This window comes from Marinococcus halotolerans DSM 16375 (assembly GCF_000420725.1).
Classification (GTDB): Bacteria; Bacillota; Bacilli; order Bacillales; family Marinococcaceae; genus Marinococcus; species Marinococcus halotolerans.
This window is the reverse complement of sequence record NZ_ATVM01000001.1, coordinates 114517-172187: the sequence shown is the minus strand read 5'-3', so window position 1 is coordinate 172187 and position 57671 is coordinate 114517. Positions and strand designations below refer to the sequence as shown.

The following is a 57671-nucleotide window of genomic DNA, read 5'->3' as shown; positions in this document are numbered from 1 at the left end:
ATTACGATTGGCGAGCGTCCGGATGTGCCTTTCTATTCACTGAAACAAGCACTGCAGCAGGACCCGCCGAATGTACAGATTATTGCGGAAATCAAAAAAGCTTCACCCTCCAAAGGGCTGATACGGAGTGATTTCGATCCGGAAGCCATCGCTCTTGGCTATGAACAGGGAGGCGCCGCCGCCCTGTCGGTGCTGACCGACGAAACGTATTTCCAGGGGAGCGGCAGCTACCTGACAGCGGTCAAAAAAATCTCTTCTCTGCCTGTGCTGCGCAAGGACTTTATTATCGATACCAGACAGGTGGAGGAAAGTGCAGCGATGGGGGCAGATGCTATTTTACTGATCGCAGAAGCCCTCGCGCCGGAAAAGCTGCATGAATTGTACGAGCAGGCTGGCGAGCTCGGGATGGAGGTGCTTGTAGAAGCACATTCCCCCGAAACGCTGCATGAGCTGCTCCATCATTTTACGCCGGAAATTATCGGTATCAATAACCGTGATCTTCATACGTTCCATACAGAACTCGGACAGACAGGAAAAGCAGCTTCGTTTATACCGGAAGGCAGTGTACTCGTCAGCGAAAGCGGCATCCGTACAAACGAAGACCTTGACTATATACAGCTTCTTGGGGCAGAGGCGGCGCTCGTCGGCGAATCCCTGATGAGGCAGCCGGACGTACGTGAAGCTTTACTAAAACTGCGGGGAGTGAACAAGCATGCCTCCACAGACACCGATGTTTAAAATGTGCGGCCTGCACTCCGAAAATGATGTGCGGCTTGCAGCTTCTTCCTCTGCTGACTTTGCGGGATTTGTATTTGCCCCGGGGAAGCGGGAAGTGGAGTCGGGAGCCGTTCGCGAGTGGCTGCAGGCTCATCCGCTGCACGGTAAAAAGGTTACAGCCCTGTTTGTGAATGCGCCGGTGCGAAAAGTGATCGCGACCGTGGAAGAAATACAGGCGGACGTGATACAGCTGCACGGTGAGGAACCGCCGGAAGAAGCGGCGATCATCCGGCACCGTACAGGCAAGGATGTGTGGAAAGCCCTGCCGCACGGAGAATATACGCATCAACAGATTGATGCCTATGCGGATTACGTTGATGGCTTCATCATCGACGCCAAAGTCAATGGCCGGTTCGGAGGCTCCGGCGCATCCTTCGCCTGGGAGCACGTGCCGGGCTATATTAAAGCCGGAAAAGCCCACCGGCTTCCACTACTTATCGCAGGAGGAGTACGCCCGGAAAATGTTGAAGACCTGCTTGCGTATCATCCGGCGGGTATTGATATTTCCAGCGGACTGGAAAAGGACGGAATAAAAGATGCCGGCTTATTAGAACAATTAGAGAAGAGGTTGAATAGCTATGCAGCAGATATATCCCGATGAACATGGACGGTACGGGGATTATGGCGGAAAATATGTGCCGGAAACGCTTATGTATGCACTGGAGGAGCTTGAGGAGGCATTTAACGCTGCCTGGGAGGATGATTCCTTTCACGAGGAGTACCAGGACATTCTGCGTGAATATGCCGGCCGTGAAACTCCGCTGACGTTTGCGGGGCATTTGACGGAGTATCTGGGCGGAGCGCAGATTTATTTAAAACGGGAGGATCTTCTTCATACCGGGGCCCATAAATTAAACAATGCCATCGGCCAGGTGCTTCTGGCCAGACGTATGGGGAAATCAAAAATCGTTGCCGAAACAGGTGCCGGCCAGCACGGCGTGGCGACGGCGACTGTCTGTGCTAAGTTCGGGCTGGAGTGCAAGGTATTTATGGGCGAAGAGGATATGGAGCGTCAGGCACTGAATGTTTTCCGCATGGAGCTCTTGGGAGCGGAAGTACTGCCTGCGTCGTCCGGAAACAAAACCTTAAAGGACGCCACCAATGAAGCGATCCGCTACTGGGTGACCAATGTCGAAGATACGTTTTATTTGATCGGTTCGGTCGTTGGTCCGCATCCATATCCAATGATTGTCCGGAATTACCAGCGGATTATCGGAGATGAGACGAAACAGCAGATGCAGACGCGTTGCGGCGCTCTTCCGGATGCGATTGCAGCATGCGTGGGAGGCGGAAGCAATGCGATCGGCATGTTTTATCCGTTTCTCGAAGACGATGTAAAGCTTTACGGGGCAGAGGCAGCCGGTATGGGCGTTCATACAGCATTGCACGCAGCAACGATTTCAAAAGGCACCCGCGGGGTCATTCACGGGTCGCTGACGTATTTAATCCAGGACGAAAATGGACAAATAATTGAGCCGTATTCTATTTCCGCCGGGCTGGACTACCCGGGCATTGGTCCGGAGCACGCCCATCTGGCCGAAAGCGGCCGCGTAGAATACACGGGGGTGACGGACGAACAATCGCTGGAAGCACTTTCGCTGTTAACGAAGAAAGAAGGTATTCTACCGGCAATTGAATCCTCCCACGCGCTCTACCTGGCGTTTGAAAAAGCCAAACAGATGGACAAAAATGAACGAATCGTCATCTGCCTCTCGGGGCGTGGAGATAAAGACGTTGAAACGATCCGCCGCCGCATGGAAGGAGAGAGCAGTGATGAATAAAGCAACAAATGTGCTGACTGTGGAAGAAGCGGCAGCACAGGCATCGTACCCTTTGTTTGTGCCATTTATTATGGCAGGGGACCCGGATGAGGAGGCGACCATTTCGATTGCTCTTTCGCTTCAGGAAGCGGGCGCCCATATTTTAGAGCTTGGCATTCCATATTCTGATCCGCTGGCTGACGGGCCGCTGCTTCAGCGCTCGGCCCAGCGCGCACTTAAAGGAGGCATGAGCCTGAAAGGGGCTCTGCGCACGATCCGGACGATGAGAGAACGCGGACTGACGATTCCGGTCGTCGTGTTTTCCTACGTCAATCCGGTGCTCCGCATGGGAGAAGAAACGTTTGTCAAAGAAGCGGCATCTGCGGGAGCAAACGGGGTATTGATTCCGGATCTTCCCATGGAAGAGAGCAGTTTTATCAGTGAGCTTGCCAAAGAGAAGGAGCTGTCGGTCATCTCACTTGTGGCACCGACGTCAGCCCACCGCATTGAAAAAATTGCTTCCCAGGCCCAGGGCTTTCTTTACTGCGTTTCAAGCCTTGGTGTAACTGGTACAAGGGACGCCTTCCCGGATGAAGCCTACGCGTTTATCCGCAAAGTAAAAGAAGCAAGCACGGTCCCGGTCGCTGTTGGCTTTGGTATATCCAACCGCCGCCAGGTGGAGCTGCTTGACGGCGTGAGTGACGGCATTGTCGTCGGCAGTGCGATCATGAAAATCGTCGAACAACAGCAGGAGGCCCTCGTTTCGGCTGAAAAGACAGAGCGCGAGCAGGCACTGAACGAAATTAAAACCTTTGTCTCCGAGCTAATTTCGTCGTAAGATAGTAATCAGCATACAAAGACGAGGTGACAATGTTGTATATTAAAAAACAAATCAAAGGCATGACGCCTTACCAGCCGGGAAAACCAATTGAAGAAGTGAAACGGGAGCTTGGACTGACTACTGTCCATAAAATGGCGTCGAACGAAAATCCATACGGTGCTCCGCTACAGGCCAAACAGGCGATCGAAGAAGCGGCCGCCGATCCGGAAATTTATCCGGATGGTTATGCAGCTGAGCTCCGCCAGGCAGTAGCCGAAGAGCTGAACGTTGGAGAAAAACAGCTGCTGTTTGGGGCCGGGTCCGACGAAGTGATCTTAATGCTCTGCCGTGCCATGCTTGGTCCGGATACAAATACCGTCATGGCGGTGCCGTCGTTCTCGCAGTACAAGCATAATGCGGCCATTGAAGGAGCGGAAATCCGTGAAATTCCGGCAGTGGACGGAGAACATCAGCTCGAAGCAATGCTTGAAGCGATCGATGAACAGACACGTATTGTCTGGGTATGTAACCCGAACAATCCGTCCGGCGCCTATATTAATGAAGAAGCATTTGTGGCATTTCTCGATCGGGTGCCGGAAAACGTTCTGGTCGTTTCGGACGAGGCTTACATTGAATATGTGACCGCGAAGGATTATCCGGATACGCTGAAGCTGCTGCAGGAGTACCCGAACCTTCTTCTTTTGCGGACATTCTCAAAGGCCTATGGTCTGGCCTCTCTCCGGGTCGGTTACGGCGTGAGCCATGAAGAGTTGATTCAGTCCCTGGATCCGGTCCGGCCTCCGTTTAACGTTACAGCTGTAGCCCAGCGGGCGGCAACGGCTGCCTTGAAGGACCGCAGCTTTATTGAAAAGTGCCGGGAGAAAAATAAAACTGAACTCGATAAAATGACAGCCTTCTGTGAAGAACAGGGACTGGACTATGTCCCTTCGCAGACCAATTTTCTGCTGATTCATACAGGAGTTGCAGGAAGCGTTGTTTTTGACGAAATGCTGAAAAAGGGTATCATCATCCGCTCAGGAGAAGCTCTCGGCTATCCGGAATCGATCCGTGTAACGATAGGGACCGAAGAGCAGAATGAAGCTTTCCGCCAGACGCTGAGTGAAGTGCTTGAACGTCAGCAGGCCAGGCTTTAGCGGACAACACCTGGAATCCGGCTCCGCTCGGGGCCGGGTGTTTTTATGTATGGAAACAAAGAGAGGCCTGGAGGGAAACAGATGCAGAAAAAAGCAGCAGTTATCGGGCTGGGACTGATCGGAGGGTCAATTGCCCTCGCCATCAAACAGGAACATCCCGGTGTTTATATTACAGGAACAGATGTAGATGAAGCCCAGACAAAGCTGGCGGTATCCTTGAGTGTTATTGACGAGGCTGCCCCGGACCTGGAGAACGCTGTAAAAGAAGCAGATCTGGTTGTGCTTGCCACCCCGGTTGCCACCACTGAGAAATTGCTCGTGCAGCTGGCCGGCATATCTTTAAAGCCCGGGGCCATCGTTACCGACGTCGGCAGCACAAAAACATCGATCTGCGAGCAGGCAGACGTTCTTTCGGGAAAGAACGTTCATTTTATCGGCGGCCATCCCATGGCCGGATCCCATAAAAGCGGCGTCCATGCCGCCCGTGTCCGCCTGTTTGAAAATGCCTACTACGTGCTGGTGCCAAACGGTCCGGGCTCTTCTGAAAAGATCGGTGAGATCAAAGAGTGGCTTCGGGGCACGCAGGCAAAGTTTATTGAACTGTCCTACGAGCAGCACGACCTGCTGACAGGCGTCATCAGTCATTTTCCGCATATTGTGGCCTCGGCCCTTGTGCATCAGGTGAAGGGGATGGAGGATGAACAGGCATGGGTGACCAAGCTCGCTGCCGGAGGGTTCCGGGACATTACGAGAATCGCTTCAGCCAGCCCGGAAATGTGGACTGATATTCTGCTGAAAAACAACGACGTCATGAGGCAGCTGATGGAGGACTGGAAGCAGCAGATGAGCGCCATTGAGCAGATGCTTGCCGCGGGGGATAAAGAGCAGATCTACCAGTTTTTTGAGCATGCCAAATCCTATCGCGACGGCCTGCCTGCCAAGAAGCAGGGAGCTATACCGGCCATTTATGATCTGTTTGTCGACGTGCCGGACCATCCCGGGGTTATCTCGGACGTAACCGGTATTCTTGGACGCACCGGCATCAGTATTATCAACATACGGATCCTTGAAACGAGAGAGGACATTATGGGCGTGCTTCAGCTGACGTTCCGCACTGAGGAAGATCGGCGTGCCGGCATGCAGCAGCTCGAAAAGCACGATTATGAATCCTACATTGGTTAACCGAAAAAAGAATGAAAAAATAGGGGAGAAGCATTGACAACGCTTACAATTACGTTATACTAATATTAGCGTATGGTTTCTCTCCACTCCTATCCATACTCTTTATCTTAAAACTAGCCGATGTGGCGGCACACCTGATGAGTAGACATCAGGTGTTTTTTTTGTTTTTGTAAACGTTATCATCATCTGCGGGCAGAAGGTTTTCTGTTCGTCACAGCGGGCAATGTTTGCTATAATTACACAGTGCTAAACGAGATTTACCTGGAAGAAAGGTTGTTGACGGCGTGAATTTAGAAACGATCCTTGAAACGATAAGAAACGGCGATACGGAAAAAGGGCTCGAAGAGATGGAGAAATACAGCCACTCTGCAAACGATCAGGAAAAATACGATATAGTGGAAATGTATCAGGAGCTGGGCCGCTCAGATAAGGCGCAGCCGCTGATTGAAGATCTGCTTGGACGCTATCCCGATGAAGGGGCACTGCTGACGACCGTAGCCGAGAATGCGATTGATCTCGACGATGAGGATGACGCAATTGAGTGGCTGCTCGAGGTGAAGGATTCGGATGAAGAGTATCTGCGGGCGCAGCTGCTGCTTGCTGATTTGTACCAGATGCAGGGGCTCGATGAAGTAGCGGAGCAAAAGCTTTTGGATGCCTTAAAGCAGAGTCCTGAAGAGCCGGTGCTCCTTGCTGCCGTCGGGGATTATTATTTATCCCGCGGAGACTACGCTAAGAGCATTCCTTATCTGAAGCAGGCTGAAGGCGCCGGGTTTAAATTTCCGGATGGCAGTCTGAGCCTTCGTCTCGCTGAAGCATACAGCGTGACCGGTTCGTTTGAGGATGCACTGAGCTACTACGAGGCCGGACTGAAAGAACATACTGAGCTCCACGCTTTGTTTGGCTACGGTTATACAGCGCTTCAGGTCAGCGATTATCAGCTTGCTGCAGAGAAGTTCGAAGAGCTCCGGAACATGGATAAAGACTTTGTAGCGCTCTATCCATACCTGGTGCGAAGCTACGAAGGGCTCGAAGACCATGAAAAAGCCCTGGAAGCGGCGAAGGCCGGTATTAAAGAAGATGAATACAATGAAAATTTATATACCGAGGCCGGGAAGCTCTATATGGCGCTTGGCAACGAAGAAGAGGGAGAGAAACATCTCAAGGAGGCACTTGCTTTAAATCCGGCACATCTTGAAGCGGCGAATGCGCTTCTCAGCATGTGGATGGAGCAGGAAGAGCCGGAGGCGATGATTGACCTGATTGATCATTTATACGAAATGGGCGAGCCGGATGTACGTTTTCAGTGGTACTATGCCCGGGCTAAAAACCTCCAGGACGAACCTGTCGAAGCGAAAGAAAAATACGAAGAAGTGTACAGCGTATATCAGGAAAACGAAGTATTCCTTGAAGAATACGGCCGTCTGCTGCTTGAACTCGGCTACCGGGAGAATGCGTTGAAGCACCTGGAGCAGGCTTCAGCCATGCAGCCGGACAACACTGAGCTTCAGCTTTTGCTTGAAGACCTTCGCATGAGCGAATAAAGACACGAAACTGGTGTCTTTTTCTACATATAAAATGAGGCGGATGATACAGTGAAACAGCTACTTGGATGGTTTGGAACGCCTTACGTGTTAATCCCGCTTTTTATCATTAACGCGCTCGGTACCATTTACGGCTACATTTGGTACGGCCAGCAGCTGCAGCAGACGCCGGCTGTGTTTCTGCCCTTCGTCCCGGACAGTCCGACGGCAAGCCTGGTTTTTACGATCGTTCTCGGGCTCTACATTATCGGCAGGAGAAGCGGACTGGCGGAAGCATTCGCTTTTATAACGCTTGTAAAGTACGGGCTTTGGGCGGTAGGGATGAACGTGTTTTCCGGCGTAGCCGGAGAGGCGCTCAGCTGGCAGCACTACATGCTTATTGCCTCCCACGCCGGCATGGCGCTGCAGGCGTTTTTGTATCTGCCTTACTACCGGGTGAAGCTTTGGCATATCGGGGCAGTCGCGGTATGGACAGTACATAATGACATAATTGACTACGTTTTTGGAATGTATCCCTGGGTGTCAGCGTCGCTCCAGCCGTACATTTCCCTGATCGGCTACGGGACGTTCTGGCTTAGTGTGATTTCGATCGGGCTCCTGCTCTGGTGGAGGCTCAGTCCCGGCCGGACAGAGCTTCGGCTCATGGAGGAATAGAGCATAATCTTTGACATTATACCCCCGTCTGCATACAATATAAGTATATATAAATGGAGGGATGAGAAAAAATGGGAATGCTTCTGTTATATTTAGCAGCGCTTATCCTCATTCCGCTTTGGGCGCAGTCCAAAGTGAAAAAAGCATACAAAAAATATTCGAACGTAAGCAATTCATCCGGGATGACAGGGGCCTCCGTGGCCAAAAAAATCCTGGAGGAAAACGGCATCTATAACGTACGCGTAGAGCCGACCAAAGGAAAACTAACGGATCATTATGATCCTTCAAAAAAAGTTGTCCGTTTGTCAGAGGAGAACTATTACAATTCGACGGTAGCGGCTCAGGCGATCGCTTCTCACGAAGTGGGGCACGCGATTCAGGATGCGGAAAACTATGCGTTTTTACGATTCCGTTCCTCGCTTGCACCTGTGGCTTCGACCGGGTCCAATCTTTCCTTCTTTTTGATTCTCGCCGGTATTTTGCTGCAGTCGACCGGCATGTTTCTGGCGGGTATCATATTCTTCTCGGCCGCCGTACTGTTCCAGGTTGTCACCCTTCCGGTGGAATTTAATGCGAGCAGCCGTGCCATGAATCAGATTGTTGCGACTGGTATTATCAGCAACAATGAAGAGCGGGAAACGAAAAAAGTACTCGATGCCGCTGCATTAACGTACGTTGCAGCTGCTCTGGTAGCCGTGCTGGAACTGGGGCGTTTTATCGCCATGTTTCTCATGACAAGCGAAGAATAGTAAGAAACACCTGCGCGTTTACCGGCGCAGGTGTTTTTTGTGTGTGGAAGCTGATAAAAATGTGGGAGTAAAAAGTCTTATTGAAGCGGATTTTTGTTTTCATCGAGGGTGAAGCCCTCACCGATAACATCCTGCACATCGTTAACTGTCACAAAAGCATGGGGGTCCACCCGTTCGACAAGGTGTTTCAGGCGCATCAGCTCGTTTTTGCCAACGACGCAGTAGAGAATCTCTTTTTCCTGTCGGGTGAAGCTGCCCTTACCATTTAAAATAGTCGCTCCGCGGTTCATCTCCTGCAGAATGGCGTCGGCTACTTCCGGGGCCTGATCGGAAATAATCATAGCGGCTTTGCCGGAGTATGCGCCCTGCTGAATAAAGTCAATGACGCGGGCAGCCACGAAGACAAACACAAGCGTGTACATTGCTTCACGGTAGTCTAAATACAGAAGGGAAGCGATTATGACCACAGCATCAAACATAAACAGCGAGCGCCCCATCGTCCAGCCGAACACGTTACTTGCAAGCTTGGCGATAATGTCAGCCCCTCCGGTGGTACCGCCGTACCGGAAAACAATGCCGAGGCCTGAGCCGACAAAAACGCCGGCAAACAAGGCGACAAGAACAAGGTCATCCTGAAGCGGCAGATGGAGAAGCTCGACCTCCTGGAACAGCCATAAAAACAAACTGACGGCCGCTGTGCTTATTAACGTATAGACAAAGACATGCCGCCCGAGCAGACGCCAGCCCAGAATCAGGACGGGAATGTTCAGCACGAGGTTGCTGAAGGCAGGATTGATATTGAATAAATTATAAAGAATTAGGGTAATACCAGTAAAGCCGCCGTCCGCTAGCTGGTTTTGCATGTTAAAATAGACAAGTCCAAAACTCATAATAGCAGAGCCGAGCACGACAAAAAAGATATTACGGGTATGTATCCAAATGCTCACGATGGTTCCTCCTCTCCGGCCGGAAAGCTTGTATCAACCGTTACATTATAGTAAAGCCCGGGGCAGGAGGCAATCTATGTTTGTCAAACCGAATGGATTTTTATACGATTGAAGGGAGGACGCCGGAATGTCCCGGGAACAGATGACGATGAAAGAAATGCAGGAAAAAGTGGATGCCTTTATCGGCCAGTTTGAAGAAGGGTATTTCAGCCCGCTCGCCATGCTTGCAAGAATGACAGAAGAAACTGGAGAGCTTGCCAGAGAAATTAATCACTATTACGGTGAAAAGCCGAAAAAAGAAAGCGAAGAGCATAAATCACTGGATAAGGAAATGGGCGATATGCTGTTTGTGCTTATCTGCTTTGCGAATTCACTTGATATTGATCTGGATGAAGCGTTTGGTATCGTAATGGAAAAGTTTGAGACAAGAGATCAGGATAGATGGACGAAAAAGGAGAATGACAAATGACTGAATTAATTCGCGTTATCGTCGCCGGGCCGAGAGGAAACATGGGTAAGGAAGCTGTACATATGATTGAAGCCGCAGAGCACCTGCAGCTCGCTGCTGTGGTGGATCATAAATACGAGGGCTCGCTGCTGTCGGAAATCGAAGGCATGCCAAACTCCGGGGCCCGTGTCTATACGGACATTGACGAGTGTCTCGGCGAGGTCAAAGCAGAGGTGTTTGTAGATTTGACCACGCCGGAAATTGGAAAAATACATACAGAAAAAGCACTCGACTACGGCCTTGCGCCGGTTGTTGGTACGACAGGCTTCTCTGATGAAGATCTCTACCGCCTGCGTCAAAAAGCAAAAGAGCAGAAGCGGGGAGTGCTTATTGTACCAAATTTTGCTATCGGCGCTGTTCTGATGATGAAAATGTCACAAATGGCTGCAGCCTACTTCCCGGATGTGGAGATTACTGAGCTGCATCATGACCGAAAGCTTGATGCCCCATCCGGCACCGCTGTAAAAACGGCTAAGCTGATTCAGGAAAACCGGACCAAAAAAACGCAGGGGCATCCCGAGGAAAAAGAAACGATGCCGGGGGCACGCGGAGCGGAGCTCGACGGCATGAGGATTCACAGCACGCGGCTTCCAGGCCTGGTGGCCCATCAGCAGGTGATGTTTGGCGGGGAGGGCCAGACGCTTACTATCCGTCACGACTCGATCAACCGGGCGTCCTTTATGCCGGGTGTCAAATTCGCGATCGAGCAGGTAGTCACGATGGACGAACTCGTGTACGGTCTCGAAAACATTCTGGAGTAAAGGGGGGCTTTTATGAATATTGCACTGATTGCCCATGATAAGAAAAAAGACGATCTCATCCGGTTTGGCGAAGCATACAGGCATATTCTCGAGCGTCACACCCTTTCAGCAACCGGGACGACCGGCGGGCGACTGAAGGAGGAGGTAGGCCTGAATGTCAAACAGTACCAGTCGGGGCCGCTCGGCGGCGATCAGCAGATAGGGGCAAAGATTGCAGAACAGCAGGTGGACCTGGTGCTCTTTTTCCGGGATCCATTGACCGCACAGCCGCATGAGCCAGATATCACCGCGCTGATGAGGCTAGCCGACGTGCATGGGGTTCCTCTTGCAACGAACATGGCCGCAGCTGAGGTGCTGATTAAAGGGCTTGAACACGGATTGTTCGCCTTTCGTGATATTTTAAAGGAGTCTACAGATCAATATGACACATAAACGAACGCTGTTAACCGTCGGGGCCCACCCTGATGATATTGAAATTGGAATGGGCGGGACGGTAGCGCAGCACAGTAAAACCGACAATGTCTATATGCTTTCCCTGACAGAGGGCGACCTTTCATCTAACGGCACTGTGGAAACCAGGCAGCAGGAAGCAGAGCGGGCAGCAGAAATCCTCGGCGCCTATCGGCTGCAGCTCACCTGGAGAGACCGGATGCTTACAGCAGTAACCCAGGAAGAGTACACCCAGCTTGTACAGCTGATCCGCCGCATCCAACCGGACACGATATTTGCCCCGTACTATATCGATCGGCACCCGGACCACGGCGATGCCGGAAATATCGTAAAGCGGGCTGTATTTGATGCAGGGGTCAAGCTGTATCCGGGAGTGGACGAAAACGCCCACAAGGTACCAAACATGTACTACTACATGATTAACGGCTACCACCGGCCTGCCTTTTATGTGGACATCACCGCAGCTGCCGGCGACAAAGAAGCGGCGTTAAAGGCGTATAAAAGCCAGTTTGATCCGGGAGAAGAAGCCGTAAGTACACCGCTTACGGACGGGTACCTCGAAACGATTCAGGCAAGAGACCGATTATTCGGCAAAGAAACGGGAGTGACTTACGCAGAAGGGTTTATCGCCGAAACTCCGATGCTTTTTCAACAGGTGCCCGGCAGACAAGGAAGTGACTAAGCGTGAAAATTGGAATAACGTGCTACCCGACGGTGGGAGGATCGGGAGTTATTGCGACGGAGCTCGGCAAGCTGCTTGCTGAACGAGGCCATGAAATACATTTCATTACCTCGGCGATCCCGTATCGTTTAACCGAAACCTCACCGAATATTTATTATCATGAAGTCTCAGTAAACCAATACGAAGTGTTCCAGTACCCGCCTTACTCATTAACGCTTGCAAGCAAAATGGCGGAAGTCGTCAACCGGGAGCAGCTCGACGTCCTGCACGTGCATTACGCCGTGCCTCACGCTGTCTGTGCGATTTTAGCCAGGGATATGACCGACCACCCTGTAAAAGTAGTAACAACGCTTCACGGTACAGACATTACCGTGCTTGGCCATGACTCCTCGCTTCGTGATATTATCCGCTACGCCATTCAGCGCTCGGACGAAGTGACTGCGGTATCGGACGCTCTGGTGGAGCAGACAAAGCAGATGCTTGAAGTCGACCGTGATATTCATACAATTTACAATTTCGTGGACGAGCGGGTGTACGGTCCGAAAACGGATAAAAAGGATTTAAAAAAAGCATACAATATTGACGAGGACGAAAAGGTGCTTCTGCATGTTTCCAATTTCCGGCCGGTGAAACGGGTCGTAGACGTCGTGCGGACATTTGCGGCAGTGCAGACAGAGGTTTCCTGTAAGCTGGTTATGCTTGGGGACGGACCGGACCGGGAAAAGGCATGGGCAGAGGCGAAAAGGCTCGGCGTCGACCAGGACGTGCTGTTTTTAGGCAACCAGCGGCACGTCGCCGACTATTTGCACATTGCCGACTTGATGCTGCTGCTTTCAGAAAAAGAAAGCTTCGGTCTGGCTGCCCTTGAAGCGATGGCATGCGGTGTGCCAGTCATTGGCACAGATGTCGGAGGTATCCCTGAGGTGGTCTTTCATAACGAAACCGGCTATGTTGTGCCGCTCGGGGTTGTGGAAATGGCTGCTCAGCAGGCGGTCGGACTGCTGACGGATCCAGATAGGATGAAAAGGTTCAACCAGCGCTCGCTCGACGTGGTGGAAGAATATTTTTCCTCCTCTCGCATCGTAGCCCAGTATGAAGAATTGTACCGCCGGACAGTGGAGGACGGGTAATGAACGATCATCAGACGTGGGAAGAGGCGCTGATTGTTATTAAGACGTTACGGCAAAACGGTATCACCGCCTATGTTGTGGGCGGAGCCGTGCGTGACCGGCTGATGAACCGGATGCCAAACGATATGGATATAGCAGCGGCTGCGACCACGGAAGAGCTTTCGGCTGTTTTTCCGTACGCTGTAAAGCCGTCGGAGAAATTTGGAACACTGCTCGTAAAGACCGGAAATAGTATTGTCGAAGTCACTCCGTTCCGTGAAGGGGCGGAAACAATTGAAGAGGATCTGCAGCAGCGGGATTTCACATGCAACGCGATGGCAGCAGATGCACAGGGGACAGTGATCGATCCGTTCAATGGACAGAAGGATATCCGGGAACAGGTGCTACGCACGCCGGAGTCTGCTGAACGCGCCTTTTTCCTCGATCCACTCCGGGTGATCCGCGCGTTCCGCTTTCGTTCTGTACTCGGTTTTTCGCTGAATCCGGAAGTTGAGCGGGCAGCAGAAGCAGCTGCAGAAGGGCTTGCACATACCGCCGTGGAACGAATACGCGATGAAATAACCAAGCTGCTTGAAGGGCAGAAACGCCTGAGCGCCCTCGAAAATATGAGAGAGCTGCGTTTGTTTTCTTGTTTTCCGGAATCGGTCCGGACAGCGTCTCCCTTTTTTCATCACCCCGCGCTTGTACAGTTTCCTGCGGGCACAAAAGTTTCATGGGCGGCGCTGCTGCATGCCCTGTACGGACGAAAAAGCCTGGAGATGCTGAACGGGTGGCGTTTTTCCAATCAGTCACGAAAGCAGTGCCGCTGGCTGCTGGAACGAGTCGATGTGGCCGCCTCTCCCGAAACGTGGCGGCAGTGGCTGTATTATTTCGGTCCAAAGCAGGTGGCAGATCTGGAGAAGCTCAAACAGTGGAAGTATTTTACTTACCGGGGAAGCTCCTGTGCAGATTGGAAAAAGAAATGGGAGGCTCTTCCGATTCATTCCAGGCAGGACCTGGCCCTTTTGCCAAAGTCAATCGCCTCGATGCCGGCCTACAAAGACTCGGCGAGAATCGGGCAGGCGGTCGCATATTTAGAACAGGCAGTCTTGAATGAAAAGGTAGAAAACAGTGAACAAAAGCTGCTGGCCTATTTGGAGGAAATGAACGATGAATAAAAACCGATTACTGCAGCTGTTAATGGCCCACCGGGACCGCCCAGTCTCCGGCCAGGAGATCAGCGGGGAATTGCAGGTATCGCGTACTGCTGTGTGGAAGCAGATTGAAGAGCTGCGGAAAAATGGATATGAAATCGAAGCAGCATCCCGGCGCGGCTACCGGCTGGTGCGTTTTCCCGACCGGGTTGGCACAGAAGAAATCATGCTCCATCTTACAACGGAGCGCCTCGGCCGATCGATTATTTATAACGACACCGTAACCTCCACCCAGGAAATTGTACGGGAGCAGGCTGAAAAGGGATCCGGGGAAGGGCTTATTGCTGTGGCGAATGAACAGGTGCAGGGCCGGGGGAGGCTCGGACGCTCGTGGCAGAGCAGTCCGGAGCAGGGCATCTGGATGAGTCTTTTGCTCCGCCCGCAGGTGCCTCCCCGCTACGCTCCACAGCTCACCTTATTATCGGCGGTGGCCCTTGCTGAGGCGCTTGACAGCTATCTTCCGGAGCCGACTGCGATTAAATGGCCGAACGATATCCGCATTCATAAAAAGAAACTCGCGGGTATACTGACAGAAATGCAGGCAGACATGGATGAAGTACAGACAGTGATTGTTGGCATGGGTATTAATGTAAACCAGGCTGACGGGGATTTTACCGGAGAGCTCGCGGAAAAAGCCGCTTCCATCCGGCAGTATGCAGGAGCCCGGCAGAGTCGCCCGCAGATTATTGCCTCTATCTTAAAAAGCTATGAGTCCTGGTATAATGAATACTTAACGAATGGATTCGGTGCAGTCAAAGCTGCCTGGTCCGCCAAAACAGATACGATCGGAAGTTTTATCCAGGTAGAGACGTCCCGGCAGACAGTGGAAGGAACAGCCCTTTGTATAACGGATGAGGGGGCTTTGCAGGTCCAAAAGACAGACGGCAGCATTCAGACGGTACACAGCGGCGAGATTCTGGACGGCCCACCGCCGGAATAGCGGAAGAAAGGAGGCAGGCAGATGGGACAGAAATATGTAGTCATAGATGTAGAAACAACCGGCACGTCTCCGAGAAAAGGAGCAAAAATAATTGAAATCGGCGCAGTGCTGATGGAGGACGAAGAAGTACTTGACACTCTTTCCACCTTTATTCAGCCGCACATGCCGATCCCTCCTTTTATTCAGCAGTTTACCGGTATCCGGGACCAGGATGTGGAGCATGCACCGGAGTTTTATGAGGTGGCTCCCACGTTAACCGCCTGGCTCGAGGACGCTGCCTTTGTCGGCCATAATGTGCAGTTTGATCTGGCCTTTATCAATGCAGGCATGCAGGAAGCCGGGCTCCCGCCGTTTCAGGGACCCGTGGTGGATACAGTAGAGTGTGCGAGACTCGCTTACCCACAAGCGCCGGGTTTTCGTCTGTCACAGATCACATCGTGGCTGGACCTCGACCATGACCGTCCGCACCGGGCGGACAGCGACGCTCTCGTCACCGCAGAGCTGTGGATATCCATCCGTAAAAAACTGGCTGTGCTTCCAAAGGCCGTGCTTCACCGGCTGGACCGGCTGGCTGCCTTTTTGCACAGTGATCTTCACCGGTATATTGAGCGCTGTATTGCAAAAGCGCCGCAGCAGCTTCCGTACACTTTGGAGGAGAACCACGGCATTGTGTTCCGCAAAGAGCTTCCAGCAGAAAAGCCGGAGCAGAGAAATGTATCGCTGCAGAAGATCCTGAGCGGAAATCATGCCAAAAGCCGGGGCTGGGACCGTTTTGAAGAGCGCCCGGGCCAGCTCGAGATGGCAGAAATGGTCTATGCCTCGTTTGAGGAACGCTCCCACGCCGTTATAGAAGCGGGCACCGGCCTGGGAAAAACGCTTGCATACCTGCTTCCGGCCGTGAAATATCATCGTACATACAACCAAAAAATATTAATTTCCACTCAGACGCTCACACTGCAGGAGCAGCTGATGAACGAAGATCTCCCACTGCTCGAGCAGTTGATTGACGACCGGGTTTCTGTGGCTGTATTAAAAGGACGCGGTAACTACATCTCTTTGCAGCGTTTTGAAAAGTGGCTGCAGCGCCGGCAGTTTTCGCTCGAAGAAGCGCTCGGCCTCGGCCAGGTATTAATATGGCTGACAGAAACCCTGCACGGAGACCTTGATGAAATTAATATGGCCGGCGGCCGCAGGAATGCTCTCTGGGAAAGCCTCCGGCAGAATCATTATCAGGATGAGCATGCTCAAAGAGGATGGGAAGAATACTGTTTTTATGCGCGCGCCCGCCGCAAAGCAGAATATGCTGATATCGTCATCACCAATCATGCGATGCTTTTGAGCGATATCTACCAGGGGAAAAATTTATTTTCTGCCTACCCTTACCTGATTATTGATGAAGCGCATCACCTGCCGGAAACGGCGGGAAAATATGCAGGAAGATCCGTTCACTATACAAAAGCAAACCGGCTGCTCCGCAGGTTCGGCCTGGATACAAAACAGAGCGTCGTGCGCCCGCTCATCTGGTTTGGGGAAGAAGCCGGCATCGTGTTTGAGCCGGACTGGTATCAGGAACGCGAGGATAACCATGCGGTGCTGATGTATGAATGCGACGAGCTCTTTCGACTGCTCACGCGCTGGTGCCGCACGGCTTCCGGCCGTCGGCGTTCGGAAGTGGGCCGGTACAGCCAGCGTTTCATACCCGGAGGCGAGTCCGGCCCGGTATGGGAGCAGGTGGAGGATGCAGGCCGACGTTTTCTAACCCTTCTGGAACAGGAATTTAAGGCGTGGGAAACGTTTGAAAAAGCATGGGAGACGCAGCCGACTGCCAAAAACTTTGTAAATGAACTTGCCGAGTTGAACGCCTATCTCGAACAAATGGACGGTCTTGGAGATAATCTGTTCCATCTGTTGTTTGAACGGGAGCCCGATCATGTTTACTGGGTGGAAGCTGAGCAGAGCGGTGCCAAAAATGCTGCGTACATCTACGCCCGGCCGGTGGAGGTGGCCTCGGAGCTGAGTGAACAGCTGTTTATGAAAAAAGACAGCGTGGTGCTTACCTCCGGTTCCCTTGCAGTTAACGGCTCATTTGAATACATGAAGTCAAAAATGGGGCTAAACGATTTTCTTCCGCAGACAAGCCTGATTGACTCGCCCTATCATTACGCCTCCCAGACGCAGCTGCTCGTTCCAAAAGACATTTCCGGTGTGAATGATAAACACGCTGATTTTGCGCAGGAAGCAGCTGAATATATTTTTCACGCCGTCAACATTACGGAAGGAAAAACGATGGTTCTGTTTACGTCCTTTAATATGCTTAAGCAGGTGTATCACCAGCTGAAAGAGTGGACCGAAGAATCAACTTTAAGCGTCATCGGGCAGGGAATTACGAGCGGCACCCACGCCAAGCTGACCAAGCTGTTTCAGCAGCAGGACAATGCGCTTCTGCTTGGAACCAATGCGTTCTGGGAGGGCGTCGACATACCGGGGGAAAAGCTGCAGCACGTGATCATTGTGCGTCTGCCCTTCTCTCCTCCCACAGACCCCGTTTACGAAGCTGTGTCGGACAAAATGCAGCGTGAGGGAAAGCGGTCGTTTTACGCAGAGGCATTGCCGCACGCTGTTCTCCGGTTCAAGCAGGGGTTTGGCCGGCTGATCCGCCACTCCGAGGACCGGGGTGTGGTAACAGTACTTGATAAGAGGATTATGGAAGCTTCCTACGGCTCGTCGTTTATTGATTCGATTCCCAGGACAAATACGTATTATGAACCGATGGATGCGGTGCTCGACCGTATCGCTGATTTTTTTGAAGAAGCAAAAAAACGTTAAAAAGGAGTGTGGAGATGGAACACTTTGTAATAGAGCACGTGTACCCAATCCCAAATGCACGGGGCGTCCAGGCAGTCAAAAGCTATATTGAAGTCAAGGACGGTAAGATTGTTAAAGTAGAGCCTGGAGACTATCCGGACAAAGAGAACGGGGTCAATATTCTGGACGGACGGGGCAAGTGGCTCAGCCCCGGTCTGTATAACACCCACGGCCATACGCCGATGACGATGATGCGCGGCGTCTCGGACGATGTTGTTCTTCAGGAATGGCTGAACAACCATGTATGGCCGCGGGAGCGCCTGTTTACCAACGAAACGGCAAAGGCCGGTACAGGTCTTGCTCTTGCGGAAATGATCCGCACCGGAACGACGGGGTTTCTTGATATGTATCACATGGGCATGCAGAACACGTATGAGCTTGTGAAAAGCTCCGGCATTAAATCGATGATTTCCAAGGGCATGATGAGTATTGGTACGCCGGAGGAGCAGAGCGAAAAGCTGGAAGCGGCGGCTCGTGACTTAAATGAATGGGAGCAGGACACAAGCGGCCGGATAACGGGCATGCTTTTCCCGCACGCGCCGTATACGTGTACGCCGGAGTTTTTGGAAAAGGTCGTTGATGCCGGGCATAAACATAACCTGCCGCTTGGCATTCATCTTGAGGAAACGGCCAGAGAGGTAGCGGATTATCAGCGTGACTATGGGATGACTCCGGCCAAAAAGCTAAAAGAAATCGGATTTTATACACGCCCGGCCATGCTTACACATGTCGTGCATGCAACAGATGAAGACCTCGACGACATGAGCGTGCCGGAAGTGACTATCTCCTATAACCCGATGAGTAACGCCAAACTGGGCTCGGGCATCGCTCGTATTCCCGAAATGCTTAAGCGCGGCCTCCGGATTACGATCGGCACCGACAGCGCTGTGTCAAATAACAATCTCGATATGTTTGAGGAGCTCCGCCTGGGGGCCTTGATGCAGAAGGTCGCCTTTCAGGACCCGAGTTCGATTGAAACAGAAGCGGTCTGGAAAATGGCAACAGAAAACGGGGCCTCCTCGATGGGCTTTGGCGACAGCGGCAAGCTCGAACCAGGGGCTGCGGCGGACTTTATTCTGCTTAACAGCGAATCATTTGCGCTTCAGCCCTACGATAATATTTTGTCGCATCTGGTGTATGCAGCTTCCGGGCGGGACGTGACGGACAGCTTTGTAAACGGCAGACAGCTGATGAAAGACGGCGAACTTCTGACGCTCGATGAGGAAAAAATTAACGCTGAGGCGAACCGTCATTACCGCAAATTAAATGAAGCGTACTTATAGTGCGCCGGGTGAGGTGAAACGATGGGAAACGAACAGCTTGAAGTCGTCGCATCGGTAAAGATCGAAGCGTCGTCAGATCTGTATAAAATTGTTGATACACTGAATCGGACGTTAAAGCAGGAGGAGTTAATGTTCGGCCTTTCTCTTGATAAAGAAAACGAAGAGCAGATGGTATTTACCATTTACCGCACATAGGGGGAGATGTCGTGAAAAACTGGATGACGCTCGCGGCTTTTTTAATTGTTTTTCTGGTCGTTCTGGGACTTGTGGTCGGCTACTTTCAGGCCCGCGCGCCGCTTGCTGACGACAGGGAGCGGGCAGAAGAACTGGCGCTTGAAGAAAACAACGTTGCCGAAGTACAGAATACGTTTATTTACAACGGCAAACAGCCGGTGAAAACGGCGCGTGTCGAAACCAACGACGGCAGCAGGGACTGGCTGTTTTTCCATAACGGAGATCTTCTTGAGCGTCTGCCGGGCGCTGATACGCTGAGCATTCAGGAGGCTGAGGCGCGTATAGTGGAAGAAGAGGGAATTGACGCCGTGCGGACAGTGACTCCCGGCTACGAAGACGGCCGTCCGGTATATGAAGGAAAATACCGGACAGAAAACCAGCAGCATTATGTATACATTGATATGGAAACGGGAGAATTTGTGAAAAGCTTCAGCCTGGACCGCGGTTAAGCGGCGGAAACCACGCTTGAACTCCTTTTCGCTTTTCTTTACACTAACTATGGATAGATTGAGTACGGAAACTATTGAGGAGGAAAGAGTATGGAATTGTCCCAACGAGTGAAAGAAATTACCCCTTCAACAACCCTGGCGATTACCGCCAAAGCCAATGAACTAAAGGCAGCCGGCCAGGATGTTATCGGCCTCGGCGCCGGCGAGCCGGATTTTAATACTCCGCAGTACGTCATTGATGCAGCTGTGCGCTCCATGCAGGAAGGGAAAACGAAATATACCCCTTCCGGAGGCCTCCCGGAACTGAAGGATGCAGTTATTCAAAAGTTTAAGCAGGACCAGGGGCTGGAGTATACCCGCGATGAAATCATCGTCGGCACTGGAGCCAAGCATATTTTGTTCACGCTGTTTCAAACCATTCTCGATCCGGAGGATGAAGTGATTATCCCAACGCCTTACTGGGTCAGCTATCCGGAACAGGTTAAGCTTGCCGGCGGGCGTCCGGTATTTGTAGACGGCAAGGAAGAAAACCAGTTTAAAATTCTTCCGGAGCAGCTGCGCGGGGCGGTGACGAAAAAAACGAAGGCCGTCATTATTAACTCTCCGAGCAACCCAACCGGTACCATGTACAGCCGCGAGGAGCTGCAGGCGCTCGGCGAAGCCGCGAAAGCAGAAGGGCTGCTGATTGTTTCTGATGAAATTTATGAAAAACTGATTTACGGGGACAAGCAGCATACGTCCATCGCAGAGCTTTCACCGGAGTTAAAGGAGCAGACCATTGTCGTCAACGGCGTCTCCAAATCTCATTCGATGACCGGGTGGAGGATCGGCTACGCAGCCGGCAACCGTGATATTGTAAAGGCAATGACGAGCCTTGCGAGCCATTCAACATCCAACCCGACGACGAATGCCCAGTACGGAGCTATCGTTGCCTATACGATGGATGACGGCGCTGTTGAAACGATGCGCCAGGCGTTCAGCGAACGGCTGAACACCATTTATGACAAGCTCGTTTCGATTCCGGGAATTACCTGCGTGAAGCCGGAAGGTGCTTTTTATCTGTTCCCAAACGTCGAGGAGGCAGCCGCTTCGTATAAAGACGTCGATGAATGGGTGAAGGCACTGCTCGAGGAGGAAAACGTGGCAGTCGTTCCAGGCAGCGGCTTCGGTTCTCCGCAAAACGTGCGGCTTTCCTATGCAACTTCCCTGGAGCAGCTTGAAGAAGCGGTGGCGAGAATCCGCCGTTTCGTAGAAAAATAATTCAGTGCGTATAAACAGGACGAACCGGAGGGACTAACTTGAAAGTAACCATTGAACGTTTGAATCAATATATCGGTCAGGAAGTAAGATTTGGCGCGTGGCTGGCCAATAAGCGCTCCAGCGGCAAAATTGCCTTTTTACAGCTGCGGGACGGCACCGGCTTTGTGCAGGGGGTCATTGTGAAAAATGATGTCAGCGAAGAGATGTTCGCCCAGGCCAAGAACCTTCCGCAGGAAAGCTCGCTGTATGTGGACGGCACAGTGAAGGAGGATGACCGTTCCCCGACCGGGGTGGAGCTCCAGGTGAACGGATTTGAGGTTATCCAGGAAGCAGAGCCTTACCCGATTACTCCTAAAGAGCACGGAACGGAATTTTTAATGGACCACCGTCATCTGTGGATGCGTTCGCGTAAGCAGCACGCACTCCTGCGTATACGTGATGAAATTATTCAGGCGACCTATGCTTTTTTCCGGGAGAATCAGTTTATCAAGGTGGATCCGCCGATTCTGACCGGAAGCTCGGCGGAGGGGACGACATCGCTTTTTCATACGAAATACTTTGACGAAGATGCCTACCTGTCCCAATCCGGCCAGCTGTATATGGAAGCAGCGGCTCTCGCTTTTCAGCGCGTGTTTTCATTCGGCCCCACATTTCGGGCCGAAAAATCAAAAACCCGCCGGCACTTGATTGAATTTTGGATGATTGAGCCGGAGATGGCTTTCTGCGATCATAACGAAAGCCTTGAGATCCAGGAGCAGTACGTTTCCCATGTCGTGCAGGCAGTGCTTGCCAACTGCCGCCAGGAGCTTACTACGCTTGAGCGCGACACCTCGAAGCTCGAAGCCATCCAGGCGCCGTTTCCGCGCATCACGTATGACAAAGCGGTGGAAATGCTGCAGGAGGCTGGCTACGAAGTAAGCTGGGGCGAGGATTTTGGTGCTCCGCACGAAACGTATATAGCAGAGCAGTTTCAAAAGCCGGTATTTATTACTAATTACCCGCTCGAAATCAAAGCTTTTTACATGAAGCCGGATCCGGACTATCCGGAAACCGCCCTCTGTGCTGACCTGATTGCTCCGGAAGGCTACGGGGAAATTATCGGCGGCAGCCAGCGCATCGATGACCCGCAGCTTATGAAACAGCGTTACGAAGAACACAACTTATCGGAAGAAGCCTACGGCTGGTATCTGGACTTAAGAAAATACGGCACCGTGCCACACTCCGGATTCGGTCTCGGTCTGGAACGGACGGTCGGCTGGATTGCCGGCACCGAACATGTCCGGGAGACAATACCGTTTCCGCGTTTGTTAAACAGGCTGTATCCATAAGAGAAAAAGCCCCCGTCCCGGGGGTTTTCCTTTATGCACTTTGCCGACAGCCGGCCGGGTGAAGAGGAGGGCAAACAAATGAACAAAGACAAAGAAATAGAAGCACTCATGCACGGCCACCTGTCCATTCCAGTAATTATTCTGGACAAATACGAGCAGGTTGGGCTGAATGAAACAGAAGCAATGATGCTTTTGCATATATACCGTTTCGGGCAGAACAGCGTTCCGCTTCCAACACCAAAAGAGCTCGCTGAAAAAATGAGCATGGATGAAAATGAATGTGCAGGCTGCCTTCGGTCGTTGATTAAGCGGAACCTGCTTCAGATCGATGAATTTGAACGCGATGAAGTCCGGCAGGAATCATACTCCCTCTATCCTTTTTTCCACCAGGCTCTTACAGCGGAAGTCCCGTCGGGAGAAGGGGATCAGATTGAAGAGCAGCATTTGTTTCAAAACATTGAGCAGGAGTTTTCCCGCCCGCTTTCCCCAATGGAGTGGGAAACGATTAACGTCTGGCTTGACCAGGATCATTATTCGCCGGATATGATCCAGATTGCACTGAAAGAAGCAGTCATGAATCAGAAATTCAGCCTTCGCTATATGGACCGGATGCTGCACGAATGGAAGCGCAAAGGCATTCAGACCAAAGAAGATGCTAAGGCACAGACCGAGCAGTTTAAACAAAAAGGCGGACGACGGACGCAGGCAGCCCAGTCGGAAAAACTGCCGGAATATCCCAATATTAACTGGCTGGATGAAGAGTAGGGGAGAAAAAGATGGCATTAACAAATAAAGATTTACAAGTGGTGATTGAACGGATCGAGCGCATGTTTCCGGAAGCGGAATGCGAGCTGAAGCACCGCAATCCCTTTGAGCTGCTGGTGGCAGTCGTGCTTTCTGCCCAGGCAACCGACGCTCTGGTGAATAAAGTAACCCCTGGGTTGTTTGAACAATACAGTTCTCCGCAAGACTTCGCTGAGGCGCCGCTTGAGGATATTGAGCAGGCTATTCGTTCCATTGGGCTTTACCGGAATAAAGCGAAAAATTTAAAAAAGCTTTCTGTCTCTCTGCTCGAACGCCATGACGGGCATGTGCCAGAAACGCAGGAAGAACTGGTGGAGCTTGCGGGTGTCGGCAGAAAAACGGCGAATGTAGTAGCGTCAGTAGCATTCGGGGTGCCGGCCATTGCGGTGGATACGCACGTCGAGCGGGTATCCAAGCGTCTGGGCATATGCCGATGGAAAGACAACGTCACCCAGGTGGAGCAGACACTGATGAAGCGGCTGCCAAAAGAAAAATGGTCCCAGATGCACCACCAGCTTATCTTTTTCGGCCGCTACCACTGCAAGTCCCAGGCCCCTCAGTGCCCGTCCTGTCCAGTGCTGGACTACTGCAGGGAAGGACAAAAACGGATGCGGAAAGAAGGTGCAGCATGGTAAACATTCAAATTCCATTGTCATTTCAGCACGAGATTTTCTATACTGTAACGCAGATTGAAGTAGATGAAAAAACAGATCGAAAGACGGCGGCTCTTAGCTACCCGTTCTGGTATGAGATCGCCTACGAGAACGGCATTGCCGGCACGCCTCCGTGGCAGGAAAATATTAATCAGCACATTAAAGCATTTATGCAGTGGTGGGAAGAGCATCTGCCTTTTTTGGATGAATGCTGGGACGAACGAGACAAAAAAAAGGCAGCTCCGTACATGAGACTCGGGCTCGCCCACTGGCTGTGCACGCTGTTTTGGATGAACGAACGGCCGGTGCCTTCTGCGGAGCCGGAAGAATTGATTGCAGAAAGCAGAAAGCTTGCCCATAAGCCGATCAACGTAGAGGAGCGGCTCAGCTTTCTGCTTGAGTACCCGAATTATTTTCATTCCTATTTGCAGCTCAAGGAGCTGTATACAGAGGTGAAGAAAAAAGAAGCACTGGCAAAACGATCCCGAAATCACGAATGATAAAGGAGTAAAATATGGCATATACGAGCGGTTGGGAACAACAATGGCTGCAGACAGACCTACAATTGGATCCGGCAGAAACCGCGATGCTTGAAGACGTGCAGGAAAAAATTGAGCATCCGTATTTTGAAGTGGCGTTTTGTGGACATTTTTCAGCCGGGAAGTCGACTGTATTAAATGGCCTGCTTCAAAACGAGCTGCTGCCCGCGAGTCCGATTCCAACAAGCGCCAATATTATATCGATTGAAAACGGAGAGCTTGGGCTCGAGGTTGAAACGAGCGAAGGTCAGACGAAAACGTGGGAAGCCGATATTCCATGGGGTCAGGTGCAAAAGTGGGGCAGAGACGGGGCGGACATCCGCTCGATCCGTATGCAGGCCCCACTGCCGTTTTTAGGATCTTACAGCCGGATGGTGGACACGCCGGGAGTGGACTCGACGGATCCTCTGCACCAGGCAGTGACGATGGAGAGGCTGCTGTCGACCGACGCTGTGGTTTACGTGACGGATTACAACCATGCCCAGTCGGAAACAAACATCCGGTTTTTACAGCAGCTGACAGCAGAAGGCAAGCCGATTATTTTTGTCATTAATCAGATGGACAAGCACCGGGAAGAAGAAATCACTCTGCGGTCCTACCGCAACCAGATTGCCGCCACGCTTGAACGAAACCAGGTGCACGTGCTTGCCACGTATTATATTTCCATGCGTGATGAGCAGCACCCGGGCAATGAACTGAAGACATTCTCCTCGCATGTGCGCAGCCTTTTGTACCACGGCAGCGAGCTGCTCGAAAGAAGTGAGGAACGGATGCGCCAGACCGTGCTGTCACGAATCCGTGACAGGCTGCGGGAGGAACAGCAGACAGCCCTTGAAGACTGGCAGGAGCGGGCGGAGCATGCGGGGGTGCCTGCACAGCTGATTGATGAAAACGATCAGCCGGACAGTGAAGAAAGGTGGAACAGCTGGTTCAGGGAATGGAAGCGAACGCTCGACCAGGCTCATTTGTTTCCCGCCACCACCGTAGATAAAGCCAGGGACTGGCTTGAAAGCTGGCAGCCGGGGTTCAAAGCGGGATCGCTGTTTAATAAAAAACGAAAAACGGAAGAAGCCCGCAGGGAACGGGCGGACGCGCTGCTTGCAGATATAAATGAAAATATTAAAGCATCTTTGACGTTCCACGTGCGTGAACTGCTGCAGCCGGAAAAGCAGGACACTTCTTCCCACAGTGCGGATTATGTTGACCAGGCGCAAAATATTAATGTACAGCTTGAACACGCGGACCTCGATGCCTTTATTCCGGAAGGTGAAACCGGCAGGCAGTATGTGTTTCAAGTGACTGACCAGCTGGCCGGCTTAATTACCCGCCGGTTCAAGGACCAGGCGGAGCCGCTGCTTGAAGAAAAAGAACGCGTGCTTACCTCAGCGGCGGGCCCGGCTTTAACAGAAGCAGAGCAAACGAAATTAAACGAACTTCAGCATGGCTGGCAAGAAGAAAAGGAACGCCTCGAACAGGAAATCACCCAGGTGGAGCGCCAGATGGAAAGCGTATCCGCCCGGCGGGAATGGGAACAGGAAATCCGGCAAATGATGAGCGAAGAGGCCCCGTCCGATGTTCCGGAGATCTCCATTTCCCGGGAGGATGAAACGGTGGAAGAGCAGGAGAGTGCTTCTCCCGGGCAAAAGAAACTTCCTTCGTACAGCGAAGAAATCCAGATGGTGGAGGCCTTTGCCGCCGATTCTTCCGAATCTCCGTTAATCGAAGAGGAAAAGAAGCATCTGCAGCGTTTATGTGAAAATCTGCAGAACCAGGAGCTTCACGTTTCAGTCTTTGGTGCTTTCAGTGCCGGAAAGTCGAGCTTTATCAACGCGCTTCTTGGTGCTCCGGCACTTCCTGTGTCGCCGCACCCGACCACAGCGGCCGTAAATATTGTGCGGGCCCCGGAAAAGGACTATACACACGGTACGGTTATTCTGCAGCTGAAGGATGAGGCTTTTCTTGACGAAGAAATTCAGGCCGTATCAAAAGAGCTCGGGGAAGTGTACACGCTTGCCTCCATTCAAAAATGGAGAAAGCCGAACCGCACCCGGGACGCAAGGATGGAAACTTACAGCCAGTATATGTTCACCCTGCAGGAAAGCGTCAAAAAACACTACTCCACACTCGGGGAGACCCGCACGATTGGGATGGAGGACTGGGGGTCCTGGGTGGCGGATGAGCAGAAGGCGTGTCTTGTCAAACAGGTGACGCTTTATTATGAGAGCTACTGGACGGATCGGGGCCTGGTGTTAACCGATACGCCGGGTGTAAATTCGATCCACGGACGCCACACCAATGTCGCATTTGATCACCTGCGCCAGTCGGACGCCATTTTTTATGTCACGTACTTTAATCATGCGTTTTCGGATGCCGATGAACGTTTCATCCAGCAGCTTTCCCGGGCGAACGAAGAATTTGAGCAAAATAAGCTGTACTTTCTGATCAATGCCGCAGATCTGGCAAGAGATGATAACGAGCGCCGTCAGGTTGTTAACCATGTGCGCGGCCAGCTTCGGCAGAATGGGTTTGAGGAGCCGTTTCTGCTTCCTGTTTCAAGTCAGCGCGGCCTGCAGGAAAAACAGCAGGGCGGGGAAGACGAAATGTTTTCAGCCTTTGAAAACTATTTATCCGGACAGATCTGGCAGGAGCTTCTTGTCGTGCAGCAGCAGTATGTCGTCGAACAGGCGCTTAATTTAAAAGAGCAGCTCGGCCGGGCGCTGCAGGTGCAAAAGCATGATGCGAAAAGCGTTGCTGCAGAAGCAGAACGGCTGAAGCAAAAGCTCGGGCAGTATGAAGAAGTGCCGGAACGTTTTCATATGGAACGGCTGCGAAAAGAACTTGTGTCAGATACCGAAGAACGGCTGATTCACGTGCGCAAGCGTCTGTACTTATTCTATCAGGATTACTTTAATAAAGCGGTGAATCCAGTCACTATAGACGGCTCCACGCGAAAAGAACAGCGCAGGCAGCTGACGGGACGACTGATAGAAATTAAGGAAGAGATACTGGTGCAGGCAGGGCAGGAGAGAGAAACGGCATTCATCCGCCTGGAGGAATTAATGAAACGGCAGCTGAAGCAGGAAACCGAAGAGCAGTACAGGGAGGTACAGGCGGACTTTCCGATGTTTCAGGTCCCTGACGCCGGCCGCTCCTTTATTCCAAAGCCGGAAACGACGCTTGAACTCGAGGTGGATGCAAAAGCGTTTGAAACGTATTTCCGCTCGGCAAAGGACTTCTTTGTACATCAGGAAATAAAAACCCTGAAGGAGGCGTACGGGGAAAATGTCCAGAACGCTGCCGCGAAGGTGACGAAAGAGGTGGCTCAGGAGCTTGAAGAAAAAATAGAGGCCGGTGTTAAAGCGGCTTCGGATTATATTTATGCCGAACACAGACAGGCGCTCGATAAAGAATTCGATCGACTGTCCACCTGGTATGATCAGAGCTATTATTCCGTATTGCAGACAGAGTGGGAGAAGCTTGCTCCGTTAACGAGAAAAGAAGACCATGTTCAGGTATAGCAAAAACCGCACTGCCCAAAAGGCGTGCGGTTTTTGTCATTCGTTAGTTTCGGATTCCTGTTCGGGTGCCGAAGGGCTGTCTTCCGTGTCAGCAGGCTCTTCTTCACCAGAGGTATCTGTTTCCGGTTCTGTATCCCCGGAGCTTTCGTCTTCGGTATTTTCACCGGTGTCGCTTTCGCCGCCGGAGTCCGGCTCGGATTCTGCAGGCTCCTCACCGCTCGTGTCTGTTTCTTCCTCACGGCCTTCTTCAGAGGCGCCGGAATCTTCCTCTGCCGGAGCTTCTTCGGTTCCATCATCTTCTTCTGTGTTTTGTTCTGTGCTTTCTTCCGGTGTTTCTTCTGTATTTTCTTCATTTTCCTCAGTTTCTTCCGCTGGCTCCTCTGCCGGTTCGGACTCATTCTGATTGTCGTCTGTTTCCTCAGAGCCGCTGTCGCCGGCAGGCTCGCCGCTGTCTGATTCCCCGCTGTCATCCGATCCATTATCAGAGGATGGTTCAGTGACCTGGGCGTCCACTTCGCCTTCCACAAACAGCTCAGTAATGGTCTCAGCGTCAGGGGTGCTTGACGTAGCACGCTCTCCGGTCTCTTCATTGAGCCGTACCGATACTACAGAGTCCGGCTGTTCAAAGTCGGGAGTGTCGATGCCGCTGCTGACCTGCTGCATGATTTGGCGGAAAACATCTTTGGCAGCATCAGTCTGCCCGTCTACAAGATAATTATTTTCCGACCGGGTTTCGAAGCCGGCCCAGACAGAAGCCGTATAGTTCGTAGTGTAGCCGTTGAACCATACATCCGGAACGCCTCCGTCGGGAATATTGAGCGTGCTCATTTCGTCCTCGGTGAAATTGGTGGTTCCGGTTTTACCGGCGAGCGGAAGGCCGTCAATCTGGGCACCGGTGCCGGTACCATCAGAGACAACGTCTTTAAGCATGTCTGTGATCATATAGGCCGTGTAGTCTTCCATTGCCTGTTCCTGCTCTGGTTCAAAGTCAATCGTTCGCCCATCCGGAAACTCAATCCGCCGGATGGAGTGGGGATCGTTGTAAACCCCTTCGTTTCCGAAAGCGGCGTAGGCCCCGGCCATCTGCTCAGAGGAAACCCCCTCCTCAAGGCCGCCGAGGGCTGAACCGTAGTAGACGTCCTCAAGGCCAAGGCCCAGCCCGTTTGCAAACGATCTGGCGTTATCAAGGCCGACTTCCTCAAGCGTCTTTACTGCAGGGACGTTCAGGGAGTCCGTCAGCGCTTCGCGCATGCTGACGCTGCCCCGGTAGTCACGGGTATAGTTTCGCACGTCGGTGTCTGTGTCCGGGTACTGGTATTCCTCATCTTCGATCTGATGGTATGTGGACCACTGCATGTTTTCAATGGCCGGCCCATAATCCAGGACGGGCTTAATAGTTGATCCCGGCTGATTAGGGTCGGTAGCGAAGTTATAACTCATTGCCGTATCAGGGTTCTGGCGGTTTCCAACAATGGCCTTTACTGCTCCTGTCTGGGTATCAAGCAGCGTAAACCCGATCTGAAACTCTTCATTGTCGGGAAAACTGTCGAGCGCCTCCTGGCTTTGAATGAGCTCTTCAGCCTGCTCCTGGGCTTCGGTGTCAAGTGTCGTGTATACCTTCAGCCCGGCTGTATATATGTCTGACGCCTCAACGCCGTCAAAGTCTTCAAGTTCGTTTTGCACGTAGGACATAAACGAATCATAGGCCACTCCGTTTTCCGGCGGCTGGTAGTTAAGCTGCTCGTCCACCGGAGTGCTGGAAGCCTCTTCGGCTTCTTCGTCCGTAATGTATCCTTGTTCATTCATCATGGAAATAATCTGATTTCTGCGATCCTCGGCATTTTCCGGGTTTTGAACCGGATCGTAGTACGAAGGCCGGCGTGGGATGGCTGCAAGCAGAGCAGCGTCTGCGATAGTGAGCTCGCCTGGATCCTCTTTTCCAAAATAGGTCTGTCCGGCCTGGGTGATGCCATAGGCACCCTGATTGAAATAGATCAGGTTAACGTACATTTCGAGAATTTCATCCTTACTGTACTGCTGTTCAAGCTTAATGGCCAAATACTGCTCCTGAACTTTACGTGATATGTTTTTATCAGGTGAAAGAAACGCATTTTTCACTACCTGCTGGGTAATCGTGCTTGCTCCCTGGGAGCCGAAGCCGTCAGTCACGTTTGCCCATAACGCTCCGAAAATCCGTTGGACGTCTATGCCGAAGTGGCTGTAAAAACGCTCGTCCTCCACAGCGATAAATGCTTCCTTCGCATAGTCGGGCATTTCTTCTATATCGGCGAGTTCGCGGTTACTGCTGTTTTGCAGCTGGGCAATCTCTTCATCGTTCTGGTCATATACAGTAGCCGCTTCAGATAATACCATCGCCTCCGCATCTAATTCCGGGGCCTGATTAATCATATAAGCGACAATGATGACGCCGGCAGTCATGAAGACAAGCATGAGCGAAAGCGCCCAGATGATGAATGTCTGCCAGAGCGGTCGCTTGCGGTTTTTCTTCTGTTTCTTTTTAGGTTTTTTCTGGTCGGCTGTCCGTTTTTCCTGGCGGGACCGGTAATTGTCGCTCATTGACGTTCGTCCTTTCGTTGTACATAGCATCTAGTTCTGTGTGCCCAGGCATTAGACGTTCAATTTTTTGTTTTGTTACAGTGTACTCAATGAAAATAAACGTCTTTCACGACCTTTAAGTAGTCAAGTCTTGGATGAAGACCGAGCGAAATTGGATGGCCGTGTGCCTGGATTTCCTGATAGGGAATGGATTTCCGCTTTGTCTGGCCGTAATACCAGTGAAGAAAATGGGAAGCGTCATATAAATACGTTTCTCCGTGTACGGCAAAACGAAGAAGCACAAATGCGATGCCATCCTGCTTTTGGACCTTGTACATATGATCTGCCTGGTGGTCATGAAAGTTCTGCAGGGGAAAAGCTGTCTTGTTGCGCGTTTCTTTTGCTTCAAAATCAATGTAACGTCCGGCAAATACACCATTGTAGTCTGTGGTGGAGGCCTGCTTAAAATATGCTTCGGTGATGCGCGCGGCGCTTCGTTTCGGGTAATGAACATCGACAATCTGGACGGGCGTCGGTTTTTTATGTATGATGCCGATGTCGTGTGCGATGTAGTATTCATTGGACTCATTAATGTCTTCTTCAAGCGTCATGCCGCGGTTGGCAAAGCTTTTTTCCGCAGGCGGGCCCTGGCGGGAGGAAGCATTTTTTTTCGGACGGTATACTTTTCCGTTTGGGTAGCGGTAAGCCATGAGAATCTTCCTTTGCTAAAATTTACTGCCTGCTGCTATTTTACCATAATTTCAGCCGGGTATTACGTGTGCCGTGCTTAGAATGATAGACAAAGCCTCGGTTATTCGTGTTAGGATAGAAAAGAACGAGAAAGGAAGGGGATAGCATGAGCGATACACCGATTAATATCGGATTTGGCAATATGGTGATGGCAGAACGGGTAATTTCAATTGTGAGCTCTGATTCTGCCCCGACAAAACGTTTGATCCAGGAGGCACGTGAAAGAAAGATGCTCATTGACGTGACTAATGGACGGAAAACCAGAAGTATTATTCTGTCGGACAGCGATCACGTGCTTCTGTCGGCCATTCAGCCGGAAACAGTAGCCCAGCGGGTGAGCAACCAGCAGGATCAGGAAGAAAGCACATCCTAAAAATATTCGCTTTCCTCTAAAGGGAAGCGTTCTTTGTATCAGAGGGGGTTTTTTCGATGCCCGGGCTTTTCGAAAGCTGTGACCAGATGAAACGGCGCATGGATGAAGCAGAGCAGATTTTTTACGAAGTACAGGAACGGGACGACCGCCCGGATTTTTATGAGGAAGTGAAACCGTTTGTCGACAAGGTAAAAGGGGAAGCAGATGTATGGAAAGAGGAAGCTTCTGCCTGGGTGCAGACGACAAGCTATCCGTACCTGCACGAATCCCAGATGGAAGACACCTATGATAACATCATGAATGCCTCTCTCCAGGCGTACCAGCGGACAACGAAAGAAAAACAATTCAAGGAAACGCTGCAGGCCGTAGAGTTTATTCTAAACAGCATTCAAACACAGTTAACACAGGAATCCTAGAAAGGGGAGAGTAAGTTGAGCTTTCTAATTTCTTCTGAATGGCTGGATGAGCACCGCCGCGATGAGCATGTCCGAGTGGTGGACTGCCGGTTTGAACTAAAAGATGCAGCAGCGGGGCATGAAGCTTATGTTAAGGATCATATTCCAGGAGCTGTCTTTATCGATGTGGAAAAGCATTTATCCGCCCAGGCAGGCACCCATGGGGGGCGCCATCCGCTGCCGGATATGGACTTTTTCGCTCAGGTGCTCTCGGAGCGGGGCATAGACATGCAGACGACCGTTGTAGCTTATGACGATCAGGGAGGTATGGGGGCAGCCAGGTTTTGGTGGCTGATGCAGTATGCGGGTCATACGAATACATACGTTCTTGACCGTTCTTATTCCCACTGGGTGGAGGAAGGGTTTCCGACAACAGAGGAGATTCCAACGCCGCTCATGAAGCAGATGATCATCGACCGCGAGCCGAATCAGCTGGTTCACCTTGAAGAAGTAAAGCAGCAGCTGCGCAATGAACATGCAGCGCTGGTGGATGCGAGAAGCTACGAGCGCTACGCCGGGGAAAACGAAGAAGTGGACGCCGTTTCCGGTCACATCCCCGGTGCTTATCATTATTTCTGGAAGGATGTACTTCGCGAAGACGGCACATGGAAGTCGCAGAGTGAACTGCGTGACCACTTTCAGGAGCTCGAGGGCTTTGATGAAGTTATTTCTTACTGCGGCTCCGGTATTACGGCCTGCGTCAATGTGCTCGGCATGAGAGAAGCCGGCATCGAGCAGGTGCGTCTTTATAACGGGAGCTGGAGCGACTGGATTTCCTATCCGGACCTTCCGATCGAAAAAGAGCCAAACAGGTTATAAATGTACAAAAAAGCTGCCGGCTTCTGCCGGCAGCTTTGCTTTATATCGGAGGTCAAAACCGGCCGGAGCGAAAAATTGCATACAGCAGCCAGACGAAGAGAAAGAACGCCACAATAAAGCTGATTTCGATGACAGGGAGCTGTACGAGAATCGAATTGTTATCCCCGAATGTGGATCCGACGATCAAGCCCACCATCACGATGCTGAAGGCGAGAAGTATGACGCTGAAGCTTAGACGGTTGCCAATACGGTCAAGCTTGTTCATTAAAATATTGATGCGGGGCATGCGTATATCGACACCGAGTTCATCGTCATTGATTTTTTTCAGTGCGGAACGAATCTCTTTTGGCAGCTCGCGGATATAGCCAAACTGCTCCTTGCCCTCGCGGAAAACGTCCTCGATCCGATCCCGTGGGTTCAGGCGTTCTTTAACAAGAATCCTGCCGTACGGCTCGGCAATTTCGACGATGCTTAAGTCCGGGTCGAGCTCGGTGGCAATGGATTCAACGGTAATAATGGCTTTAGCAAGCATCGTAAACTCTTTATGGATGCTGATGCCGTAGCGGTGTGAGGTGGAAAACACATCGTTGATGGCTGCGCCGATTTCAATTTCCTTAAACGGCGTTTCGTAATATTTGGATAAAAGGTAGTCCACATCTTCTTCAAAAATTTCCGTTTCCATATCTTCGGGAAAGTCGGCCATTTCATAGATAGCTGCTGCTACGTCCCGGGTGTTGCGTCTTGTCATAGCGATAACATAGTTAATGAACTGCCTGCGCATGCTTTTGCTTAAGCGGCCGACCTGGCCGAAATCAATGTAGGCGACGACGTTCCCTTCTTTAAAAAGCAGGTTCCCCGGGTGGGGGTCACTGTGGAAAAAACCGGTTCGGAGCACCTGATGTAAAAAGGAATCCACCAGATGGTGCGCAAGCTTCTTTTTATCAAATTCGACGGTGGAGTAATTAAGCTCGGAAAGCTTATGCCCCTCAATATATTCGATGGTCAAAACGCGGCGCGACGACCAGGCTTCATACACTTCAGGCACCTGGACAGAATCAAAATGCTGAAGGGTCCGGGCCATTTTTTCCACATTGCGGGCTTCGGTAAAGTAATCAAATTCATCCCGTATTGCAGATACGTATTCCTCTACAATATCCTGAAGCTGGTAAAACTGAGCCCATTGAAACCGCTGGGTGAGAAGCCGGGCCAGATCCCGCAGAATATCGATGTCCTGTTCGATAATCTCTTTGATGTGCGGGCGGCTGATTTTCACGACAACATCCCGGCCATCATGGAGGACTGCTTTATGTACCTGGCCAATGGAAGCTGCGGCCATAGGAGTTTCGTCAAAATAGGAATAGATGTTGCCGAGAGGCTCATGAAGGTCATGCTCGATTACCGATTTGGCAGTTTCGTACGGAAACGGAGGCACGTGGTCCTGCAGCTTTGCAAGTTCATCAACAATGGACGGGGGGAAGATGTCTCTCCGGGTGCTTACAAGCTGCCCGAGTTTGATAAACGCAGGGCCGAGCTCCTCCACGACAAGCCGAAGACGGACCCCGATAGACTGCGTGTTCCAGTCGTTGGGATCCGACATAATCCGCTTAGGAAGAGAAAGAATATGAAAAAGTCCCACTTCCTGCAAAATATATCCGAAGCCGTGTTTCGCAAGCGTAGTAGCAATCTTTCGGTATCGATTTGCGTGCCGGATACTTTTTGTTATAGCCATGAAGCGTTCCTTCCTTTAATTAAAATTGGCGGTTATTGATCGTCTGGTCTGTGCATCGCCTTTTCAATGGCGTCGAGCTTTTGTTCGAGACGGTCAATATCACGCTTGGTGGCGATGCCCATGCTTTCCGCCCGGTTTTCGAAGGAATTTTTTGCCTGGCTGTTCCAGGAGTTGCTCTGGGCCGAACCCCGTTGAATCATTTCCTCTTTCCATTCGTCTGCTTCCCGCGGTGTGATTTTTCCCTTGGTCACCAGATCATCAAGGTATGTTTGTACTTTTTCCCGTCCGTATGAAGCCGCTCCGAGCCCGAGAAAAAATCCTTTTTTCAGCATGTCGTTCATGAAAAAATCCCCCTTTATAGTTTATGAAAAAGTGTTCTGCTGACATTATACCAAAGAATAGGGCGGATAAAGAACTGCCGGGATTATCATTTATGTACCCTTTGTACAAAGCAGGAAAACGGACGGCTTTTCAGTGTGCATATTCATGTTATAATAGTAAGGGTTTGAACGGGATCAAAAAGCGGCGGAGACATTCTCCGCCGCTTTCGAGCATTTACACTAATCATGTTAACCGGGCATTCACACTTGAAGTGGATGCACGCTAAGTAGAAAGGAACGTTGCTTGTATGGGGAATATACACATTGAAGACATTATCATCGCAAACCAAACGCTCAAGGACGTGGTCACGCATACCCCATTGCAGAAAAACCAGGTGCTTTCTGAACGTTACGGGGCCAATATTTATTTAAAACGGGAGGACCTCCAGGTGGTGCGCTCATTTAAAATCCGCGGAGCGTACTATATGATGAGCAGCATTCCCAAGGACAAGCTTGAAAACGGCGTGGTATGTGCAAGCGCCGGAAATCATGCGCAGGGCGTGGCCTATTCATGCCAGGCGCTGAAAGTGAAAGGTCATATTTTTATGCCGAACACGACTCCGCGCCAGAAAATTTCGCAGGTGAAGTTATTCGGGAAGGAATACGTGGAAGTAGTACTTACAGGTGACACGTTTGACGATGCCTACTACGAAGCGAACGCATACGGCGAAGCGCACGATATGGAATTTGTGCATCCGTTTAACAACGAAAAAGTGATCGCCGGTCAGGGCACAGTCGGAATGGAAATTATGAACGATATTGAAGAGCCGATCGATTATTTATTTTCCTGCGTTGGCGGAGGCGGACTCGTGTCCGGTGTCGGCACATACGTGAACTCGATTTCTCCTTCTACAAAGATTATCGGCTGCGAGCCGGCCGGAGCACCGGGAATGAAAGCATCCATCGAAAATCAGGGCGTTGTCTCGCTCGATTACATTGACAAATTTGTTGACGGAGCTGCTGTAAAGCGGGTCGGGGAACTGACCTATGATGTGTGCAAGGATCTGCTAGACAGCATTACGCTCGTTCCGGAGGGCAAGATATGTACAACTATCCTGGAGCTGTACAATGAAAATGCCGTCGTAGCTGAACCGGCGGGAGCCTTATCGATTGCGGCTCTTGATTTTCACAAAGAAGAAATTAAAGGAAAAACGGTCGTTTGTATTGTCAGCGGAGGGAATAATGATATCGGCCGCATGGAAGAAATGAGGGAGAAATCATTGATCTATGAAGGACTGCAGCATTACTTCATTGTGAATTTTCCGCAGCGTGCCGGCGCACTCCGGGAATTTTTACATGACGTGCTCGGCCCGGACGATGACATTACCCGCTTTGAATACAACAAGAAAAACAATAAATCCAACGGACCGGCGCTTGTCGGCATTGAAGTAACCTATCCGTCGGACTACGACAAGCTGTTGACGAGAATGAGAGACCGCGGCATCAAATATACAGAAATCAACAAAGAAGAAACGCTGTTTAATTTCCTTATCTAATTAAGACGGTTCACACGGGCAGAAAGGGAGCGGATACAATGATCAGCGAGAATCGGAACGGCTGGGTGGAAGTAATGATGCAGCAGGAGCATGCGGCTCTTTCCGGAGAGTGCATGAAGTATTGGCACCATACGACGTTTAAAAAACAGGAATCCTGGTCATCGGCGCTTCAGGCTACGGCCCGCCACGATGATGCCTGGAAAACCCTTGATGAAGAGCCGGTACTTGATGAAAACGGCTGGCCGGTATCCTTTGTAAATTACCCGGTCCCGCCGAAGCTCGGCGCCTACCGCAACACCATCAACGCCCTCGAAGAAGAGGACCCGTACCAGGCGTATTTGATCAGCAGCCACTACGGCTCGTTTTTCAAAGAATCCGAGGTACCGGAGGAAATTGCATTTATGCAGGAGGAAATCGCCCGACAGCAGCGGCTGATTGTCGGCTACCAGTGGAATTTTCTGATGGCAGCTGAACATTTTCATCTGCTTCAGTTTTTTGACGATCTCTCCCTTTATATATGCATGAATACGCCGGGGGCTTCTAAGGAGCAGGAGGTTCCCTGGTTCCGGGACGGGTTCCGCCAGACGTTCGCCTCCCTTGATCATGAAACGATCCACGCCCATTGGGAAGACGAAGAGACGATAGCTCTGCAGCCGTTTCCGTTCACGGAATCCTTCACTGTAGAGGTGAAGCGGCGCTGTGTACAGCAGCCGCTTGAGGCGCCGCAGGAGCTGTGGGACGTGAAGCCGGACAGTCGCCGTGTCACGTTAAAGCCTGCCCAATAGCTGTTAGAAGCAAGATAAAGGAGGAATCATAATGACACTGCAGGGAAAAAGAATTATTGCATTTGTCGAAAACGATTTTGAAGATTTAGAACTGTGGGTCCCGGTCATGCGTTTGCGCGAAGAAGGCGCTGAAGTACTGCTTACCGGTAAAGAAAACGGCAAATCGTATACAGGAAAACACGGAGTGCCGGCCGTCTCTGAGGCAGCACTTGCCGATGTCGACCCGGCAGACTATGACGGGGTGCTGGTCCCTGGAGGATGGGCACCGGATAAACTCCGCCGCTACAGCGAAGTGCTTTCCATCGTACGGCATATGGATGAGCATAAAAAAATTATCGGTGAAATCTGCCATGCCGGCTGGGTGCTTTCCTCAGCAGGCATTCTGCAGGGTGTTCACGTCACGAGCACTCCCGGTATTAAAGACGACATGACCAACGCAGGGGCCGTGTGGTCGGACGAGCCGGTCGTCGTAGACGGCCATATCGTTTCGAGTCAGCGTCCGCCGGATATTCCAGCGTATAATCAGGCGCTTGTCGAAGCTTTTCGTACGCAGTAAAAAGAAAAGACCGAAACAGCCGGCTGTGTCTTAAGGATGCAGCCGTTTGCGGTCCTGGATATAAAGCGGGTGAAACAAATTGGAACGAATAACAAACGAGCAGCTTGAGCAAATGCTCGAAGCAGGGGACGGACGCCGGGTGGTTTTGTTTACTTCGCCGACGTGCGGTACGTGCCAACTGGCAAAACGTATGCTTGCCCCAATAGAAAAATTGTACGCCGGCGCATCATTTCTGGAAGTGGATATCAATACTGCTCCTGTACAGGCCCGGCAGCTTGAAATTCAGAGTGTCCCGTGTTTAATCGTATTTGACAGCGGGGAGGAAAGAGAGCGGCTGTATAAAATGCAGTCGGGCTCGTATTTGCTTGAGCAGCTGCACACGTATTTGAAAAAGGATTTAACAGAAAAAAAGGAGGATTCCTATGCAGGCCCCTCAGTTTCAACTCAAAGAAATGTCGAGCGGCGCTGAATGGTCGCTTGAGCAGCTGAAAGGAAAACCGGTCCTGTTGACATTCTGGGCGTCCTGGTGCCCGGATTCTTCCGCGGACCTGGTGCAGAAGAACCGGTTTTATGAACAAATGAACGAAGACAGTCCGCTGCAGTTTGTTACGATTAATGTAACCGGCCGCGAACGGCGAGAAGAAGATCCTAAAACGTATGTAGAAAACAACAATTATCGTTTTCCGGTGCTTCAGGATGAAGGTGTGGATACGTACAGACGCTACAAATGTGAAGGCGTACCGAGCACGTTTATTATTGATGAACAGGGCGAAATTGTGGCACAGTACGGAGATAAAGCATCGTTTATTGATATTATGCAAAGCCTGCAAAAGGTGAACAGTATATAAAAAGGCCCGCCGTGGACGGCGGGTTTTTTATTGGATAAACGTTATTTTGGCGGACGGCCAGAAGAAATAATACGCTTTACCTGGTCGCTGTTCGGATAATCGTTGGCGTCAAACTGGGCTAAAACTTCATCCGTATCATAAGGTACCCGGCGGATTTCCGGAATGATTTCCCCGTCTTCGATGGTCAGAAGTACGTACGATGGTGTCGGTTCCCCGTCAAACGGGAGGCCGATACTCCCCGTATTAATGACCCATTTAGCCCCGATTTTTCGAATGGAGGGAGTGTGTACGTGTCCGTACACATAAATGTCTGCTTCCTGCTTCTGAAAAAACGATTCTTCAAAAACGGAAGCCTCGCTGTCGACCGGAACCGGAGGAAACAGGCTGCCGGGCACCGCGTGGAAGGCGAACAGACGGAAGCCATCGTACTCATCGAGGAATGATTCGGGAAGCTCTTCTAAGTATTTAACATCATTAGTAGAGAGCCGCTCGAGGGCCCAGTCCCTCTCCTGGTTCATAATCGAGCGTTTGGCCTCGGGGACTTCTCCTTCCCGGACACCGCGGACAATCCATTCGTCTGCGTTTCCCTTCAATACTTTTGCAGGCAGGGACTGGACGGTTTCAATCGAATTTTTTGGCTCCGGGCCGCGAAAAGCAAGGTCCCCGAGCATATACATATGGTCTACCGATAAAGCGTGCAGGTCGTTTAAAACAGCTTTTAATGCACGGGCGTTACCGTGTACGTCTGAAAGAAGTGCGATTTGCAACGTAATAACCTCCTCATGAGCTTTTGAAACAGTGTTTATTACAGTGTATCAGAACAGCGGGCTCGTTTGGAATGCAAATGCACAAGCCGGTTGGCAGGAGAGGCTTCTCCTGTGCTATAATCAGACGTGCAAATTGGGACGTTATTTTAAAGGAGAGAGATTGACCATGCATATTACATCCATTGAGCCAACACCGAGTCCTCATACGATGAAGCTGAATGTTAACGAAACGCTGCCCGCCGGAACGACAGGCAATTATAAACCCGAAAATAAAGAAGAAGCTCCGGCGCCGATCCAGCGGCTGCTGGAGATCGAAGGCATTAAAGGTGTGTATCACGTCGCTGACTTTATGGCCCTCGAGCGTCATCCAAAAGCCGACTGGGAGCAGCTGCTGCCCCAGGTGCGCCAGGCATTCGGCGAAGAGGTGGAGAAGCCGGCCGAAGAGCCGGAGGAGCCGCAGGAGGCGTTCGGGGAGGTACAGGCACAGGTACAGATGTTTAAAAACATACCGATGCAGATAAAACTATTGTCCGGCGAGGAAGAAAAACGTCAGGGCCTGCCGGAGCGTTTTCAGACCGCTGCGTTTGAAGCCCAGCTTGAAGACGATAACATCGTGATGCAGCGCAAATGGGAGGACTACGGGGTTCGTTACGGCCAGGATCTCGAACAGATTGGCAGCGAGATGGCAGAGGAAATTGCTGCTGCTTACCCGGACGAGCGGCTAAAACGCCTGGTCCGGATCGCAAATACACCGGAAGCAGAAAACACCGAGCCAAAGTTTAAAAAAGTAACGATGGATATGATGGAGGAGCCGGACTGGAAACAGCGCTATGCGGCTTTTGACCAGATGGATCCATCCATGGAAGACCTCCCGGTTATACAAAAAGGACTTGCAGATGAAAAACCGGCCATCCGCCGGCTGGCGGTCGTGTATCTAGGAATGCTTGAAGATTCCAAGGTGCTTCCAGACCTCCAAAAAGCGATGCAGGATCCGTCTGTAACCGTGCGGAGAACAGCAGCAGACACGTATTCTGATTTGGGGGACCCCGCGGGCATCCCTGACATGATTGAAGCGCTGAAGGACAAAAATAAGCTGGTGCGCTGGCGTGCGGCAATGTTTTTATATGAAGTCGGTGACAGTTCCGCCGTGGAGGCTTTAAAAGAAGCCGACGGGGACCCGGAATTTGAAGTGGATCTGCAGATTAAGCTCGCACTGAAACGAATTGAAGGCGGGAAAGAAGCAAAAGGGTCCATCTGGAAGCAGATGAGTGAGAAAATGGAGCAGGAGCGAAAGCCCCGGTCGTAAAAGAGAAGGGAAGGAGCCTGAACGATGACGAAAGCAGAAGTACGACAGCAGCTTGAAGAACGAAATATGGAGGAAGTGCTCGAGCTGATTGAGGACGCTGAAAATGGCGATTTAAAAGAGCTTGAGCTGGCCGCTTCTCTCGGCCTTCTTCGTGATGAAACACTGAACGACGCAGTGCTGAAGGTGCTGCAGGATGAAGGAGTCACGATTATTTACGTGGAGGATGAGGAATGAATGACGGCATCTATGGGGAAGAAAATGTAACAAGGCCGGCGCCGTCGCAGCGCATATCTGAAGATGCGCTGACGGTCTGGCGTTTCAAGGGGATGATTGAAATGACCATTGTTTCTTTCATCCCTTTTGCTTTACTTGTGCTTGCCTTCTGGTTCGGATGGCCCGAATGGGCCCGGTGGGTTCTTGGCGCCATCCTGGGATTTTTAATTTGTTTTTCTGTCTGGTACGCATGGGTGCTGCCGAAATGGCAATGGCAGCGCTGGCGCTACGAGGTGTATGAAACAGAGGTAGAGCTTCAGTACGGTGTGATTATTTCTAAACACGTATTGATTCCCATGGTGCGCATTCAGCACGTGGATACAGCCCAGGGGCCAATATACAAGCGGTACGGGCTTTCCGCGGTGACTATTTCCACCGCAGCCGGAATGCATGAAATTCCAGCGCTTAAAGAAGAGACGGCACCGGAGCTGCGCAACCGGATCGCCTTTTTGGCAGGGACGGATGATGACGATGAATGAATGGAGACGAATGCATCCGGCAGCCATTGTCACCGTATTTTTCCGGCAGCTGAAGGATTTTCTTTTTCCGCTTATTATTACATTTTTTGCTGGCGGTACCGCTTCCGGGCCGCTTCCAGTTAACTGGATCTTTTTACTGTTAGTGCTGTTCATCGTCATCAGCAGCATTATGAAATGGATCTTTTTTCGTTACCGTTTGATTGAGCGGGAGCTTCAGATCCATTACGGCATTTTCGTGAAAAAAGAACGATTCATCCGCAGCCAGCGTGTCCAGTCGGTAGATATCACTGCCGGTATCATCCAGCGGATGTTCGGTCTGGTCCGTCTTAATATTGAAACAGCAGGCGGAGGCGCAGAAGCGGAGGCTTCGGTTCAGGCGATGCGCCGGGAAGAGGCAGATATTATACAGGCGGCGCTGATTCAAAAATCTTCTCATGCAGCTGATGAAGAAACAGAAGATCTTTCCGGGGACGGCATAGCCGCAGAACCGGCAGAACCGTCGTTTTCCTGGAATGTGCCGATGCGCACCATTTTCACGGCCGGGCTTACCTCCGGCCGGGCGGGTATTATTTTTGCGGCTCTTGCCGGCCTGTATTCCCAGGTGGGAAATTTTCTTCCGGATGCGTGGGTCGAGCAGTCGATTGGCGTTTTGATTGAGCTCAGCTACTGGTTTATTATCGGGGGGCTGCTGGTGACAGCGCTGCTCAGCTGGCTCGTTTCGTCGGCATGGACGCTCGTTCAGCACGGTAATTTCAAGGTGAACCGCACTGGGAATGATCTTGAAATCACGTGGGGACTCCTCGAACGAAAGCAGATTACGCTTCAGATGCACCGGATTACGTGTATACGTTTTATCAGTAACCCGGCCAGACAGGCGCTCGGCATGTGGGCAGTTTATATCGACAGTGCCGGTGGAAGCACCGAACGGGGCCAGAATTCGATCATGCTGCTGCCATTGATTCACCAAAAGCAGCTACATACCTTTATGGAGCAAATTGATGATACGGCCCTGATTCCGGAAAAGATAAACAAACTGCCAAAACGGGCGGCGAGAAGATATATGTTCCGGGCATCGGTTTTTTGGTGGCTGGTATTTATCCCCACGGCCATCTGGGTGCCCTACGGGTGGGCAGCTGCAGCAGTGCCGCTGTTTTTCACCTGGTGGGGCTGGATATGCTATAGAGGCTCGGGAATGAAGGTGGAAGAAAAGCAGCTGATTGTCCGGGAAAGGGCCTGGAGTGCCATTTATAATTTTGTCCCTAAACGACGGATTCAATATTTGGAAAACACACAGTCTTTTTTCCAGCGGAGACGGAGGCTGTATACGGTTTCGGCTTCAGTCATCAGCAGCGTCACCGGGCGGACGGTTTATTTACGGGATGTGGATGAAAAGGAGGAAGCAGCCTATTTTTCCTGGTATCAGAAAACATGGGACCAGGAGGAAAAAACACAGGAAAAAGGCTTTTGAACCTCGGTTCAAAAGCCTTTTTGCATAGTGGGTGGTTACTGCCCCCGGGCAAACGAGTTTGTATAGATAAACAGGTTGCGCGCGCCCTTATCGGTCGTAATTTCAAAACGGTCGAACACATAGTCCTCGTCGTCTGCGTGCAGAGTCCGTTCATAATGGTGCTGCACGATGAGTACGGACTGCTGTTTTCGGAAATAGAGAAAATTTACTCCGGTAAAAGAAGTTTCTTCGGGTTCCTGCATTAATTGATACAGCAGATGGTTATGGCATTCAACCAGATCGTCTTTGCTGAATCCGTTGGAATGAATATTTTTAACCAGGCTGTAGCGGGAAGGATCTTCAAGCTCATTTAAAAAGATGGCAAACGGCCGGAATTGATCACTGTGAATGCGGACATGGTCATGCTCCTGCAGCTCGAATATCTGGCCGTGGTCGTTACGGAAATACATATCGTAATAATGGACCGCGCGGCGCCAGGGCAGACCGGCAGGAGAAATTTCGAGTTCAAACGGGCAGTCTTCAATGTCAAGGGCCTGGCCGTCCGGTACCTCCCTGAGAAATACGTTTCCCCGTGAGCGGTGAATTTCATAATAAATATAAGATTCTTCCTGAGGCTCTTTTGGTTCCGGTGTAAAAGTAACGGAAAGAGAATGCAGCAGGCGCTTCCATTCTTTTTTATCGCTATAGGAGACGAGTGGCGAAGAGATCTCTTTTTCAAGCAGCTGTACGACGGAATGCTCGTAGGAAGCAGAGGTACGGTCGTCAGCAGCGTAAATTTTAGTTCCCGGGACAATAATGGTTTCGAGGTTAAATTCATGCACCGCTTCTTTTTTTGCCACCTCCGGAAGGCGGTGGGCCTGCTGAATCCGGACATGCCCTTCCCAAATTTTCCTGGGAGCGGCGGATGTCTGCTCTAAAATACCGTAATAGGCCCCGGATCTGCCGTAATCGACAACCACGGGGCGGCCTTGATGCTCGAATGCTTCTTGTCGTTTCATAATGGACCTCGCTTTATCCCTTTAAAATTTCTTTTCCTGACGATATCTTTTTTCGTTCACCTTTAACAGCTGACGCATTTTCCGGGCGTGCACATTGTTTTGTTCCATGCGCAGCGAGCTGATCCGCCCGCGCATCGCTTCAAGCGCCTGCAGCAGAGCGCCGTGCTGTTCGCTGCGGTGCTTCGGTTCAAGCAGCCTGTACGTTTCGATCAGGTCCGGTATTTCACGGCCCAGCATCCGCTCGACCAAATACTCATCCTCCACATCAAACTGCAGGGAGGGCGAAGAGCGCAGCTCCTCAAGCTCGCTGTCGATCTGCTGCAGCTCCTGATGAATGTCTGCCGGGAGGCTGCCCTTTTGTTTCACATAGTGCTGATGAAACCGGTCGAGTGCTTTATGCCATTTTACTGGCTCGTCTTCCGGCACTTCCTCTTTCTGAACCGGTTCGGCTGTCTGCAGCTGAATGTCCCGGGGCGCCCGGCCCTGAAGGGTGTAATCGAGCACTTCAAGCTTGCGGAAAATATGCTGAAAGTAGGACGATTTTTCAATATTGCGGGCATGCATTTTTCCGTTTTTCATATAATGCACCAGCGCTTCCCGCAAAAAAGCCGGGGTGTGGCTGTCAGTACTTCGTACGTAGTCAATCGTCACTGTTTTTTGAATGGCCGCCTGCGACCGCTCTTTTTCAAAGCTTGTAATGCGGATACGCCGGGCGGTCAGCTTCATACGGAACAAAAAAAGTTCATTTTCGCGTTTCAGGCGCTTGGACTGCCGGAGTTCATCCGCGCGGGCAATCACCCGGTCGATCGCGGCTTCCATTTCCTCCACGATAAACAATCCGTGGCTGTCGGAGAAGATATGATCATCCACCGGGCGCATATGGTCCGGCAGGAAGCGTTCAACCCAGGGATGTTCGAACCATCTGTTAGCCAAGGGATTCACCGTCCTATACGTTGGTATCTATCAGTTTAACAATTTGTGTTTCATCTGCTTGTTTAATTCATCCATTTCGGAAATGAACTGTTTACTTGAGGCGACAATACGTTCATTGGACTGCTCCGTCATCTGGATGGCTTCGTACACATCCTGATAAGCCTGCTGGAACGTTTCAAGAGCAATAGCCGGTTCTTCGAGTGTCTTCAGGGTGTCGGCCGTGTTTTCTTTCAGCATGCGTGCATTGTTGGTGAGCATATTTTCAGTAGATTCGTTGACGCTCTGCACCGCGTTGATCACTTTCCGCTGATTGCCAAGAGCAAGCTGGATGGAAGCGGTGACGGTAACGATGTTTTTCGTCATGGTAATGGCGTTAAAAATCGCTTCTTCAAGCTTTCCGTTGTTATCGACAATCAGGTCGATTGAAGCAATCGACTGCTGAAGGACCATAACCGCCTGGGTCATATTTTTTACCCGGGATATTACTTTCTGCTGTCCTTTTTGAATAGCGGCCGGGTTGTCGCGCCATTGTTCCTCGAGCATTTCTTCCTCAAGCATGGAATTCAGCTGTTTGCCGGTTTCAATCTGCGTTTCTAGCTCATCAATGCGCTTAATGGCCGTTTCTTTTAATTCTTCAAGCATGACGTTGTCTTCCTGCAGCTTGTCCCGGCCGGCGAGTAGGCCGTGAATAATATTGTCCACCTGGGATTCCACTGTTTCGTACTTTTTCGCGTATTGTTCAACCGGGTCGCGGCGTAAAATTTTGTTCATCGTTTTCTGCAGGCGGCCTTCTTTCAAATATTCCGGTTCAAGTTCGCCGACCACCGTTTTTAATTCATGAAGCTTATCGGGAAGCTCATTGTCTTTTTGATCCATCATTTCCCGGACAGGACGCTTCAATGCTTCAAGGGAGTCGCCGGCTTTGCGCTGCTCAGCTTCCCCTAGACCGCCGAGAGTACTTACGAGCTGGTCTGTATCTTTTTCATTTTTGAAGCGTTCAATGAATTTTTCAGCTTCTTGCTTGCTTTTCCCTTCGTTTGTGGAGGGAGTTAAATCTTCTTGATTTGTGTTGGGCTCATCAGTCATACGGATTCCTCCTCATAGTGAATTCGGCGGGGCCTTTACTTATATATCGTATGATCATTAACAATAGTTTATAAATAGGAAGTATAATACTTACAGTTTAGCATTAGAGCGGGCAATAGTAAAAAAATGTCCATTGGAAAAAGAGGTTTCCGGATGAACAGAATAAATCATTTTACTTTGCAATTTTGAAAATTTTTTGTAACATATTATAGAAGCAGTATATGCTCTATACACAAAATGAAAGCGGCTAAAGACAAATCAGCTCCAGCTTGCAGGGATGGTCCGCTGAAAGAAGAAAGGAACGAATGGCATGTGTTTAATTGCTTTTGCGTATCAGATGCATCCATGGTTTCCGCTTGTCGTAGTTTCTAACCGGGATGAGTTTTTAGAGCGGCCGACTGAACGCCTTCATAAATGGCAGGGAGAAGGCATCGTGGCGGGGAAGGATTTACAGCAGGGCGGTACATGGATGGGAGGCAGTCTTTCCGGACGGTTTGCAGCTGTAACAAATATCCGCAGGCCGGGTATGGAAGCCGGGGAGAAATCACGCGGGCATCTGCCGCTGCGATTTTTGCGGGGCGAAACGAAGCAGGCACTTGAAGTGGTGGAAAGAGAACGGAACGAATACAGAGGGTTTAATATGATTGCCGGTTCAGATAAGGAATTGTTTTATTTACATAATCACAAGGAAGGGCCGCATGCAGAGCGTCTTGCCCCCGGTGTTCAAGCGCTTAGTAATGCATCTTTGAACACGCCGTGGCCGAAGGTCGAAAAAGCAAAAAAACATGTGGAAACACTGCTTGCTTCCTCAGGGAACACGCTCAACCATGACGCCTTTTTTAAAGCAATGCAAAATGCAGAGCCAGCCGCCGACCAGGATCTTCCTGATACAGGAATAGACAAACAGCTTGAGAAACAGCTCTCCTCGATGTTTATTGATCTCCCCGAATACAAAACGAGATGCCAGACTATGTTTATTGTACGAAAAGACGGAAAAATTACGATGCTCGAACGGATGACAGACGCCCGGGTCGGCACCAGCCATTATGAATGGCATGTATAAGGTTGAATATTTATTCTTTAAAGCGTATGAATATAAAAAGTGTTAAAAGAATAAAAGCCTGCAGGCCTGCCTATAAGCGTTTACATGACTAGTGAAACTCAAATCTTAATTTGTCGAATGTTTAGAAAAATGATATAATATGCAAACCAATTTAAATTTGGACACCATGGAGAGAGGTGGAGAGGGGTATATGTTATTGCCTAGAAAAAATTATAAAGAAGGCTTGTATGACTCCCAGTTTGAAAAGGATAACTGTGGAATTGGCTTTCTTGCGGATATTAAAGGGAAAAAGTCACATGACATTGTCGAAAAAGGATTGCAAATTTTAAGAAACCTGGACCACCGCGGCGGCCAGGGAGATGAAGTAAATACTGGGGACGGCGCTGGAATGCTTCTGCAAATCCCACACCGTTTCTTTAAAAATAAAGAAAATGAGCTTGGTTTTTCACTGCCGGAGGAAGGTGATTACGGGGTGGGAATGCTGTTTCTGCCTGTAGATAACACCCGTCGCGCGCAGTGCGAACAGGCCATCGAAAAAATGGTGAAAGAAGAGGGGCTTCCGCTGCTCGGCTGGCGCGAAGTGCCTTCTGATGATTCCATGCTTGGAAATGCGGCACTTTCAGCTATGCCTGCCATACGTCAGCTGTTTATTAAACGCCCGGAAAATGTACAAACGAGAGAAGATTTTGAGCGAAAATTGTATATTGTCAGAAAACGGTCTGAGCATGAGCACGGAGTTAAGCTTCATGACCAGGACAGCTTCTATTTTGCAAGCCTGTCCTCGCGGACCATTGTGTATAAAGGAATGCTTACAACAGAGCAGCTGAACCAGTTTTACAAAGATTTAAACGACCGGCAGTTTGAAACGGCGCTGGCGCTTGTGCACTCCCGTTTCTCCACCAACACGTTTCCAAGCTGGGAGCGGGCGCACCCGAACCGTTACCTTATCCATAACGGGGAAATCAACACGATTAAAGGAAATGTTAACTGGATGCATGCCAGAGAGCCGAAGTTTGAATCAGCTCTCTTCGGAAGCGATATGGAGAAGGTTCATCCGGTCGTAGATGCTGAGGGCAGTGACTCGTCGATGTTTGATAACGCGTTTGAATTTCTGACACTGTCCGGACATAAAATGCCTCATGCAGCAATGATGATGATTCCTGAACCGTGGCAGAACAACCCGCTCATGAATGAAAAAAGACGTGCGTTTTATCAGTATCACAGCTGCTTAATGGAGCCGTGGGACGGGCCTACAGCCATCGCATACACCGACGGAAGCCAGATCGGCGCCTGTCTCGACAGAAACGGCCTGCGTCCGGCCCGTTATTACGTTACTAAAGACGACCAGATTGTCATGTCTTCAGAGGTAGGGGTGCTTGATATAGCTCCTGAAGACGTCTTGTATAAAGAACGTCTGCATCCCGGCCATATGCTGCTTGTAGATCTTGAAGAAGGGCGCATCGTTCCTGATGGAGAGATCAAGGATAAAATTGCCGGCGAGCATCCGTACCAGGAATGGACCGATGAATACCTGACGGATTTAGAGGATGTGCTTGAGAGCCAGGACGTATATAATACCAATTTTGAAAAGCTGGAGCAGCGCCAGCTTGCTTTTGGCTATACGTATGAAGAACTTGAAAAAGTGGTTAAGCCACTTGCCACCGGCTCGGGTGATCCGGTCAGCTCGATGGGCTACGACTCTCCGCTTGCTGTGCTTTCGAAAAAGCCCCAGCTTTTGTACAACTACTTTAAACAGCTGTTTGCACAGGTGACAAATCCACCGATAGACGCTATCCGCGAGGAAATAGTCACTGCTGTCGGCACGACTATCGGAAAGCAGGGCAACCTGCTCGATCCAAAGCCATCGCATGCCCAGCAGCTGTATTTAAAAAAGCCGATTGTCAATAATGAAGATTTAGCCAAGCTCCGCTCCAATAAACTCGAAGGATTTGCAGCTTCTACGCTTTCCATCGTCTTTGAAGCAGCAAAAGGAGCCAATGAAATGGAACACGCCCTCGAACGTATATTTGAGCAGGCGGACCAGGTCATCGATGAAGGCTCAACTATCCTTATTTTAAGCGACCGTGACGTGAATGGGAGCTATGCTCCGATACCGGCGCTGCTTGCGGTCGGCGGGCTGCATCACCATCTCATCCGGACAGGCCGCCGTACAGACGTGAGTCTGGTGCTTGAGAGTGCCGAGCCCCGGGAAGTACACCATCTTGCAGTGCTGCTTGGATACGGTGCAGAAGTAATCAATCCGTACCTCGTCTTTGATTCGGTCGATGACATGATAAAAGAAGGATTAATGGAAGGTTCGTATGTTGAAGCGGTAAGCACGTATATTAAAGGTGCTACAAAAGGCATCATGAAGGTTCTCTCAAAAATAGGCATTTCCACGGTACAGAGTTACCGGGGGGCGCAGGTTTTTGAAGCCGTCGGCATTAATGATGAAGTAATCAACCGCTATTTCACATGGACGTCCTCGAGAATCGGCGGTGTAAGCACGGAAATCATTGCAGAAGACGTTCTTGAACGCCACTTCCGGGCCTACAATGACCGTGAAGGACTGGATATGACGCTTGACCCCGGGGATGACCTGCAGTGGAGACGGTACGGTGAACCTCATCAATACAATCCGCATACGATCCATATGCTCCAGCATGCTGCAAAAACCAATGACTTTACGTTGTTTAAAAAATATTCAGACGCTATCGATAAACAGGAACAGGAGCAGACAACACTTCGCGGCCTGCTTGAATTTAACAAAGGTGTCCGCGAACCGATCAGTATCGATGAAGTGGAGCCGGCAGAAAATATCTTTAAACGCTTCAAAACCGGAGCGATGTCATTCGGGTCCATCTCCGAGGAGGCTCACGAAGCACTTGCAATAGCCATGAACCGTATTGGCGGGAAATCAAATACGGGCGAAGGCGGGGAAAACCCAGAGCGGTTTACCCCGGATGAAAATGGCGACCTGCGCCGTAGTGCGATTAAACAGGTGGCTTCGGGACGTTTTGGTGTTACGAGTCACTACCTGGTCAACGCCGACGAAATACAAATCAAAATTGCTCAGGGGGCAAAGCCTGGCGAAGGCGGCCAGCTTCCCGGCAAAAAAGTATATCCGTGGATTGCGGAAGTGCGTGGCACCACTGCTGGTGTAGGCCTGATTTCGCCGCCTCCGCACCATGATATCTATTCGATTGAAGATTTAGCTGAGCTGATCCACGATTTGAAAAATGCCAACCCGAATGCCCGGGTGAGTGTGAAGCTCGTTTCAGGAACAGGCGTTGGGACGATTGCTGCCGGCGTGGCGAAAGGGCGTGCTGACCATGTAGTCATCAGTGGTTACGACGGCGGCACAGGTGCCGCTGCCCGCACAAGCATCAAGCATGCCGGCCTCCCATGGGAAATCGGTCTGGCCGAGACGCATCAGACGCTTGTCATGAACAATCTGCGTAACCGGATTTCAGTGGAAACAGACGGGAAGCTGATGACTGGCCGTGATGTAGCGGTGGCCGCACTTCTCGGGGCGGAAGAATATGCATTTTCCACCGCCCCGCTCGTTGTACTCGGCTGTGTCATTATGCGTGTGTGTCATCTCGATACATGCCCGGTAGGTGTTGCGACCCAAAACCCTGAACTGCGTAAAAAGTTCATGGGCAAGCCGGACAACGTCGTAAACTTCATGACCTTTGTGGCCGAAGAGCTTCGTGAAATCATGGCAGAACTCGGTTTCCAAAGCATTGATGATATGGTCGGACATACCGAAGTGCTGAAGCAGGTAGACTCGGTGGACAATAAAAAGGCACAGACCGTGAATTTGTCGAACCTGCTTCACCGTCCGAAAGCGAAAAATCAATCCAAGCACGTGGCTCATATTAAACAGGATCACGAGCTGAACATCTCCCTTGACGAAACGACGTTAAAGCATGCGGCAAAGGATGCCCTTGAATCACAGACACCGGTGTTTGGAGAGTTTGATATCCAAAACACCAATCGTGTGGCCGGGACGATGCTTGGAAGCGAAATTACACAGAAGTACGGTTCCGAAGGCCTGCCGGAGGACACTATCAGATTTACTTTCTACGGTTCGGCCGGCCAGAGCTTTGGGGCGTTTATTCCTAAAGGCATGACGATGAGCCTGGTTGGCGATGCCAATGACTATATTGGCAAAGGTCTGTCAGGCGGAAAATTGATCGTCACGCCGCCGGATACTTCTACATTTGATGCCGAAGACAATATTATTATTGGAAACACGACGTTTTACGGAGCTACTTCCGGCGAGGCTTATATTCGCGGGGTAGCGGGCGAGCGGTTCTGTGTCAGAAACAGTGGGGCAAGAGTCGTCGTCGAAGGCGTCGGGGATCATGGCTGTGAATATATGACCGGCGGTGTTGTCGTTAATCTTGGTGTCACCGGAAAAAACTTTGCAGCAGGCATGTCGGGCGGCGTAGCGTACGTATACGACCCTGATCATACGCTTGAAAGTAAGTACAACAGTGAAATGGTTGGCCTCGAAGTGATCGAATCTGCCGGGGATGAACAGGAGATCCAGCAAATGATTGAAGCGCACGGAAAACAAACGGGCAGTGAAGCAGCAGCACGCATACTGGCCGCCTGGGAGACCGAACGCAAGCATTTCGTGAAGGTCATTCCATATGACTACCAGGCAATGCTGCAATCGATCCAGGAAAGAATAGACAACGGCTTGAGCGAAGCAGACGCTGTGCTCGAAGCTTTCCAGGAAGCAACGACGGAAGAGGACAAAGATAAAGAAAAAGTCACTGGAAATTAATAGTCCGGGAAGGCTTACAGAGCCTTCCTGGCTTTTCGAATAAAGGCGTTGAATGAACAGCATACAACGTTAAAAGTGGGAGTGAGGGAAATGGGGAAACCAACAGGTTTTCTAGAATACAAAAGAGAAGCTCCAAGTAAATTGGACCCGCTCGAGCGGGTGAAAAACTGGCAGGAGTTCCAGGTCATGATGCCCGAAGACAAGCTTCAGGAACAGGGCGCCCGCTGTATGGACTGTGCAATCCCGTTCTGCCAGGCCGGTACTTCCATGGTTGGTTCCGATGAAATCGGCTGTCCCGTGTACAATTTGATTCCGGAATGGAATGACCTGGTCTATCGGGGAAAATGGCAGGAAGCGTTAACGCGTCTGCATAAAACGAACAACTTCCCGGAATTTACCGGCAGGGTGTGCCCGGCTCCGTGCGAGGGATCCTGCACAGTAGCGATCAACGACGATCCGGTAACCATCAAATCCATTGAATATCACATCGTGGAAAAAGGTTTTAAGGAAGGCTGGATTACAGCTGATCCCCCAAAAACGAGAACTGGCAAAAAAGTAGCGGTGATTGGTTCCGGGCCGGCAGGACTTGCGGCTGCCCAGCAGTTAAACCGGGCCGGTCATATGGTGACGGTATTTGAAAAAGACGACCGCATCGGCGGGCTGCTTGCCTACGGTATTCCGGAAGTAAAGCTTGAGAATGAAACAATTACAAGAAGAACAGATATTATGGAAGAAGAGGGCATCGAATTCCGGACGAGTGTCGACGTAGGAAAAGATATTACCTCCGCACAGCTCGACGAAGAATACGATTCAGTTATCCTCTGTACCGGCGCGCAGAATCATCGGGATGTACCGGCAGAAGGGCGCGGTCTAAAAGGAATCCACTATGCGATGGACTTTCTGCGCGGAAATACAAAATCCCTGTTGGATTCGAACCTCGAAGACGGCAGATATATTAGCGCGAAGGACAAGCATGTGATCGTCATCGGCGGCGGGGACACCGGGGTGGACTGTATTACGACCTCCCTCCGTCACAACTGCGCCTCTCTGACCCAGTTTGATATTAATAAAGAAAAAGACAACGATCGTCCCGAAGACAATCCGTGGCCGCTGTATCCACTTGTTTACAAGCAGGAGGACGGGCACAAAGAAGCAGCCGCTCTTCAGGGCGAGGATCCGCGTGCATACAAAGTCATGACAAAGAAATTTGTCGGAAACGAAAAAGGTCAGGTAAAAGAAATCCATACGGTTGAAGTGGAAACGGTCTTTGAAGACGGCAAAAAAGTCCGTCACGAAGTACCTGGAACCGAGCGCGTCTGGAAAGCCGACCTCGTGCTGCTTGCTGTCGGTTTTACCGGACCCGAGCAGGAGCTGCTTGAGCAGATGGAGATCGAACGCACAGAAAGAAGTACAGTAAACGCTGAATACGGAAGCTATGTTACGAACCATGAAAACGTATTTGCAGCAGGCGACAATCGCCGCGGCCAGAGCCTCGTAGTATGGGCTATCCATGAAGGACGCGAAGCAGCACGTGAGTGCGACCGTTTTCTGATGGGGACAACTAACCTGCAGTAGATTAAAAAGGCCCGGGTAATCCGGGCCTTTTTAGGAAAGAATTTTTAAATTTCACGTACTGTAATGAATTTTTATTAATAATCTGGTACAATAGATTAAAACTTTCTTGGAGTAGGAGCCATATTGAAAAAAGTTGCAAATGGGATTTTAACAGCAGTAATTGTTTACGCAGCCATCATCGTACTTATTTTAGCAACGGCGTTATTGTTTGTAATGGTTTCATTTTCCGGGGAGATGGCCCAGGTGCTTCTTGGATGGGACGAATACAATGAATGGACAAACACGCATTTGGTCCCCTGGGCAGAAATGCTGTGGGAATGGTTTGTTGCTATAACGCCGGGAGGCTGACTGGAAAGGTGGAAAAAACATGGAACAGTATCGATTTCCTTATAAATCAGGAGTTTACGTTGGAAGCCCTGTAAAAGAAAATCCCGAACAGTGGCTGATGGAAGTAAAGGTAGTCCTTGAGCATCCCCGGCAGGGAGACTTGCACCAGCCGAAGAAGACAAACGTGCCGATTTTCCACGAACGCCGGGCACTGGCGGAAAAAGAAAAAATCTGGGTACAGAAAAAAGCGGTAAAGCCGCTCGAAACAGTTCCGGACATGACGTATAAAGAATCTCTGCGACAGGCGTTTGATGAGTATGAGCAGGAGCTCAAAAATAAAGAGGATGAATTCTCTCAAAAATCGCTGAAAACGCTCCATGCAGTAAAAGCCGATTATGAGCGGCAAAAACTATTATAACTCTGCCCGCGGGCAGAGTTATTTTCGTATCTGTATCCTATTTATACGTGTGGAGTACGCTCATCGGTGACAAATAGAGCCCCGGCTGTGTGCAGCCGAATGGAAAGCTCAATTAAAAACAGATCATCGGAATTATTCAGATCACAGCTTGTGAGTGATTCGATTTTTTTCAAACGGTATAACAAGGACTGGCGGTGGAGGTTAAGCTCCCGGGAGGTCTGACTGACATTGCCCTTGCATTCATTATAGGTACGCACCGTTTTCATTAAATCAATGCCCCGTTCGACGGAATAATGATGGAGGGGGGCGACTGTAGCTTCAGCGATCTGGCGGATTTCTTCATTTTTAGCGAGAGACATCAGAGCCCGGTCAAAGCGCGTGTCTTCATACGTATGAATGTAGCCGAATCCCCGCTGTCTGCGCCCGGCATCAAGAGCAGAAAAAGCTTCGGAAAAGCTTGTCACAAATTCCCAGGGCGCGGCCGTCTTGCTTACACCCCAGGAAATGACAAGGTGGGGGATTTTTTGTTCGAGACGATACTGCACTGTCTCTGCGAAATAATACACTGTGTCATACATCATGGTTGGATGCATTTCGAGATAAACTATCAGCTCTGATTTCTGGAACGTACTCATCACACGTGCTTTTAAATAACGGCTCGCGTGAGAGACTTCCTCTTCAAACATATAACCAATCTGTTCGAGCCAGTGGTCATAGGAAAGCGGCGGGGATTCTGCATGAAAAACCCGTTCAACATTTTCAGGTTTGGCCACAAAGCAGATATAAGGGAGCTCAAGGTTATAGCCTAATGATTTGCCACGCGAAAGCGCCTGGTCCCGTGATTCATAATTATCCTTTGCCAGACTCCAGACAAAATCATCCTTCAGGCGCATTTCAGTTTCAAGTGCCGTCTGGTCATGCAAAAAGCAGAGAGCGGAAGTAGTGACCGAGTGTTCAAGCAAAAGCAGGGTGTATTCTTCAAATACATCGTGCTTTTCTTTATGAGTGGGCCACTGAAGGATCATATACCCCTGAATGTCCTGGGTCGTCTGCACGGTTAAGCGCAGCAGTGTCCCGGCATCTGTATCCATCCATTCCATGTTCGCCGGCAGGCTCTTTTCAGGATCTGTCTGCTGAAAAGGAGGAAAAAGCGGATTGCCTCCCTGGCTTAAATACTGGTTCCACCATTCGGCGAGGTCCGACGAATGGTCCGTCTGAGTCTTCAGGCGTCCCCGCTTATCCACTACAAGCATCGGTATATGCAACTGCTTGTATACATAAGAGGCAATTGCCTCCATACCTTTGCCTTCAAGAATAATTTCGAGAAGATCTGTACGGATTTTATTTGAAACGTCGATCGAGCGCAGTGAGCTTTTATGAAGGGCTTCAGAAATTGCTTCTGTAATGTCTGAAAAGCGGATTTCCCAGGGTATTTCCACCAGTGGAAATGCTTTTGTTTCACAAAAGTCGATCACGTTGTCAGGAATCGAGGAAATGTAGTGGCCGACGGATAAAATTAAACCGCTCGCCCCCGCTTCCATCAGCTCCTCAATAAACTCAAGCAGCTCCCTGTCATTTTGACAGCCGATCCCGGAGCTTAAAATTAATTCTCTCGGACGGACGAAATCTTCCACAGGCGTTTCTATAACTGATGCCCAGTAGACGGTAATAGAACTTGAATCGGCATTTGATGTTAGTGGAAGGGCCGTATTCATAATCGGAAGCTGTAATACTTGTTGCATAGAAATCATCGCCAGACACCCCTTTACAATACCAAAAACGTAAATTCACCTTCTAATTATTATTTTACCATATTTGCATGGGAGATAATGTGTCATGCACATTGTGCAAAAGAAAGTGCGAAACTTCATACAATTGTGTGAATGGAATTTGGCCAAATAACCTATACACTGAAGATAGAGAAAAAATAGTAACAGGGAAGGTTGTGTTCAATCATGACAAACACACACATTAATCGTTCGACAAAAGCAGTATGGGCAGGAGAAAAAGAATACCGGGCATTTGGAGCTACCCAGGTTCCGGTAGTCCACAGTGTTGCCTATACGTACGATGATTTAGACCATTGGTATGACGTGGCAACTGGAAAAAAAGAAGGGCATATCTATGGTCGGAATACTAACCCTACCCTGCAATCGTTCGAAGAAAAAATCAGAATTCTGGAAGACGCTGAGGCGGCTACAAGTTTTTCGACCGGCATGGCTGCGATCAGCAACTCTCTGGCTACGTTCCTCCGTCCAGGTGACCGGGTAGTATCCATGAGGGATACGTACGGTGGTACAAATAAAATCTTTACCGAATTTCTGCCGCACATGGACATTGATGTGTCGCTCTGCGAAACAGGCAACCATGAAGAAATTGAGGCAGAAGTTCGTAAAGGCTGCGATATTTTATACCTGGAAACACCGACCAATCCAACGGTGAAAATTACTGATATCGAACGAATGACCAGTGTGGCAAAGGAAGTGGGAGCGCTTGTGTTTGTTGACAACACATTTGCCACCCCGATCAACCAGAATCCGCTCGAATTTGGTGTGGATCTTGTTATTCACAGTGCGACGAAGTTTCTGGGCGGGCACGCAGATGCCCTCGGCGGAGCAGTATGCGGCCGGAAAGATTTGGTGGAGAAAGTCTTCCATTACCGTGAAATCAATGGAGCGACGATGGATCCGATGGCTGCCTACTTGATGATCCGGGGCATGAAGACGCTTCATCTCCGGGTGCGCCAGCAGTGTGAATCCGCGATGAAAATCGCTGAACACCTGCAAAATCACGAGCAGGTCGATCAGGTATTCTATCCGGGGCTTAAAACCCATCCGGGTCACGACATTGCAGCAAAACAGATGAATCAGTTTGGCGGCATGTTCAGCTTCTCATTAAAAGGCGGAATGGATGCTGTTCGCCAGTTCCTGCCAAAACTCGAATACGCGAACCGGGCAGCAAACCTGGGATCAGTGGAAACGACGGTAGGACCGGCAAGAACGACAAGCCATGTGGAAAATACGCCGGAAGAGCGGGCAGCGCTCGGTATTCCCGAAAGCCTCGTGCGCTACTCAGTCGGCATTGAAGATACAGAGGATCTCATCAACGATTTGGAACAGGCGCTGGCTTCGCTGCCAAAAGCTGAAAGCGTGCAAAACTAAAGGACGGTTTGGACGATGACTATATTGGCAAAAACGATTAAAGAAGAAGCGGAAACGATCAGAGAACAGCTGGTCGAATGGAGGCGCA

General features: G+C 50.6%; 55 protein-coding genes (2 of these 55 only partly in view). 45 read left to right on the top strand and 10 right to left on the bottom strand.

The window, feature by feature from the left end:
• The 9 genes from trpC to G548_RS0100845 all read left to right on the top strand — a co-directional run.
• Positions 1-738, top strand: partial view of an indole-3-glycerol phosphate synthase TrpC gene (trpC, locus tag G548_RS0100885; protein ID WP_022792262.1) — the 3' portion only. 45 nt of this gene lie to the left of the window's left edge; 738 of the gene's 783 nt are visible here — the last part of the coding sequence; the start codon falls outside the window, past its left edge; the stop codon is at positions 736-738.
• Positions 713-1378 carry a phosphoribosylanthranilate isomerase gene (locus tag G548_RS0100880; protein WP_022792261.1) on the top strand — a complete coding sequence of 222 codons (666 nt, stop codon included), beginning with the start codon at positions 713-715 and terminating at the stop codon, positions 1376-1378. The genes trpC and G548_RS0100880 overlap by 26 nt, the downstream gene beginning before the upstream one ends.
• Positions 1356-2558, top strand: a complete 1203-nt coding sequence (gene trpB, locus G548_RS0100875; RefSeq protein WP_022792260.1) for a tryptophan synthase subunit beta — start codon at positions 1356-1358, stop codon at positions 2556-2558. The genes G548_RS0100880 and trpB overlap by 23 nt, the downstream gene beginning before the upstream one ends.
• Positions 2551-3375, top strand: coding sequence for a tryptophan synthase subunit alpha (gene trpA / locus G548_RS0100870; protein WP_022792259.1), 825 nt, complete (start codon positions 2551-2553; stop codon positions 3373-3375). Before trpB ends, trpA begins: the two co-directional genes overlap by 8 nt.
• 35 nt (positions 3376-3410) lie before the next feature.
• A complete protein-coding gene (hisC, locus tag G548_RS0100865; protein WP_027847116.1) occupies positions 3411-4511 on the top strand; it encodes a histidinol-phosphate transaminase in 1101 nt (366 codons plus the stop codon).
• An 81-nt stretch (positions 4512-4592) separates the two neighbouring features.
• On the top strand, positions 4593-5693 hold the full coding sequence (locus G548_RS0100860) for a prephenate dehydrogenase (RefSeq protein ID WP_022792257.1): 1101 nt from the start codon (positions 4593-4595) through the stop codon (positions 5691-5693).
• Positions 5694-5977: 284 nt separating this feature from the next.
• Positions 5978-7237 (top strand): tetratricopeptide repeat protein, encoded by a 1260-nt coding sequence (locus G548_RS0100855; protein WP_022792256.1) that lies wholly within the window; start codon positions 5978-5980, stop codon positions 7235-7237.
• Positions 7238-7288: 51 nt separating this feature from the next.
• Entirely contained in the window at positions 7289-7891 is a 603-nt protein-coding gene (locus G548_RS16965; RefSeq protein ID WP_022792255.1) for a DUF1405 domain-containing protein, read from the top strand.
• Between the two features lie 71 nt (positions 7892-7962).
• A complete protein-coding gene (locus tag G548_RS0100845; RefSeq protein WP_022792254.1) occupies positions 7963-8640 on the top strand; it encodes a zinc metallopeptidase in 678 nt (225 codons plus the stop codon).
• Between the two features lie 77 nt (positions 8641-8717).
• Here the strand turns inward: G548_RS0100845 and G548_RS0100840 are convergent, their stop codons facing one another.
• Positions 8718-9587 carry a YitT family protein gene (locus G548_RS0100840; RefSeq protein WP_022792253.1) on the bottom strand — a complete coding sequence of 290 codons (870 nt, stop codon included), beginning with the start codon at positions 9585-9587 and terminating at the stop codon, positions 8718-8720.
• Positions 9588-9714: 127 nt separating this feature from the next.
• Here G548_RS0100840 and G548_RS0100835 point away from each other — a divergent pair, with 127 nt between their 5' ends.
• The 17 genes from G548_RS0100835 to G548_RS0100755 all read left to right on the top strand — a co-directional run bounded on the left by G548_RS0100835 (position 9715) and on the right by G548_RS0100755 (position 28184).
• Positions 9715-10056 (top strand): nucleotide pyrophosphohydrolase, encoded by a 342-nt coding sequence (locus tag G548_RS0100835; RefSeq protein WP_022792252.1) that lies wholly within the window; start codon positions 9715-9717, stop codon positions 10054-10056.
• Entirely contained in the window at positions 10053-10856 is an 804-nt protein-coding gene (gene dapB / locus G548_RS0100830; protein WP_022792251.1) for a 4-hydroxy-tetrahydrodipicolinate reductase, read from the top strand. The genes G548_RS0100835 and dapB overlap by 4 nt, the downstream gene beginning before the upstream one ends.
• 12 nt (positions 10857-10868) lie before the next feature.
• Complete coding sequence (gene mgsA, locus G548_RS0100825) at positions 10869-11288, top strand: methylglyoxal synthase (protein ID WP_022792250.1); 420 nt, start codon at positions 10869-10871, stop codon at positions 11286-11288.
• A complete protein-coding gene (bshB1, locus tag G548_RS16960; RefSeq protein ID WP_022792249.1) occupies positions 11278-11988 on the top strand; it encodes a bacillithiol biosynthesis deacetylase BshB1 in 711 nt (236 codons plus the stop codon). Before mgsA ends, bshB1 begins: the two co-directional genes overlap by 11 nt.
• Positions 11989-11990: 2 nt before the next feature.
• Positions 11991-13118 (top strand): N-acetyl-alpha-D-glucosaminyl L-malate synthase BshA, encoded by a 1128-nt coding sequence (gene bshA, locus G548_RS0100815; RefSeq protein WP_022792248.1) that lies wholly within the window; start codon positions 11991-11993, stop codon positions 13116-13118.
• Positions 13118-14275 (top strand): tRNA nucleotidyltransferase/poly(A) polymerase-related protein, encoded by a 1158-nt coding sequence (locus G548_RS18655; protein ID WP_022792247.1) that lies wholly within the window; start codon positions 13118-13120, stop codon positions 14273-14275. The genes bshA and G548_RS18655 overlap by 1 nt, the downstream gene beginning before the upstream one ends.
• Complete coding sequence (locus tag G548_RS0100805) at positions 14268-15251, top strand: biotin--[acetyl-CoA-carboxylase] ligase (protein ID WP_022792246.1); 984 nt, start codon at positions 14268-14270, stop codon at positions 15249-15251. The genes G548_RS18655 and G548_RS0100805 overlap by 8 nt, the downstream gene beginning before the upstream one ends.
• A gap of 21 nt (positions 15252-15272) precedes the next feature.
• Positions 15273-18077: an ATP-dependent DNA helicase DinG gene (gene dinG, locus G548_RS0100800; RefSeq protein ID WP_022792245.1), complete on the top strand. Its 2805-nt coding sequence runs from the start codon at positions 15273-15275 to the stop codon at positions 18075-18077.
• Between the two features lie 14 nt (positions 18078-18091).
• Positions 18092-19399, top strand: a complete 1308-nt coding sequence (locus tag G548_RS0100795; RefSeq protein ID WP_022792244.1) for an amidohydrolase — start codon at positions 18092-18094, stop codon at positions 19397-19399.
• A 21-nt stretch (positions 19400-19420) separates the two neighbouring features.
• Positions 19421-19594, top strand: coding sequence for a YpmA family protein (locus tag G548_RS18925; RefSeq protein ID WP_022792243.1), 174 nt, complete (start codon positions 19421-19423; stop codon positions 19592-19594).
• 11 nt (positions 19595-19605) lie between these two features.
• Positions 19606-20082, top strand: coding sequence for a PepSY domain-containing protein (locus G548_RS0100785; protein ID WP_022792242.1), 477 nt, complete (start codon positions 19606-19608; stop codon positions 20080-20082).
• Positions 20083-20172: 90 nt separating this feature from the next.
• The gene (locus tag G548_RS0100780) at positions 20173-21342 is read left to right on the top strand and encodes a pyridoxal phosphate-dependent aminotransferase (RefSeq protein WP_022792241.1); all 1170 of its coding nucleotides are present in this window, start codon (positions 20173-20175) and stop codon (positions 21340-21342) included.
• A gap of 38 nt (positions 21343-21380) precedes the next feature.
• Positions 21381-22670, top strand: coding sequence for an asparagine--tRNA ligase (gene asnS, locus G548_RS0100775; RefSeq protein ID WP_022792240.1), 1290 nt, complete (start codon positions 21381-21383; stop codon positions 22668-22670).
• A gap of 78 nt (positions 22671-22748) precedes the next feature.
• Positions 22749-23435: a DnaD domain-containing protein gene (locus G548_RS0100770; RefSeq protein WP_027847114.1), complete on the top strand. Its 687-nt coding sequence runs from the start codon at positions 22749-22751 to the stop codon at positions 23433-23435.
• Between the two features lie 11 nt (positions 23436-23446).
• Complete coding sequence (gene nth / locus G548_RS0100765; RefSeq protein WP_022792238.1) at positions 23447-24109, top strand: endonuclease III; 663 nt, start codon at positions 23447-23449, stop codon at positions 24107-24109.
• Positions 24103-24627, top strand: a complete 525-nt coding sequence (locus tag G548_RS18650; RefSeq protein ID WP_022792237.1) for a YpoC family protein — start codon at positions 24103-24105, stop codon at positions 24625-24627. Before nth ends, G548_RS18650 begins: the two co-directional genes overlap by 7 nt.
• Before the next feature lie 14 nt (positions 24628-24641).
• Positions 24642-28184 carry a dynamin family protein gene (locus tag G548_RS0100755; RefSeq protein WP_022792236.1) on the top strand — a complete coding sequence of 1181 codons (3543 nt, stop codon included), beginning with the start codon at positions 24642-24644 and terminating at the stop codon, positions 28182-28184.
• 36 nt (positions 28185-28220) lie between these two features.
• Here G548_RS0100755 and G548_RS0100750 read toward each other — a convergent pair whose 3' ends face one another.
• Both G548_RS0100750 and recU read right to left on the bottom strand, forming a co-directional pair.
• Entirely contained in the window at positions 28221-30761 is a 2541-nt protein-coding gene (locus G548_RS0100750; protein WP_022792235.1) for a PBP1A family penicillin-binding protein, read from the bottom strand.
• Between the two features lie 86 nt (positions 30762-30847).
• Positions 30848-31450, bottom strand: a complete 603-nt coding sequence (gene recU / locus G548_RS0100745; RefSeq protein WP_022792234.1) for a Holliday junction resolvase RecU — start codon at positions 31448-31450, stop codon at positions 30848-30850.
• A gap of 146 nt (positions 31451-31596) precedes the next feature.
• Here recU and G548_RS0100740 point away from each other — a divergent pair, with 146 nt between their 5' ends.
• From G548_RS0100740 to G548_RS0100730, 3 genes are read left to right on the top strand one after another with little or no spacing between them, the layout of a single operon-like run.
• Positions 31597-31863 (top strand): DUF370 domain-containing protein, encoded by a 267-nt coding sequence (locus G548_RS0100740; RefSeq protein ID WP_022792233.1) that lies wholly within the window; start codon positions 31597-31599, stop codon positions 31861-31863.
• A 56-nt stretch (positions 31864-31919) separates the two neighbouring features.
• Positions 31920-32279 (top strand): DUF1798 family protein, encoded by a 360-nt coding sequence (locus G548_RS0100735; protein WP_022792232.1) that lies wholly within the window; start codon positions 31920-31922, stop codon positions 32277-32279.
• Between the two features lie 15 nt (positions 32280-32294).
• Positions 32295-33137 carry a sulfurtransferase gene (locus G548_RS0100730; protein WP_022792231.1) on the top strand — a complete coding sequence of 281 codons (843 nt, stop codon included), beginning with the start codon at positions 32295-32297 and terminating at the stop codon, positions 33135-33137.
• A 52-nt stretch (positions 33138-33189) separates the two neighbouring features.
• On the opposite strand, the gene G548_RS0100725 is transcribed toward G548_RS0100730, so the two are convergent.
• Positions 33190-34866: an ABC1 kinase family protein gene (locus tag G548_RS0100725; protein ID WP_022792230.1), complete on the bottom strand. Its 1677-nt coding sequence runs from the start codon at positions 34864-34866 to the stop codon at positions 33190-33192.
• Positions 34867-34898: 32 nt separating this feature from the next.
• Positions 34899-35207: a phasin family protein gene (locus tag G548_RS0100720; RefSeq protein WP_022792229.1), complete on the bottom strand. Its 309-nt coding sequence runs from the start codon at positions 35205-35207 to the stop codon at positions 34899-34901.
• A gap of 287 nt (positions 35208-35494) precedes the next feature.
• On the opposite strand from G548_RS0100720, the gene ilvA reads away from it, so the two are divergent.
• From ilvA to G548_RS0100695, 5 genes are all read left to right on the top strand, one after another.
• Positions 35495-36742 (top strand): threonine ammonia-lyase IlvA, encoded by a 1248-nt coding sequence (gene ilvA / locus G548_RS0100715; protein WP_022792228.1) that lies wholly within the window; start codon positions 35495-35497, stop codon positions 36740-36742.
• 38 nt (positions 36743-36780) lie between these two features.
• On the top strand, positions 36781-37527 hold the full coding sequence (locus G548_RS16945) for a DUF3891 family protein (RefSeq protein ID WP_022792227.1): 747 nt from the start codon (positions 36781-36783) through the stop codon (positions 37525-37527).
• Positions 37528-37558: 31 nt separating this feature from the next.
• Entirely contained in the window at positions 37559-38083 is a 525-nt protein-coding gene (locus G548_RS0100705; RefSeq protein WP_022792226.1) for a type 1 glutamine amidotransferase domain-containing protein, read from the top strand.
• A 79-nt stretch (positions 38084-38162) separates the two neighbouring features.
• Positions 38163-38552, top strand: coding sequence for a thioredoxin family protein (locus G548_RS16940; RefSeq protein ID WP_022792225.1), 390 nt, complete (start codon positions 38163-38165; stop codon positions 38550-38552).
• Positions 38506-38931: a TlpA family protein disulfide reductase gene (locus tag G548_RS0100695; protein ID WP_022792224.1), complete on the top strand. Its 426-nt coding sequence runs from the start codon at positions 38506-38508 to the stop codon at positions 38929-38931. The genes G548_RS16940 and G548_RS0100695 overlap by 47 nt, the downstream gene beginning before the upstream one ends.
• A gap of 41 nt (positions 38932-38972) precedes the next feature.
• Here G548_RS0100695 and G548_RS0100690 read toward each other — a convergent pair whose 3' ends face one another.
• A complete protein-coding gene (locus G548_RS0100690; RefSeq protein WP_022792223.1) occupies positions 38973-39698 on the bottom strand; it encodes a metallophosphoesterase family protein in 726 nt (241 codons plus the stop codon).
• Between the two features lie 166 nt (positions 39699-39864).
• On the opposite strand from G548_RS0100690, the gene G548_RS0100685 reads away from it, so the two are divergent.
• The 4 genes from G548_RS0100685 to G548_RS0100670 are packed head-to-tail and all read left to right on the top strand — an operon-like array spanning position 39865 to position 43224.
• Positions 39865-41004 (top strand): conserved virulence factor C family protein, encoded by a 1140-nt coding sequence (locus G548_RS0100685; RefSeq protein ID WP_022792222.1) that lies wholly within the window; start codon positions 39865-39867, stop codon positions 41002-41004.
• A 24-nt stretch (positions 41005-41028) separates the two neighbouring features.
• Positions 41029-41238, top strand: coding sequence for a hypothetical protein (locus tag G548_RS0100680; RefSeq protein ID WP_022792221.1), 210 nt, complete (start codon positions 41029-41031; stop codon positions 41236-41238).
• Positions 41235-41756, top strand: coding sequence for a PH domain-containing protein (locus G548_RS0100675; RefSeq protein ID WP_022792220.1), 522 nt, complete (start codon positions 41235-41237; stop codon positions 41754-41756). The genes G548_RS0100680 and G548_RS0100675 overlap by 4 nt, the downstream gene beginning before the upstream one ends.
• On the top strand, positions 41749-43224 hold the full coding sequence (locus G548_RS0100670; RefSeq protein WP_169435221.1) for a PH domain-containing protein: 1476 nt from the start codon (positions 41749-41751) through the stop codon (positions 43222-43224). Before G548_RS0100675 ends, G548_RS0100670 begins: the two co-directional genes overlap by 8 nt.
• A 35-nt stretch (positions 43225-43259) precedes the next feature.
• On the opposite strand, the gene G548_RS0100665 is transcribed toward G548_RS0100670, so the two are convergent.
• From G548_RS0100665 to G548_RS0100655, 3 genes are read right to left on the bottom strand one after another with little or no spacing between them, the layout of a single operon-like run.
• Positions 43260-44222, bottom strand: a complete 963-nt coding sequence (locus tag G548_RS0100665) for a DUF2777 family protein (protein WP_022792218.1) — start codon at positions 44220-44222, stop codon at positions 43260-43262.
• A gap of 21 nt (positions 44223-44243) precedes the next feature.
• A complete protein-coding gene (locus G548_RS0100660; protein ID WP_022792217.1) occupies positions 44244-45155 on the bottom strand; it encodes a hypothetical protein in 912 nt (303 codons plus the stop codon).
• A 30-nt stretch (positions 45156-45185) separates the two neighbouring features.
• Complete coding sequence (locus G548_RS0100655; protein WP_022792216.1) at positions 45186-46241, bottom strand: toxic anion resistance protein; 1056 nt, start codon at positions 46239-46241, stop codon at positions 45186-45188.
• 310 nt (positions 46242-46551) lie between these two features.
• Here G548_RS0100655 and G548_RS16935 point away from each other — a divergent pair, with 310 nt between their 5' ends.
• The 5 genes from G548_RS16935 to kapB all read left to right on the top strand — a co-directional run bounded on the left by G548_RS16935 (position 46552) and on the right by kapB (position 54422).
• Positions 46552-47304, top strand: a complete 753-nt coding sequence (locus tag G548_RS16935; protein ID WP_022792215.1) for an NRDE family protein — start codon at positions 46552-46554, stop codon at positions 47302-47304.
• 190 nt (positions 47305-47494) lie between these two features.
• Positions 47495-52102 carry a glutamate synthase large subunit gene (gltB, locus tag G548_RS0100645; RefSeq protein WP_022792214.1) on the top strand — a complete coding sequence of 1536 codons (4608 nt, stop codon included), beginning with the start codon at positions 47495-47497 and terminating at the stop codon, positions 52100-52102.
• Positions 52103-52192: 90 nt separating this feature from the next.
• Positions 52193-53677, top strand: coding sequence for a glutamate synthase subunit beta (locus G548_RS0100640; protein ID WP_022792213.1), 1485 nt, complete (start codon positions 52193-52195; stop codon positions 53675-53677).
• A gap of 123 nt (positions 53678-53800) precedes the next feature.
• On the top strand, positions 53801-54025 hold the full coding sequence (locus tag G548_RS0100635; RefSeq protein WP_022792212.1) for a hypothetical protein: 225 nt from the start codon (positions 53801-53803) through the stop codon (positions 54023-54025).
• A 19-nt stretch (positions 54026-54044) separates the two neighbouring features.
• Positions 54045-54422 carry a sporulation phosphorelay system protein KapB gene (kapB, locus tag G548_RS0100630; protein WP_022792211.1) on the top strand — a complete coding sequence of 126 codons (378 nt, stop codon included), beginning with the start codon at positions 54045-54047 and terminating at the stop codon, positions 54420-54422.
• 41 nt (positions 54423-54463) lie between these two features.
• Here the strand turns inward: kapB and G548_RS0100625 are convergent, their stop codons facing one another.
• The gene (locus G548_RS0100625; RefSeq protein ID WP_022792210.1) at positions 54464-56173 is read right to left on the bottom strand and encodes a PucR family transcriptional regulator; all 1710 of its coding nucleotides are present in this window, start codon (positions 56171-56173) and stop codon (positions 54464-54466) included.
• Positions 56174-56377: 204 nt separating this feature from the next.
• Here G548_RS0100625 and G548_RS0100620 point away from each other — a divergent pair, with 204 nt between their 5' ends.
• Positions 56378-57583, top strand: a complete 1206-nt coding sequence (locus G548_RS0100620; RefSeq protein ID WP_022792209.1) for a cystathionine gamma-synthase family protein — start codon at positions 56378-56380, stop codon at positions 57581-57583.
• Positions 57584-57598: 15 nt separating this feature from the next.
• Positions 57599-57671: the start of a M20 metallopeptidase family protein gene (locus G548_RS0100615; protein ID WP_022792208.1), read on the top strand. It continues 1142 nt past the right edge of the window; 73 of the gene's 1215 nt are visible here — the first part of the coding sequence; it begins with the start codon at positions 57599-57601; the stop codon falls past the right edge of the window.

Bases quoted from the DNA above. Each gene is read 5' to 3' on its own strand.
- G548_RS0100795 (WP_022792244.1), top strand. From the start codon at position 18,092: ATGGAACACTTTGTAATAGAGCACGTGTACCCAATCCCAAATGCACGG.
- G548_RS0100680 (WP_022792221.1), top strand. From the start codon at position 41,029: ATGACGAAAGCAGAAGTACGACAGCAGCTTGAAGAACGAAATATGGAG.
- G548_RS0100860 (WP_022792257.1), top strand. From the start codon at position 4,593: ATGCAGAAAAAAGCAGCAGTTATCGGGCTGGGACTGATCGGAGGGTCA.
- dapB (WP_022792251.1), top strand. From the start codon at position 10,053: ATGACTGAATTAATTCGCGTTATCGTCGCCGGGCCGAGAGGAAACATG.
- G548_RS0100845 (WP_022792254.1), top strand. From the start codon at position 7,963: ATGGGAATGCTTCTGTTATATTTAGCAGCGCTTATCCTCATTCCGCTT.
- G548_RS0100625 (WP_022792210.1), bottom strand. From the start codon at position 56,173: ATGATTTCTATGCAACAAGTATTACAGCTTCCGATTATGAATACGGCC.
- G548_RS0100695 (WP_022792224.1), top strand. From the start codon at position 38,506: ATGCAGGCCCCTCAGTTTCAACTCAAAGAAATGTCGAGCGGCGCTGAA.
- G548_RS0100805 (WP_022792246.1), top strand. From the start codon at position 14,268: ATGAATAAAAACCGATTACTGCAGCTGTTAATGGCCCACCGGGACCGC.
- ilvA (WP_022792228.1), top strand. From the start codon at position 35,495: ATGGGGAATATACACATTGAAGACATTATCATCGCAAACCAAACGCTC.
- trpA (WP_022792259.1), top strand. From the start codon at position 2,551: ATGAATAAAGCAACAAATGTGCTGACTGTGGAAGAAGCGGCAGCACAG.
- trpB (WP_022792260.1), top strand. From the start codon at position 1,356: ATGCAGCAGATATATCCCGATGAACATGGACGGTACGGGGATTATGGC.
- G548_RS0100835 (WP_022792252.1), top strand. From the start codon at position 9,715: ATGTCCCGGGAACAGATGACGATGAAAGAAATGCAGGAAAAAGTGGAT.
- G548_RS0100675 (WP_022792220.1), top strand. From the start codon at position 41,235: ATGAATGACGGCATCTATGGGGAAGAAAATGTAACAAGGCCGGCGCCG.
- gltB (WP_022792214.1), top strand. From the start codon at position 47,495: ATGTTATTGCCTAGAAAAAATTATAAAGAAGGCTTGTATGACTCCCAG.
- G548_RS0100780 (WP_022792241.1), top strand. From the start codon at position 20,173: ATGGAATTGTCCCAACGAGTGAAAGAAATTACCCCTTCAACAACCCTG.
- G548_RS0100735 (WP_022792232.1), top strand. From the start codon at position 31,920: ATGCCCGGGCTTTTCGAAAGCTGTGACCAGATGAAACGGCGCATGGAT.
- G548_RS18650 (WP_022792237.1), top strand. From the start codon at position 24,103: ATGGTAAACATTCAAATTCCATTGTCATTTCAGCACGAGATTTTCTAT.
- G548_RS0100670 (WP_169435221.1), top strand. From the start codon at position 41,749: ATGAATGAATGGAGACGAATGCATCCGGCAGCCATTGTCACCGTATTT.
- G548_RS0100620 (WP_022792209.1), top strand. From the start codon at position 56,378: ATGACAAACACACACATTAATCGTTCGACAAAAGCAGTATGGGCAGGA.
- G548_RS0100725 (WP_022792230.1), bottom strand. From the start codon at position 34,866: ATGGCTATAACAAAAAGTATCCGGCACGCAAATCGATACCGAAAGATT.
- G548_RS0100750 (WP_022792235.1), bottom strand. From the start codon at position 30,761: ATGAGCGACAATTACCGGTCCCGCCAGGAAAAACGGACAGCCGACCAG.
- G548_RS0100705 (WP_022792226.1), top strand. From the start codon at position 37,559: ATGACACTGCAGGGAAAAAGAATTATTGCATTTGTCGAAAACGATTTT.
- dinG (WP_022792245.1), top strand. From the start codon at position 15,273: ATGGGACAGAAATATGTAGTCATAGATGTAGAAACAACCGGCACGTCT.
- G548_RS0100720 (WP_022792229.1), bottom strand. From the start codon at position 35,207: ATGAACGACATGCTGAAAAAAGGATTTTTTCTCGGGCTCGGAGCGGCT.
- G548_RS0100665 (WP_022792218.1), bottom strand. From the start codon at position 44,222: ATGAAACGACAAGAAGCATTCGAGCATCAAGGCCGCCCCGTGGTTGTC.
- mgsA (WP_022792250.1), top strand. From the start codon at position 10,869: ATGAATATTGCACTGATTGCCCATGATAAGAAAAAAGACGATCTCATC.
- recU (WP_022792234.1), bottom strand. From the start codon at position 31,450: ATGGCTTACCGCTACCCAAACGGAAAAGTATACCGTCCGAAAAAAAAT.
- G548_RS0100755 (WP_022792236.1), top strand. From the start codon at position 24,642: ATGGCATATACGAGCGGTTGGGAACAACAATGGCTGCAGACAGACCTA.
- G548_RS0100770 (WP_027847114.1), top strand. From the start codon at position 22,749: ATGAACAAAGACAAAGAAATAGAAGCACTCATGCACGGCCACCTGTCC.
- nth (WP_022792238.1), top strand. From the start codon at position 23,447: ATGGCATTAACAAATAAAGATTTACAAGTGGTGATTGAACGGATCGAG.
- G548_RS18655 (WP_022792247.1), top strand. From the start codon at position 13,118: ATGAACGATCATCAGACGTGGGAAGAGGCGCTGATTGTTATTAAGACG.
- G548_RS0100685 (WP_022792222.1), top strand. From the start codon at position 39,865: ATGCATATTACATCCATTGAGCCAACACCGAGTCCTCATACGATGAAG.
- kapB (WP_022792211.1), top strand. From the start codon at position 54,045: ATGGAACAGTATCGATTTCCTTATAAATCAGGAGTTTACGTTGGAAGC.
- G548_RS0100880 (WP_022792261.1), top strand. From the start codon at position 713: ATGCCTCCACAGACACCGATGTTTAAAATGTGCGGCCTGCACTCCGAA.
- G548_RS16945 (WP_022792227.1), top strand. From the start codon at position 36,781: ATGATCAGCGAGAATCGGAACGGCTGGGTGGAAGTAATGATGCAGCAG.
- bshB1 (WP_022792249.1), top strand. From the start codon at position 11,278: ATGACACATAAACGAACGCTGTTAACCGTCGGGGCCCACCCTGATGAT.
- G548_RS16935 (WP_022792215.1), top strand. From the start codon at position 46,552: ATGTGTTTAATTGCTTTTGCGTATCAGATGCATCCATGGTTTCCGCTT.
- G548_RS0100640 (WP_022792213.1), top strand. From the start codon at position 52,193: ATGGGGAAACCAACAGGTTTTCTAGAATACAAAAGAGAAGCTCCAAGT.
- G548_RS18925 (WP_022792243.1), top strand. From the start codon at position 19,421: ATGGGAAACGAACAGCTTGAAGTCGTCGCATCGGTAAAGATCGAAGCG.
- G548_RS0100740 (WP_022792233.1), top strand. From the start codon at position 31,597: ATGAGCGATACACCGATTAATATCGGATTTGGCAATATGGTGATGGCA.
- G548_RS0100655 (WP_022792216.1), bottom strand. From the start codon at position 46,241: ATGACTGATGAGCCCAACACAAATCAAGAAGATTTAACTCCCTCCACA.